The organism is Amphibiibacter pelophylacis, assembly GCF_037688875.1.
Classification (GTDB): Bacteria; Pseudomonadota; Gammaproteobacteria; order Burkholderiales; family Burkholderiaceae_C; genus Amphibiibacter; species Amphibiibacter pelophylacis.
In genome coordinates this window covers 170,501-224,726 of sequence record NZ_JAWDIE010000001.1, presented here as the reverse complement: position 1 = coordinate 224,726, position 54,226 = coordinate 170,501, and the positions used below count along the sequence as shown (strand labels likewise).

Below are 54,226 nucleotides of genomic sequence, written 5' to 3'. Positions count from 1 at the left end.
GCTCGATGGCGTGATCGCGCTCCAGCGCCGCCACGGCCTGCGCCAGGCGGTCGCAGGCGGCGGGCGGCAGGGCGCGGCGGGCGTCGCGGGTGTCCAGACGCAGGTGATGCGCCCAGCGGCGCAGACGATGAAGCACGGGTTTACCAGCCACCGGATGCGCCTCCGCCGCCAAAACTGCCGCCGCCACCGGAGGAAAATCCCCCGCCGCCGCCGCCCGAGCGCCCGCCAAAGCCGCCGGGGAACACCACCGGCCCGCCGCCCGATCCGGGGCCGCGTCCGCCTCCGCCCGAGCTGATGGCTGCCGCAAACACCACCGCCAGCACCGCACCCAGCACGGCGAACAGGATGCTGGACGTGAACAGCCAGACCAGCCCGCCCGCGCCCACGGCAATGACCGCCGAGCCCAGCTTGCGGCCCAGCACCGAGTTGATCATGCCCCCGGCCACCGGCACGGCGATCAGCAGGAAAACGCCAAGACCCTCGGCATCGAACCCGCCGCTGTCGCCCGGCGCGGCGTGCGGATCCGGCGGGGGGAGGGCCTCGCCCTGGATGAGGCCGTCGATCTGGGTCAGCGCCTGGCTCAGCCCCTGCGCGTACTGCTGCTGGCGAAACGCGGGTTTGAGCGTTTCCTCAATGATGCGGTGCGCGGCCAGATCGGGCACAGCGCCTTCCAGCGCGCGCGCCACCTCGATGCGCATGCGCCTGTCCTGCACGGCCACGACAATGAGCAGGCCATCGCCCACCGTCTTGCGCCCGATCTTCCAGGTGTCGGCCACGCGGTTGGCGTAGGCGGCGATGTCCTCGGGCTGCGTGGTGGAACGCATCAGGATGACGATCTGCGAGCCCAGGCGTTTTTCGATGTCAGCGAGCTGCTGCGAAAGCTGCTGGATGTCGCCCTGCGACAGCGTGCCGCTGTCATCCAGCACCCGCGCGGTCAGGGCGGGCACGGTCTGCAAACCGTCCGGGCCGACCGACACGTTTTGCGCCCAGGCGGGCGAACCGCCCAGCACAAACGCAGCCAAGACCAGCAGCAGGAAGCGCACGGGGCGCGTCATGTCAGGGCTTGGCCGGGGCGCCGAAATCGATCTTGGGCGGGCTGGAGATTTCCGCCTCGTTCTCGACCGTGAACGACGGCTTGACACCGTAGCCCATCATTTTGGCGGTCAGATTGGTGGGGAAGCTGCGCGCCAGGATGTTGTATTCCTTGATCGCCTGGATGTATTTGTTGCGCGCCACGGTGATGCGGTTCTCGGTACCTTCCAGCTGCACGCGCAGGTCCTGGAAACCCTGGTTGGCCTTCAGCGAGGGGTAGTTTTCGGACACCGCCATCAGCCGCGACAGCGCGCCGGTGAGCTGCGATTGCGCCTGCTGGAAGCGCTCGAAAGCCTGCGGATCGTTCAGCAGCTCGGGCGTGGCCTGGATGCTGGTGGCTTTGGAGCGCGCGTTGACGACGGCCTCCAGCGTGCCGCGCTCGAAATTGGCCTCGCCCTGCACCGTGCTGACGATGTTGGGGATGAGGTCGGCGCGGCGCTTGTACTGGTTGAGCACCTCGGACCAGTCGGCCTTGACCTGTTCGTCCAGACTCTGGAACTGGTTGTAGCCGCAGCCAGACAGCAGCGCAGCCAGCACCAGTGCACCAGATGCCAGAAAGAAACGGCTCACCCAGCGGCGCAAAGCCAAAGCCGAAAAGCCAGGCCGGGAAAGAATCATTGAGGAGGTCATGCCGGATTCCTTGGGGGGCTGCGCGGCGGAGCGCAGTCGGCAGGAAGAAGATGGTGCCGCTTGTCCGAATCGAACGGACGACCTACGGTTTACAAGACCGTTGCTCTACCAGCTGAGCTAAAGCGGCGTCGGAACTTATTTTACTATCCGCAGACCGCCTGCCGGTTTGGGGGCGGCAGGTTTTTGCGCGGCAGGCGGTGCAGACGCCGTGGCCGACGTGCTGGCACCGGGACGGGCCAGCGCGGCCAGCTCTTCGGGCGTGGGCCGGGCGAACTCCATGCCCTCCTGCGTTTCGCGGGCGAAAATGGCGGTGACGTGGCTGACCGGCACCCAGATTTCGCGCACCTGGCCCGAGAAACGCGCCTTGAAGTGAACGTAATCGTTGTCGATTTTCAGCCCGTCGGTGGCGACATAACCGACGTTGAGCACGATGGCCTGGTCCTTCACGAACTCGCGCGGCACATCGACGTACTGATCCACGAAGACCGCCATGTAGGGCGTTCGACCGTTGTCAGTACACCACTCGTGCCAGGCGCGCAGCAGGTAAGGCTTGATCGGCGTCGCCGCCGGAGCGGCCGGGGTGGAAGACGTGCTCATGACGGTGTCACTTGCGCATGACTTTTTCGGATGGCGTCAGCGCCTCGATGTAGGCCGGGCGCGAGAAAATGCGCTCGGCGTACTTCAGCAGCGGCAGCGCATTCTTGGACAGATCAATGCCGTAGTGGTCCAGGCGCCACAGCAGCGGCGCAATCGCCACATCCAGCATGCTGAAGTCGTCACCCAGCATGTACTTGTTCTTCATGAAAATCGGCGCCAGCTGCGTCAGACGGTCGCGAATCTGGTTGCGCGCTTTTTCGCGCGCGGCCTCGTCGACCTTGCCGCTCTGGCCACGCTTTTCCAACACGTTGACGTGCGTGAACAACTCTTTTTCGAAGTTGAACAGGAACAGGCGCACCCGCGCCCGCGCCACCGGGTCGCCCGGCATGAGCTGCGGGTGCGGGAAGCGCTCGTCAATGTATTCATTGATGATGTGCGATTCGTAGAGGATGAGATCACGTTCGACGAGGATAGGCACCTCGTTGTACGGATTCATCAGGGCGATGTCTTCCGGTTTGGCGAAGAGATCGACGTCACGAATCTCGAAATCCATGCCTTTTTCGAACAGCACGAAACGGCAGCGGTGCGAGTAAGGACACGTCGTTCCGGAATACAAAACCATAAGTCGTCTCTCGAAAAAAGCACTGGGAGGGCGGATTCTACGGGATGCGGCCCGAATCTGCACCATTTGCGGCGCCCACCGGACCCGTCAGGCCCGGGCGCGCCGCGCGAGAGCCTGGCCTGTCCGGAGGGGTTCGAACCCCCGACCCCGGGTTTAGAAGACCCGTGCTCTATCCAGCTGAGCTACGGACAGGTGGAATGGCGTGCATTCTAGGCCATCGCAGCACGACGGCGCTTCCACGAGCGCCACACGCGCCAGCCCAGCAGACCAAAAATGATGACGGCGTACAGCTCAACTTCGGCGAAGTTGTTCTTGCCCGCACGCATCCAGAAAAAGTGCAGCAGCGCCAGCAGACCGGCGGCGTACACCGTGCGGTGCAGCGCCTGCCAGCGCGCGCCGCCCATGGCCCGCACCACCGCACGCGGCGAGGTGATGGCCAGCACCAGCAGGATGGTGAAGGTCAGCATGCCAACCAGAATGAAAGGCCTGCGACCGATGTCGGCGATGATGGCGGACACGTCCAGGGACTGATCCAGCCAGCTGTAGGACAGCAGATGGATCAGACCATAGAAAAACGAGAACAGTCCGATCATGCGCCGCCAGCGCGCCAGCGCGATCCAGCCCGTGGTCACGCGCAGCGGCGTCACCGCCAGCGCCATCATCAGAAAGCGGATCGTCCACTCGCCACTGCCCCAGATGATGGCCTCGGCGGGGTTGGCGCCCAGCGTGTCGGCGAACGCCCCATACACCCACAGCGCCAGCGGCACCAGTGCGAGCACAAAAAACACCGGCTTGGCCAGCGGGTGCATCAAAACCTTGTTCATACTGCCTGGCTTTCAGAAATAGTGGCGCAGGTCCATGCCTGCATACAGCGAAGCCACCTGAGGGCCGTAACCGTTGAACATCTGCGTGGCCTGACGCTTGGCGAAGAGGCCGCCGCCGATCGGGCGCTCGGAGGACTGGCTCCAGCGCGGGTGATCAACCTGCGGGTTCACGTTGGCGTAAAAGCCGTACTCGCTGGGCGCCGAGCGCATCCAGGAGCTGGTCGGCATGGCCTCCAGGAAGCGGATGGCGACCAGGCTCTTGGCGCTCTTGAAGCCGTACTTCCAGGGCACGATCACGCGCAGCGGTGCGCCGTTCTGCTTGGGCAGCACTTCGCCGTAGAGGCCAAAAGTGAGCAGCGTCAGCGGGTGGCGCGCCTCGTCCATGCGCAGGCCCTCGCGGTAGGGCCACTCGAGCACGCCCGACGACAGGCCCGGCATCTGCGCCTTGTCGGCCAGGGTGACGAACTCGATGTATTTGGCGCTGCCCAGCGGCTGCACATGATCGATCAGGCTGGACAGCGAATAGCCCACCCAGGGCACGACCATAGACCAGGCTTCGACGCAGCGCAGGCGGTAAATGCGCTCTTCCATGGGCGCGAGCTTGAGCAGCTCGTCGATGCCCATCTTCATGGGCTTTTTGACCAGACCTTCAATGCTCACCGTCCAGGGCTCGGTCTTGAGCGTTCCGGCCAGGCGCGCAGGCTGACTCTTGTCAGTGCTGAACTCGTAGTAATTGTTGTAGGTGCTGACGTCCTTGTAAGGCGTCGGTTTGGCATCCACGCGCGCACCCGGCACCTTGCTGTCGGCGCCCGGCAGCGGCTTGTTCACGCCGGGCGGGGTGACCATGGCATGGGCAGGCAGCGCAAGGCCGCCCAGAGCGCCGCCCAGGCCGGTCAGGGCAGCGCCCTGCATCCACTGGCGGCGGTTCAGGTAAACGTCGGGCGGCGTGATCTCGCTGGGAACGGGATGATCGAATCGTTGGGAGTGGCGTGACATAAAAAAACCTTCAAAAAGTCAGGAGGACCGGGGCGCTTTTGCGTCCGCCGGTTGTGTGGCGGGCCTGTGCCACTCGCCGGTGTAAAGCACAGGGCCCGTAGGCTGGCCTGTCGGGGAACCCCCTGCGGGCTCCAGGCTCACGGCCAGTATATTGAGATCAAGTTGTTGAGCGGTGCCCAGGGGCACTCGGGTGAGTTCCTGGGCGTGGATCAGACCCAGGCTGCGTGGTTGGCCCGAGGCGCCAATGGCCCACAGCTCCAGGCTGCGCGACTGCGCCAGCTGCTCGCGCACCTGGGCCGACACCTGCATGGGCGTGATCCACAGCTCGTGCTGCTGGCTGTCGATGCTGGCGACCAGCACCTGGTCGCGGTTCTCGCTGCCGATCACCGCCACCACCTGCGGCGGTGAGGCTGCGGCCAGGCGATCGCCGCCAGCCCCCTGCTGCGGCCCAGCCGGCCAGACCAGCAGCGCGGCCAGGCCCGCCGCCATCATGCCGCCCAGCGCGCCCACCCACAGGCGCTGCCAGCCCTGGCGCACGCTGTCGGCGGCGCGGACGAGCGGCGTTGCCGCGCTGGCAGACGCGCTTTCGCCCTCCAGCCGGGCTTCGATGCGGCGCCACACGCGCGCCGGGGGAGCCACGGGCGTCAGGCTGTCGCTGAGCGGCTGCAGGCGACGCTGCCACTCGGCCACGGTCTGCGCGATGTCGCTGCGCTGGCGGAGCAGATCGGCCCAGCGCTGGCGCGCCGCACCGCGCAGGGTGCCGGTGACGTAGCGCGCCGCCAGCGCCTGGATGAGATCGGGGTTGTCGTACTTCATGCGCTCACACACCCTTTCAGGTGGTCCAGCCCGCGCCGGATCCAGCTTTTGACCGTGCCCAGCGGGCGGGTCAGGTGGGTGGCCAGTTCGGCGTGGCTCATGCCGTGCTGGTAGGCCAGAACCACACACTGGCGCTGTTCGGCGGGCAGATGCTCCAGGCAATCCTGCAGGCGGCTGGCCTGCTGCTGGTCGGACAGGCGCTGCGAGGGGCCAGCAGCCGGATCCACCCAGGTCTCGACGACCTCCGGGTCCAGCGCGTCCAGGCGGTTGTCGCTGCCGCGCAGCCAGTCGATGGCGCGGTTGCGCACGATCTGCGTCATCCAGGTCATGGGCGCCGCCAGGTCTGGGCGGTAGCGCGCGGCGTTGTGCCAGATGGACACGAAACTCTCCTGCAGCACTTCATCGGCCCAGGCGGGCCGTTGCAGAACGCGCAGCGCCACGGCGTAAAGCCGGGGCGACGTGGCCTCGTACAGGCGCGCAAACGCCTGCCTGTCCTGCATGGCGGATCGCGCCAGCCAGTCGGCCAGCTTTTCGTTGTCCTGCGGTGTCTGCATGCCTGTCCCACATTCCGGCCACGCGGCCGAAAGCCATTCTGGCAGGAAACGCCATTTCGCCCCCCGGGGCGGGGAACAAGTCCGGACGGGCGGTACCGGTTCGGGCTGCTGGCACGACACACCTCACTTAAATCCTGTGGCTGACACGATCTTGTACGCAGCGCCGCCCGCAGTGGATGCAGGCCATGGCATACCCTGGTCGCACGCTGCGGAATTGGTGCACAGCCATGGCATGATCGCGCCCATGTCGAGTCTGGACACCGCCCCTCTTCCGCCCTCCCCCGAAGCCCCGCGTGCGGCACGCTGCCCGCACTGCCAGACGGTCTGGCAGGTGCAGCCGCAGCAATGGCGCGCGGTGCAGGGCTGGGTGCGCTGCGGCCACTGCCTGCAGCCCTTCGACGCGGTGCAGAACCTGATCGACACAGAATCGTCGGCGCCCCAAGTCGCGACTGCCCCTGCGCCAGCGGCCCATACCCCCCCCACACGGGTGGCCGGCAGCGACCGCAGTGCCTGGCCCAGTCTGGATCTGGACGAACCCGCCGACGCATCACCCGCCGACCGCTGGCTGGACGAGGCCGAGCCCGTCACCGCAACCGTCACCGCAAACATCGCCTCAGAGCCTGCGCTTGAGCCCGAACCGCCTCCGCCCGACTTTTTAAGCCCGCCGCGCACCGCTGCAGCCGCCGCCCCGGCGAGCGGCTGGGACCGCGCCAGCCGGGTGCTGATTCCGCTGCTGGGCCTGCTGCTGGTGGCGCAGATGCTGCTGGCCAGCCGCCACTGGCAGGCCGCCTGGTGGCCGGAGACGCGCGCGGTCTGGGTGCCGCTGTGCCAGGCGCTGGGCTGCCAGTTGCGGCCGGAGCGCGATCTCGCTGTGTGGTCTTTGGACAACACCCAGCTCAGCCTGCTGCCCGCGCCGGGGGCCAGCGCCAGCCCATCAGGCGAGCCGCCCACCGTGGACGCGCAAGGGCAGATGCGCTTTCGTCTGGAGATCGCCCTGCAGCGCAGCGCCGACGCCGTTATCGCTGAGCCCGGGCTGGATCTGACCCTGATCGGCGCCGACGGCCAGGCGCTGTCGCAGCGCGTTTTCACCGCCGCCGAGCTGGGCCTGACGCGCGCCACCGACCGCGAACGCCGCCAGAACGTGCGCGACGGCAGCGCCATCCTGCGTCTGCCGCAGGATTTGGGTGAAAACATCCGCACCTGGCAGGCCAGGCTGGTCTATCCTCACGCCCCATGAGCGATATCACTCCCCCATCCGAAATCCCCGAAACCCCGGGCCACACGCCCGTCCCCGAAGCCGACCAGCACTGCGGCCTGATCGCCATCGTGGGCCGGCCCAACGTGGGCAAATCCACGCTGATCAACGCCCTGGTGCGCCAGAAAATCAGCATCACCTCGAAGAAGGCGCAGACCACGCGCCACCGCATCACCGGCATCCAGACCACGGGCGTGAACCAGTTCGTTTTCGTCGATACACCGGGCTTCCAGACGCGGCACAGCACGGCGCTGAACCGCACGCTCAACCGCACCGTGCTGTCGGTGCTGGGGGATGTGGATGCTGTCCTTTTCCTGGTCGAAGCCGGGCGCTTTGGCGAGGCCGACGAAGAGGTTCTGGCCCACTGCAAAGGCGGCAAACCCGTGCTGCTGATTGCCAACAAGCTGGACACCATCGTGCAGCGCACCACGCTGATGCCCTGGCTGCAGCAGATGCAGCAGCGCTTTGATTTCGCCGAGATCGTGCCCATGACGGCGCGCCGCGCTGCCGATATCGTGCGTCTGCAGGACATCGTTGGCAAATACCTGCCGCAGCAGCCCTGGTTTTACGACGCCGACACGCTGACCGACCGCTCGGAGCGCTTTCTGGTGTCAGAAACCCTGCGCGAAAAGCTCTTTCGCCTGACGGGTGACGAGCTGCCTTACACCTCCACCGTCGTCATCGACCAGTACGAGGAAAAGCCCGGCCTGACGCGCATTGCCGCGACCTTCATCGTCGAGCGCGAGGCGCACAAAGGCATGGTGATCGGCAAAGGCGGCGAGCGCCTGAAACGCATCGGCAGCGACGCGCGCCAGGAACTTCAGACCCTCCTGGGCGCCAAAGTCCACCTGGAGCTGTGGGTCAAGGTGCGCAGTGGCTGGGCCGACAGCGAAGAGCACATCCGCGCCTACGGCTACGAGTAAACCACCGTGGGCGATTCCGGCTTGGCCGCCTATGTGCTGCACCACCACGACTGGAGCGAATCCAGCCAGATCCTGGACACCTTCACCCGCGCCCGCGGGCGGATCATCATCGTCGCCAAAGGCGCCAAGCGGCCGGGGTCGCAGCTTCGGTCGGTGCTGCTGCCCTTCCAGCGCCTGAACCTGGTGCTGGTGCGCGGCCGCCGCGCCGAGGTGCGCGACATCGAAACCCTGCGCAGCGCCGACTGGGCGGGCGGGCCGGTGCTGCCGGGGCGGCATCTGCTCAGCGCCTACTACCTGAACGAGCTGCTGACCCGGCTCGTGCCGCTGCACGAGCCTGCGCCCGCGCTGTTTGACGCCTACGCCGCCACGCTGGCCCACCTGTGTGCGCTGGCGCCGGACGCCGCAGCAGGACCGGCCCTGCGCGCCTTCGAGATCACCAACCTGGACGCGCTGGGCTGGCTGCCGCAGCTCGACCAGGACACCGCACGCCAGGCGCCGCTGGGCGCCGACACCGCCTGGCGCCTGCACCCGCAGCTGGGCCTGACGCCCGCCACCGACCCGGCCCAGGGCCTGCCCGCCGCGCTGTGGCAGGCGCTGCAGCGGGCTCGCGGCCACCTGCCGCACCTGCAGGCCGTCTGCGGCGCGGCCGGGCCGGGGCTGCGCCAGCAGCTTCAGGGGGTGTTGCAGTACCATCTGGGCCACGCCCTGCGCTCGCGCCAGGTCATGCAGGGGGTGCACGCCGCGATCAGCGCGGCAACGCCATCCTCCTGATTTTTCAGATTCTTTTGATTTTTCCGACCCTTTCCTCTGACTGGACCCGATCGCCATGAACCCTGTGGCCAACGCCGAGCACGCCGCTCCCCGCCTGTCTGTCAACCTCAACAAGGTGGCGCTGCTGCGCAACACGCGCACGCTGGACATCCCCGGCGTCACCCACGCCGCGCAGGCTGTGCTGCTGGCGGGTGCGCACGGCATCACCGTCCACCCCCGGCCCGACCAGCGCCACATCCGCACCCACGACGTGCTGGACCTGGCCACGCTGCTGCGCCAGACCTGGCCGCACATCGAGTACAACATCGAAGGCAACCCCGGCCACAACCTGCTGGATTTCCTGCCCGAAAGCACGCGTCCGCAGCAGATGACGTTTGTGCCCGACAGCGTCGGCCAGGCCACCTCGGACCACGGCTGGGATCTGCCCGCGCAGGCGGACGAGCTGCGCCCGCTGATCGAACGCGCCAAAGTGGCGGGCGTGCGCGTCAGCCTTTTCATGGACCCTGTGCCCGGAGCGATGGCGCACGCGGCGCTGCTGGGCGCTGACCGCGTCGAGCTGTACACCGAAGGCTACGCCCGCGCCTTCACCGCCGCCATGGAGCAGCCCGGCGACGACAGCCTGGCCGCGCTGCAGGAGAATCTGCAAAGCTACATCGACAGCGCCCAGGCGGCGCAGGCGGCGGGCCTGGGCGTCAACGCCGGACACGATCTGAATCTGCACAACCTGACGCTCTTCCTGGCGCAGGTGCCGCAGGTGGACGAGGTCTCGATCGGCCACGCCTTCGTTGCCGACGCGCTGGACCGGGGGTACACCGACGCCACCCGCGCCTACCTGGCCGCCATCCAGCGCGCCGGGTCGCGCGACTGGCAGGACATGCCTCTGGCCGAAGCCGTCAGCCGCGACGTCCAGACCGCCCGCGCCGCACGCCCGCTGCTGGGCTGAGGCGGCACGCGGGCATGGCGATTGTCGGGATCGGACTGGATCTGTGCGACCCGCAACGCGTAGCACGCGTGCTGGCGCGGCGCGGCGCGGCCTTTGTACAGCGCGTGCTGGGCCCCGCCGAGCGCGACGAATACGCCCGCCGCAGCGCCGCCAGCCCCCAGCGCGGCGCGCACTACGTCGCCACCCGCTTTGCCGCCAAGGAAGCGCTGGGCAAAGCCCTGGGCAGCGGGGTCGCAGGCCTCGTGGCCTGGCACGACTGCGAATGCCTCAATGGCCCCAGCGGCGCCCCGCAGTGGCACTGCCACGGCGAACTCGCCCGCCACATCGCCCAGCGCGGGCTGCGCCTGCATGTCAGCCTGAGCGACGAACGCAGCCTGGTCGCCGCGATGGTGGTGGTCGAAGGAGGCTGATCGCGCAGCCATAACGTCGCCCGCCCTCCCCCGCCCGTACAATGCTGCCCGATGAATATCCGCAATGTGGTGGCAGGTCTGGGCGCACTGGAGCGCAGTTTTGATGCGCAGACCGTGGTCCGGGGCCGCAAGCTCTTCGTCAACGGCCAGGTGCTGAACTGGGAAATTGCGGGCGATAACGCAGGCACCACCGAAATCCACGGCCTGGTGCAAGGCAGCCTGAAACGGCCTTACGACGTTTCGGTGTACGTGGAAGCCACGGCCTCTGGCACCGCGCGCTACAGCGCCTGGTGCACCTGCCCCATGCAGGAGCAGTGCAAACACGGCGTCGCGCTGGTGCTGCACGCGCTGGCGCAGGAGGACAGCGACGGCCTGCTCTCGCCGCCCGGCACCCCGGCGGTTCCGGCCGAATCCGATCCGGGCTGGCTGTGGCTGCAGCAGATGGACCGGCTCGCGCGCAGCACCTCCGAAGACGCCCTGCCCGTCCTGCAGGACAACCCGCTGGAAGACCAGCTTGTCCTGCTGCTGGAGCCCCACGAGCAGCGGACACCCGCCGAGCGCCCGCTTCAGGCCGGGCGCGTGCCCGCCGCGCCGCAGACCAGCGTCACCGTGCTCAGCCTGCGCTATGGCGTATCGCGCCAGCGCAAAAGCGGCGAGTGGAACAAGCTGCGCCGCACATCCAGCCCGAACGGCGGCCAGGGCGGACACGGCAGCGACACCCTGCGCGACATCTTCCAGCTGATCGACATGCTGGGCCGTAACGCCCACCGCACCAGCTACTACAGCTATGACACCCTGACCGAGGCCGTGCTGCGTGGCCCGTCCGGCCTGATGGCGCTGGAACTGGCCGCGCGCAGCGGGCGCCTGTTCAGCAGCCGCAGCCCGGGCCAGCCCGGCGTGCCTCTGGCCTGGGGCGGCCCACAGCCGCTGACCTGGCGCTGGCAGGCCACCCCGGAGCAGGCCTGGCAGCTCCGGGCCACGCTGACGCAGGAGGGGGCGCAGGTGTTCCTGAACGAGCCCCCGATTTACATCAACACCGCCCTGGGCCTGTGCGGTCCTGCGGTGGCCGATGGCGTCCCTCCCGCCCTGCTGCCCGTGCTGCTGCAGGCACCGCCGCTCTCGCCCACGCTGCTGCGCGATCATCCGCAATCCGTGATGACGCATCTGGGCACCGTCGGCCTGCCACCGGGTCTGGACGAGCCCCTGGTCGTGCGCGGTGAAGCCCCGCAGGCGCAGATCGAGCTGCACGCCGATGGGTCGGGACTGCTGCTGTGCGCTTCGCTGGGCTTCGACTATGGCGGCCACACGGTCGCGGCCACCGATCTGCAGACGCCCAAGCTGCTGCCGGGCACGCCCCCGGTGCTGATCCACCGCGCGCTGGCCGCCGAGCAGAGCGCCCGCCAGGCGCTGAGCCAGCTCGGTCTGGTGCGTGGCGGCGACACGCGCTGGCGCCTGGCGCCCGAGCAGCCGCCCAGCCTGTGGCTGGCCTGGCTGGACAGCGATTTCGTCGCCTGGCGCGATCTGGGCCTGAACGTGCGGGTGCCCGATCCCCAGCGCGGCCTGCTGGAAAACGCCCAGGCGCTGCACATCGACCTGAGCGGGGGTGGCGCCAGTGCTTCTGATGCGCCGGACGATGTCGTCAGCAGCACGCCGCTGCCCGAGTGGTTTGATCTGTCGCTGGGCCTGGAGGTGCAGGGCCAGCGCATCAATGTGCTGCCGCTGCTGCCGCAGCTCATTGCGCAATTGCCCACGCCGGGGTCGGCTCGGGCCTCCGTCTGGCCCGAGCGCGTTTTCCTGCCCCGGGGGGATGGCCGCTTCTGGGCCGTGCCCACCGAGCCGCTGCGCCCCTGGCTGTCGGCGCTGGTCGAACTGACGGCAGAAGACCGCCCGCTGCCGGTGGACGGCGATCTGCGCCTGTCGCGGCTGGAGGCGCTGCGCCTGGGCAGCCAGCTCGCGCCCGATCTGCCCTGGGCGGGCGCCAAAGCGCTGCAGGCCCTGATCGGCACAGCCGCCGGGGGCGCCGCGCTGCCCAGCGTGCCGCCCCCCGCCGGGCTGAACGCCAGCCTGCGTCCCTATCAGCAGCACGGGCTGGACTGGCTGCAGTTCCTGGGCCAGCACGGTCTGGCGGGGCTGCTGGCCGACGACATGGGTCTGGGCAAGACGCTGCAGACGCTGGCCCACATCCTGGCCGAGCGCGAAGCCGGGCGCCTGGACCGCCCGGTGCTGGTCGTGGCGCCCGTCAGCCTGCTGGGCAACTGGCGCAACGAGGCGACGCGCTTCACGCCCGCGCTGCGCGTGCGCGTTCACCACGGCCTGCAGCGCCACGAGGACGCGGTCGATCTGGCGCAGCACGACATCATCCTGACGTCCTACGCGCTGCTGGTGCGCGACATCGAGCTGTGGCGCTCCCAGGCCTGGCACCTGGTGGTGCTGGACGAGGCGCAACACATCAAGAACGCGCGCACCCGCGCGGCGCAGGCGGCGGGCGAACTGTCCAGCCGCCAGCGCCTGTGCCTGTCTGGCACGCCCATGGAGAACCACTTGGGCGAGCTGTGGAGCCTGTTCCACTTCCTGATGCCGGGATTCCTGGGCAGCAGCACGCGCTTTCGCACGCTGTTTCGCACGCCCATCGAAAAGCAGGGCGACGGCGAGCGTCTGGCGCAACTGCGGCGGCGCATCGCGCCCTTCATGCTGCGGCGCACCAAATCCCAGGTGGCGAGCGAGCTGCCGCCGCGCCAGGACAGCACCGTCAGCCTGGAGCTGGGCGGCACGCAGGCCGATCTCTACGAAACCATACGCCTGACCACCGAGGCTTCGGTGCGCGAGGCGCTGGCGCTCAAGGGCCTGGGCCGCTCGCACATCCAGGTGCTGGACGCGCTGCTCAAGCTGCGCCAGGTCTGCTGCGATCCGCGCCTGGTCAAGCTGGATGTGGCACGCGGCATCAGCGCGTCGGCCAAGCTGGACTGGCTGCGCGACACCCTGCCCGACATGATTGCCGAAGGGCGGCGGGTGCTGATTTTCTCGCAGTTCACGCAGATGCTAGCGCTGATCGAGCCGCTGCTGGCCGAGCTGCAACTGCCCTGGGTCAAGCTCACCGGCCAGACGCGCCAGCGCGACGCCGTCATCGCCCGTTTCACGCAGGGTGAGGTGCCCATTTTCCTGATCAGCCTGAAGGCCGGCGGCGTGGGCCTGAACCTGCCGCAGGCCGACACCGTGATCCACTGCGACCCGTGGTGGAACCCCGCCGCCGAGGACCAGGCCAGCGACCGCGCCCACCGCATCGGCCAGACGCAGAAGGTGATGGTCTACAAGCTGGTGGCCGCAGGCACCATCGAGGAACGCGTGCTGGCCCTGCAGGAGCGCAAGGCCGGTCTGGCGCGTGGCCTGTATGCCGACGGCGGCGTGGCCACGGGCGCGCCGCGCCTGAGCGAGAGCGATATCGCGGAGCTGCTGGCGCCGCTGGCCTGAGGCCGGTTCAGCCGCCGGGTTCGTCGGCCCGGATCAGCCGGGATCAGTGCCGTGCATCCGCCCGGCGCTGGCGCAGGGTATCGATGATGACGGCTGCGACGATGACCAGGCCGGTGATGATGCGCTTGCTGGGGTCGGAGACGCCCAACTGCGCCAGGCCCGCTTCCAGCACGGCAGTGATCAGTACGCCCAGAAAGGTCGCCAGCACGCTGCCGCGCCCGCCCATCAGGCTGGTGCCGCCAATGACGACGCTGGCGATCACCTGCAGTTCGATGCCGCTGCCCGCGTTGGGGTCAGCGGCCTCCAGGCGCGCAGCCTGCATCAGGCCTGCCACGGCGGCCAGCAACCCCATCAGGGCGAAAACGGTCAGGCGGATGGGGCGAGGGTCAATGCCCGCCAGGCGCATGGCCTCTTCATTCGTACCGATGCCGACCACGTGGCGGCCAAAAACGCTGCGCGTCAGCACCCACTGCGCCACGACGGTCAGGGCAATCGCGGCAAAAAACGAGACCGACACCGCGCCAACAAAGGGCGCCGACAGCCAGGCGATGCCGTCGCCCACATACTGCGTGCGCGAATCGGTGACCACGTAGGCCAGACCGCGCACGGCCTCAAGCATGCCCAGCGATACGATGAAAGTCGGCAGGCGCCAGATCACGCTGACCGATCCGGTGATCAGCCCGCAGACCAGACCGGCCGCCAGCGCCATCAGCGAGGCGACCGGCGCCGACGCGTTCAGGTTGAGCATGGCGTGCGCCGCCACCGCCGCCGCCAGCGCCATCACCGATCCGACAGAAAGGTCTATCCCCGCGATGATCAGCACAAAGGTCATGCCCACGGCCATCACCGCGACAGCCGGGATGTCGTTGGCGATGGTCACCAGCGTGTCCATCGAGAAAAAATACTGGCTCATGCTGGAGAACAGCAGCACCATCAGGACCAGAACCGCGATCAGGCCCAGGTAGGTCCCGGCCTCGCCGGTCAGGAAGGCGGGCTTGCGCGCGTCTGCGGCGCTTGGGGCAGGGGTCATGGCAGCTCTCGGGATTCGGTTGGGGAAGCGGCCTGTCCGTGGCCTTCAGACGGTTCAGCGGCGTCCGGGAAGGCCGCAGCCAGCAGGCTCTGCTCGGTCCACTGGCCGCGCTCGAAGACGCTGGCCAGTTCGCCGTTGCACATCACGCCGATGCGGTCGCTGATGGCCATGAGTTCGCGCAGGTCGGAGCTGACGACCAGCAGGGCGCAGCCTTGAGCGCACATCTGCTCCATCACGGCGTAAATGTCGGCGCGCGCGCCCACGTCCACGCCGCGCGTGGGCTCGTCCAGCAGCAGCACCTGGCAGGGCCGGTGCATCCAGCGGGCAAAAACCACCTTCTGCTGGTTGCCGCCCGAGAGCTGGCCCACGGGCTGCTCCTGCGACTGGCAGCGCACACGCAGTCGCTGGACGAAATCGGCCACCCGGGCGCGTTCCTGCGCCGTCTGCAGCACGCCTGCGCGCGCCACGGCCCGCGTGTCGCTGAGCGTCGCGTTGATGCGGATGGGCAGCGGCAGCAGCAGGCCCTGAGCCTTGCGGTCTTCGGTGACCAGACCCACGCCGTGGGCCAGCGCCGCAGCGGGCGAGCGCCAGCCGCCTTCGGCGACGACGGGCGCACCCGTGTCGGGATACAGCTCGACGCGGCCGCGATCGGCGCGGTCGGCGCCGAAAATCAGGCGCAGCAGCTCGGTGCGGCCCGATCCGACCAGACCGGCAATGCCGAAAATCTGACCGGCGTGCAGCTCCAGGCTGACATCGCGCACGACATCGCCCCGGCCCAGGCCCTGCACCGACAGGCGTCTGGCGCCAGCGGGGCGCGTGGGCTGATTCTCGTCCTGATCGACCGGGCGGCCAACCATGCGCTCGATCACCTCGGCCTCGGACAGCGAGGCCGTCGGGCACCAGTCCACCAGCTGGCCGTCGCGCAGGATGGCCATGGTGTCTGTGATGGCGCGCAGCTCTTCCAGGCGGTGCGACACATAAACCATGGCCACCCCCTGCGCTTTCAGACGGCGGATCTGCGTGAACAGCTCCTGCGTTTCACGCGGGGTCAGCATGGCCGTGGGCTCGTCCAGCAGCAGCACGCGCGTGCTGTCGCGCAGGTTGCGCGCGATCTCGATGAGCTGCTGCGTGCCTATGCCCAGGCGCCCGACGGGCGTGTCCAGATCAATGTCCTGCAGGCCCATGCGGGCCAGCTGCTGCTGCGCGAACTGGCGCAGCGCGCTTCGGTCGATGCGCCCGGCGCGCCACAGGCCACCGTGCGGAATGCTGCCCAGCGCCAGGTTCTCGGCCACCGTCAGCGTGGCGACCAGGCTGAGCTCCTGCATCACCATGCGCACGCCGTGATCCTCGGCCTCGCGGCGGCTGCGCGGCGCAAAGGGCTGGCCGTCCAGCAGCAGGGTGCCGCGCGTGGGCTCGACCAGCCCGGCCATGATCTTGGACAGCGTGCTCTTGCCCGCGCCGTTCTCGCCGGTCAGGGCCAGAACCTCACCCGGCCGCAGGCTCAGGGTGATGCGGTCCAGCACCTGGGTGACGTAGTCCTTGCCCACGCCCTCCAGCTGCAGAACCGGCGCCGCAGGTTGCGCCACAGCGCTCATGGTGCCGCCCGCCAGCCGGGTTTACTTGGTCACCAGGACCACGTCGGTCTTGATGACCGCGGGCATGTCGGCCTGCTTCTGCTTGGCCGCCAGCGCCTTGAGCGCGGTTTCGATGCCAAACACCGCCTGCTTGCCGCCGAACTGGTCGGCCGTCGCCAGCATGGAGCCATCGGCCAGCTTGGCCTTCACGGCGGCGATATTGTCATAGCCGACCACGGCGACCTTGCCGGTCTTGCCCGCTGCCTTGACGGCAGCCACCGCACCCAGCGCCATGTTGTCGTTGCCGCACAGCAGCGCCTTCAGGCCGGGGTGCTCGCGCAGCATCGAAGCCGCCACGGTGTTGCCCTTGTCGATTTCCCACTGGCCCGACTGCACCGGCACGACCTTGGCGCCGACGGCTTTCATGGCGTCCTGGAAGCCCAGGGTGCGCTGCTGCGCGTTGAAGGTGGTGGACACGCCTTCGATGATCCCGACCTCGTCGCCCGACTTGAGCTGCTTGCCCAGGAAATCGCCGACCAGCTTGGCGCCAGCGCGGTTGTCCGGGCCGACGAAAGGCACGTTCAGGTTCTTTTCTTTCAGCGCAGCGTCGTCCAGCTTGTTGTCGATGTTGACCACCAGGATGCCTTTGTCGACCGCGCTTTTCAGCACCGGGACCAGCGCCTTGGAATCGGCCGGGGCGATGATGATGGCGTTGACGCGCTGGTTGACCATCTGCTCGACCATTTTGATCTGGGCGACGGTGTCGGTCTCGTCCTTGATGCCGTTGGAGATCAGGTCAAACTGGGCCGCGTTGGCCTTCTGGTAGGCCTTGGCTCCTTCTTCCATGGTGCGGAAGAAATCGTTGGCCATGGATTTCATCACCAGGGCGACTTTGGGTTTGTCGGCGGCATGGGCCGGAAGTGCCATCACACCGCCCAGAAGGACAGCGGCGGCGGCGAGACCAATTTGGCGGCGTGAAATGCGCATGGGAAACTCCGGCAAAAAAGCACTGAGGTGTGCGTGGCAAAGGGTGAGCGAGCGCAGTATATGAGGGCCCCATCGCACGCGGTGAGGCATCTGGCCTGTGTTTACCCTTGCTTAACAGCGTCAGCAGATCAGGGTGCTAAATCGTGCACAGTTCGCACGGAAAGGGCCGTTTGCGGGCCCAGACCAGCGCAGGAGCCTCCCCAGGCGACAATCTCCCCCATGCCCGCCGCCCCCTCTACTGCCGCCGACCCGTTCCGGGTCCTGAGTCTCATTCCGCCCATGACGCAGCTGGGCACGCCCTACCCGTCCACGGCCTATCTGACCGGCTTTCTGCGCGGCCAGGGCGTGGCGGCGTTTCAGGCCGATCTGGCGCTGGCACTGGTGCTGCGCGTGTTCACGCCCGAAGGGCTGGACGCCGTACGCGCGGTGGCGCAGGCCCTGCCGCCCGAAGGCCGCAGCGCCACGGTGGATGTTTTTCTGGCGCAGTTTGACGCTTACCGCCATTGCATCATCCCGGTGATCCGCTTTCTGCAGGGGCAGGACAGCACGCTGGCGCACCGGCTGGCCGTGCGCGGCCTGGTGCCTGAAGGGCCGCGTTTTGCCGCACTGGACGCCCACCCTGACGACGGCGTCGAAGACCCGCTGGCCTGGGCTTTTGGCGCGCTGGGCGTGCAGGACAAGGCGCGGCACATCGCTACGCTTTTCCTGAACGATCTGGCTGACGTGCTGCGCGACGCCATCGACCCGCGCTTCGAATTCGTGCGCTACGCCGAAAGCCTGGCCGCCAGCCAGGCCAGTTTTGATCCGCTGGCCAACGCGCTGGCCGCGCCGCCGACACTGCTGGACGGCTGGCTGCAGACGCTGGCGCTGGACGCCGTGGCGCAACACAGGCCGCAGCTGGTGCTGCTGTCGGTGCCGTTTCCGGGCTCGGTGTACGGCGCGCTGCGCATCGCGCAGGCGATCCGGCGCGCTCACCCGGAAGTGCGCATCGCGCTGGGCGGCGGCTATGTGAACACCGAGCTGCGCGAGCTGTCCGAGCCGCGCCTGTTTGATTGTGTCGATTTCGTCACCCTGGACGCGGGCGAGCGCCCGGTGCTGGCGTTGATCGAGCATCTTCAGGGCCGACGCGGCCGCCAGCGCCTGGTGCGCTGCTTTGTCCGAGAAGGCGGCGAAGAAGGCCAGAGCGACACCGCCCTCGTCCGCTACATGAACTGGCCCGAACCCGACGTGGCTTTTGAGGACGTCGGCACGCCCACCTGGGACGGCCTGCCGATCACGCAGTACCTGAGCCTGCTGGACCTGCTCAACCCCATGCACCGCCTGTGGAGCGACGGGCGCTGGAACAAGCTCACCGTGGCGCACGGCTGCTACTGGAAGAAATGCAGTTTCTGCGATGTCGGTCTGGATTACATCGGCCGCTTCGAAACCACCACTGCGCAGGTGCTGGCCGACCGCATCGAGCGCATCGTGGGCGAGACCGGCCAGACCGGCTTTCACTTTGTGGACGAGGCCGCGCCGCCCAAATCGCTCAAGGCGCTGGCCGAAGAGCTGCTGCGCCGCCAGTTGCGCATCTCGTGGTGGGGCAACATCCGCTTCGAAAAAACCTTCACCCCGCAGCTGGCCGATCTGCTGGCCGAAAGCGGCTGCATCGCCATGAGCGGCGGGCTGGAAGTCGCCAGCGACCGGCTTCTCCAGCTCATGAAAAAAGGCGTGTCGGTCGAGCAGGTGGCGCGCGTCACGCACGGTTTTGCGCAGGCCGGGGTGATGGTCCACGCCTACCTGATGTACGGCTTTCCGACCCAGACGCTGCAGGACACCGTGGATGCGCTGGAGTACGTGCGGCAGCTTTTTGAGAATGGCTGCATCCACAGCGGATTTTTCCACCGCTTCACCTGCACCGTGCATTCGCCCGTGGGACTGGACCCGGCCGCCTTTGGCGTCACGCTGCAGCCGCTGCCGCCCGGCCGCTTCGCGCGCAACGACGTCGGCTTCATCGACCCCACGCCACTGCCGCCGGGCGTGACCCACGACCTGCTGGGCCAGGCGCTGCGCCGCGCCATTTACAACTACATGCACGCCCTGTGCATCGAAGACGACGTGCGCCGCTGGTTCGACCCTCTGCCCGTGCGCGTGCCCAAACCGACGGTGAAACGCGGCTGGATGACGAAGGTGCTGGCGCAGGGGCGGTGAGGGTGTGGGCTAAACCGTCCGCAGCTCCATGCCGCCAGGAATGTTGCGGATGCCTTTGTCGCTGGTGATGAAAACCGCACCTGCCGACTCAAACTGCTGCATGAGCGCATCCAGCGCTTCAGCCCACGGATCCGTGGCCCTTTCGATCAGGTCGATCAGGATATTGGTGTCGAGGTAGACCCGGGCGCCCGGCTTGATCAAGCCCATGAATCACGATCCGCCTCAAGCGCTGCGTCCACTTCGGCACGCGAGCGACTGGGCTGGCGCAAGATGGCCTACCGGCCGCTGGCGGACGCGACGATGCTGATTGTCTCGGTCGCGCTGCACGGGCTGCTGGGCCTGGACACGCTGCGCTTCGTCAAACCCGTCGCCATCGGCGACACCCTTCAGGCCTCGATCGTCCCGCTCAAACCACCACCGGTTCCGGTTCGAGGCGGATGCCGAAGCGGCCGTAGACGCTCTCCTGGATGGCGCGCGCCAGGGTCAGCACCTCGCCGCCGGTGGCGCCGCCCAGGTTGACCAGCACCAGCGCCTGGCGCGGGTGCACGCCCGCGCGGCCCAGGCTTTTGCCCTTCCAGCCGCAGGCATCGATCAGCCAGCCGGCGGCGAGCTTGCAGTGGCCGTCATCCAGCGGGTAGAAGACCAGATGCGGGTCGCGGCCCGTGATGTCGCGGCACTGTTCGGCGGTCACCACGGGGTTTTTGAAGAAGCTGCCCGCGTTGCCGATCTGCGCCGGATCGGGCAGCTTGGCGCGGCGGATGTCGCAGACCCAATCGAAAATCGTGCGCGCGTCGGGCTGCGCGATGCCGGTTTCCTGGCAGCGGCGTTCCAGATCCTGATAGCCCAGCACCGGCTGCCAGGGCTTGGGCAGGCGAAAGCGTACGTGGGTGATGACGGTCTTGCCCGCCAGTTCGCGCTTGAAAATGCTGTCGCGGTAGCCAAAGCGGCACTGGTCGCGCGTGATTTCAACCGCGCGGCCAGTGATCAGATCCACGCCGTGGACGGTGGCGATGCGCTCGCCCACCTCCAGGCCGTAGGCGCCGATGTTCTGCACCGGCGCCGCGCCCACGGTGCCGGGGATGAGCGCCAGGTTCTCCAGGCCCGCATGGCCGTGATCCAGCGTCCAGCGCACCAGATCGTGCCAGACCACGCCCGCACCCGCCTCGATGAGGGTGGCGTCGGGGCCGTCTTCGACGACGCGGATGCCGTCGATTTCGATGCTCAGCACCACCTCGTCCAGGTTGCGTGTCAGCAGCAGGTTGCTGCCGCCGCCCAGGATGAGCTTGCGCGCCACGCCGTAAACCGGGTGATCGACCACGCGGCGCACGTCCTGCGGCGAGCGGATGCGCACCAGCGTGGCGGCGGTGCTGGGCAGGCCAAACGTATTTGCACCGCACAAATTGACGCCATGTTCTACGGATAAATCAGGAGCAGGAGAAGTCATCATGAAACTCTGGTTCAATGGGTGCTGGACCCGCAGGCTCCGCGACCGGCTGGCGCGGGGTCTTGAATTCTGTCACCAACCCTCCATATCAAGACACCAAGATGCCCAGTTTTGACACCGTCCTCGAACCCGACATGGTCGAAGTGCGCAATGCCGTCGACCAGTGCAACAAGGAAGTCGGCACCCGCTTCGATTTCAAAGGCTCCGACGCGCGCGCCGAGCTGGTCAACGACGCCAAGCTCAAGCAGGTGGTGCTTTATGCCGACAGTGACTTTCAGGTGGGCCAGGTGCGCGACATCATCCTGGCCAAGCTGACCAAACGCGGCGTGGATGTGCGCTTTCTGGACACCACGGCCAAAATCGAAAAAATGGGCGGCGACAAGGTCAAGCAGGATCTCAAGCTGCAGGTCGGCATCTCCAGCGAGGTGGCCAAAAAAATCGTGGCGGCGCTCAAGGCCAGCAAGCTCAAGGTGCAGGCCGCCATTCAGGGCGACACCGTGCGCGTGACCGGCGCCAAGCGCGATGACCTGCAAAGCGCCATGGCGTTGCTGCGCAAGGACATCGACGACCTGCCGCTGGCTTTCAACAATTTCCGGGATTGACCCCGACGGCAGCAACGCCACCATTTTCTGTGCAAAACTGAACGGACCATGAACGCCCGCACTGACCTTCTCCGGCTGGACACGCCCGCAGCGGGCCCCGACCAGCCTGACGGCCCCGCCGGCCCTCAAACCCCGGCGCTGCCCGCGCCCGCACGCCCTGCAGCCGACCCCGGCATTGCCGTGCTGGAAAAGACCGAGCTGGATCTGCGTCCGCCGCAAATGTGGCGCGTCATCATGATCAACGACGACTTCACGCCCATGGAGTTCGTTGTGCTCGTACTGCAGGAATTTTTCAACCTGGATCTGGAAGCCGCCACGCGCGTGATGCTGACCATCCACCAACAGGGGCAGGCCGTCTGCGGGGTGTACACCAAAGACGTGGCCAGCACCAAAGTCGAATGGGTGATGGCTGCTGCACAGCGCAACGGTCATCCCCTGCAATGCACCATGGAGGCCCTATGATTGCCCAGGAACTAGAAGTCAGCCTGCACTTGGCTTTTGTCGAAGCCCGGCAGCAACGTCACGAATTCATCACCGTCGAGCACCTGCTGCTGGCGCTGCTGGACAATCCGTCCGCGTCCGAGGTGCTGCGCGCCTGCGCCGCCAACATCGAGCAGCTGCGCACCAGCCTGAGCACCTTCATCCGCGACAACACGCCCACCGTGGGCGGCACGCAGGATGTCGATACCCAGCCCACGCTGGGCTTTCAGCGCGTCATCCAGCGCGCCATCATGCATGTGCAGTCCACCAGCCAGGGCAAGAAGGAAGTGCTGGGCTCGAATGTGCTGGTCGCCATTTTTGGCGAGAAAGATTCGCACTCCGTCTACTACCTGCACCAGATGGGCGTGACCCGGCTGGACGTGGTGAACTACATCGCGCACGGCATCCGCAAGAGCGAGGGCAATGACCCGGCGCCCGGCGGCAAGGGCGGTGCTGAAAAAGACGGCAGCCCGCAGAATGGCGGCACGCCTGGCGAACCGGAGAAGGACGAGGCCGGTGGCGACGGCAAGCAGTCGGCGCTGGATCAGTACACGCTCAACCTGAACGTGCAGGCCGCAGGGGGCCACATTGATCCCCTGATCGGCCGCGAGGCCGAGGTCGAGCGCGCCATCCAGGTGCTGTGCCGCCGCCGCAAGAACAACCCGCTGCTGGTCGGCGAGGCTGGGGTGGGCAAGACCGCCATCGCCGAAGGCCTGGCCTGGCGCATCACCCAGAACAGCGTGCCTGATGTGCTGGCCGAATCGGTGGTCTATTCGCTGGACATGGGCGCGCTGCTGGCGGGCACCAAGTACCGGGGCGATTTCGAGCAGCGCCTCAAAGCCGTCATCAAAGAGCTGAAGAACACGCCCAACGCCATTCTCTTCATCGACGAGATTCACACCCTGATCGGCGCCGGATCGGCGTCGGGCGGCACGCTGGACGCGTCCAACCTGCTCAAGCCCGCACTGTCCAACGGCACGCTCAAGTGCATGGGCGCGACCACCTTCACCGAGTACCGGGGCATTTTCGACAAGGACAGCGCGCTGTCGCGCCGCTTCCAGAAAATCGACATCGGCGAGCCCTCGGTGGCCGAAACCGTCGAGATTCTCAAAGGCCTGAAAACCCGTTTTGAAGAGCACCACAACGTCAAGTACGCCGTGGCGGCGCTGCAGGCGGCGGCCGAGCTGTCGGCCAAGTTCATCAACGACCGCCACCTGCCCGACAAGGCCATCGACGTGATCGACGAGGCCGGTGCCGCGCAGCGCGTGCTGCCGGTGTCCAAGCGCAAGAAAACCATCTCGCGGGCCGAAGTCGAGGACATCGTCGCCAAAATCGCGCGCATTCCGCCGGCCAACGTCTCCAGCGACGACCGCAGCAAGCTGAAAAACCTGGACCGCGATCTGAAGAACGTCGTCTTCGGCCAAGATCCAGCCATCGACGCGCTGGCCGCCGCCATCAAAATGGCGCGTTCGGGGCTGGGCAAGGAAGACAAGCCGATTGGTTCCTTCCTGTTCAGCGGCCCGACCGGCGTGGGCAAGACCGAGGTGGCGCGCCAGCTCAGCTACATCCTGGGCGTGGAGCTGATCCGCTTCGACATGTCCGAGTACATGGAGCGCCACGCGGTCAGCCGCCTGATCGGCGCGCCCCCGGGCTACGTCGGCTACGACCAGGGCGGCCTGCTGACCGAGGCCATCACCAAGAAGCCGCACAGCGTGCTGCTGCTCGACGAGATCGAGAAAGCGCACCCGGACGTCTTCAACATCCTGCTGCAGGTGATGGATCACGGCACGCTGACCGACAACAACGGGCGCAAGGCCGATTTCCGCAACGTGGTCATCATCATGACGACCAATGCGGGCGCCGAAACGCTCAACCGCGCCACCATCGGCTTCACCACCGCCCGCGAAAAGGGCGACGAGATGGCCGACATCAAGCGTCTGTTCACGCCCGAGTTCCGCAACCGCTTGGACGCCATCGTCAACTTCCGCCCGCTGGACGAGGACGTCATCCTGCGCGTGGTCGACAAGTTCCTGCTGCAGCTGGAAACGCAGCTCGCCGAGAAGAAGGTCGAGGTCTCCTTCACCGACGCGCTGCGCAAGCACCTGGCCAAGAAGGGCTTCGATCCGCTGATGGGCGCGCGCCCCATGCAGCGCCTGATCCAGGACACCATCCGCCGCGCCCTGGCCGACGAGCTGCTGTTCGGTCGCCTGACCGATGGCGGTCGCCTGACGGTGGATGTGGACGAGTCCAGCGAAGTGCTGCTGGAGATCGATTCCACGCCGCGCAGCAAGACCGACAAAGCCAAGCCTGAATCGGCGCCGGTGTGATGGCCGGGATGAAGACCGTGCCAGAGACCGCGACGCGCTGGGTGATCCTGACCGGCGCGTCGCGCGGTCTGGGCCTGGCGATGGCGCAGCAGCTGCTGGCGCCGCAGGCCCCGCCCACGCGGCTGCTGACGCTCTCGCGCCACCCCAACCTCAGCCTTGCGGCCGGCGCGCCGCACACGCTGACGCAGTGGGCGAGCGATCTCTCCGACCCCGCGCAGCTGGACAGCGCCGCGCAGCGCCTGGCGCTCTGGCTGGACGTGGCGCAGGCTGCGCCGCAGCAGCTTGTGCTGATCAACAACGCCGCGCGCCTGGCGTCTGTTGTCCCCCTGGAACACTGTCCGCCGGAAGATCTGGCGCAGACGCTGACGGTGGGCCTGCACGCGCCCATGCGCCTCACGGCGGTGGTGCTGGCGCAGGCGGCACGCTGGCGCGAAGCCACCGGTTCGGCAGGACAGGCGGTGGATATGCGCGTGCTGAATATCTCCTCGGGCCTGGGCCGTCGACCCATGGCCGCGCAGTCGCCCTACTGCGCCGTCAAGGCTGGGCTGGATCTGTTCAGCCGCTGCGTGGCGCTGGAACAGGCCGCACTGCCTCACCCCGGTCAGGGCGCACGCATCGTGGCGCTGGCGCCGGGCGTCGTCGATACCGCCATGCAGGGCGAGCTGCGGGGCAGCGATCCGGCGCATTTCCCCGACCGCGAGCGCTTTGTGCAGCTCCAGAAACAGTCCCAGCTCGATAGCCCGGAGGCCTGCGCCGGGCGCATCCTGCGCTTTCTGGACAGCCCGGGATTCGGCGAAAAGGTCATCGCCGACATCCGCGAGGACGGGGTCTGATCCGGATCAGACCCAGCCCAGCGCCCCGGCCAGCGCGCCTGCGGCCAGCATCCACAGCAGATGGATGCGCGTTTTCCAAAGCACAGCAATGCTGACGGCCACCAGCGCCCAGGTCGCAGCAGTGCGGCCTGCAGGCAGATTCGGCTCCAGCAGCATGGGCGCGGCCAGCAGCCAGGCCGACGCCAGCAGCAGGCCGACCACCAGTGGCCCCAGGCCCAGGCGGAAGGCGCGCACGCCCCGGTGATGCTGGTGGCGCCGGGCCCAGCGCGTGGCGCCCAGTGTCAGCAGCGAACTGGGCAGCACCAGCGCCACCATCAGCGCCAGGCCCGCCAGGGGCGCAAGCCAGCCCCAGCCTGCGTTCACCCCGATCTGACCGCCCATCAGCGCAACAAACAGCACGTTGGGACCGGGCGCGACCTGCGCCAGAGCCACCGAGGCCGAGAACTGCTCCGGGCTCAGCCAGGCCTGCTGCAGCACCAGGCTGCGGTGCAGATCGGGCAGCACGCTGACGCCGCCGCCCACGGCCAGCAGCGAGAGCGTCAGCGTCTGCGCCAGCAGGGCCAGCCCGTCAGTGGCGCTCAGGGTCATCATGGCTGTGCGCGCCGCAGCGCCCTGTAAGTCCACAGGCAGGACAGCGTCCCCACGACGGCCAGCACGGCAGGCAGCGACCACTTCAGGATCAGCAGCGCGACCAGCGTGGCCACCAGCGAGACAAAGCAGAACAGCGGTCCGCCCACATGCTGGCGCAGTGCGGGCAGCAGGCGCAGGGCGCTGACCGCGATCAATCCGGCCACGACCAGGCCCATGCCGCGCAGCGCACCCTGAACGGCTGGCCAGGATTGCAGCCCGGCGAAGAGCAGCGCCAGCGCCAGCACGATGAGCAGCGGCAGCGCAAACAGGCCCAGCACCGACACCAGCGCGCCGCGCCAGCCCAGGTAGCGGTCGCCCAGCATCACCGCCAGGTTGGCCACATTCGGCCCCGGCAGCACCTGGGCCACAGCCCAGTCCTCCAGAAAAGTGGATCTGTCCATCCAGCGCTGGCGCTCGACCAGCTCCTGCTGCGCCACGGCCATCACCCCGCCGAAACCCTGCAGCGCGAGGCGCGTGAAGGCCCAGAACAGCCCGGACAGCGTGGTCGGCGGCCTGAGGGCATCGGCAGTTTCGGGTGCGCGGGCGGGTGGCGTCATGGGGCTCTCCAGTCGGAATCGGGGCGATTGAATCCAGTGCAGGAAGTGTCGAATGCGCGGATGCGCTCAAAAATCAGACGATCAGGTACTTTCTGCACCAGAATTGAGCGAATCGGCACAGCAGCAGCGCACGGCCTGCGCGACACTGCAGGCCTTCCCCACTTTTTGTGAGTCTGTCATGAAATCATCCCTCGTCGCCCTGGGCCTGGCCGCCGCCAGCACCTTCCATGTCGCCCACGCCGCCGACTTTACCGTGACCAGCACCGACATGAAGGACGGCCAGCCGCTGTCCAGCCAGCAGGTCTATAACGGCTTTGGCTGCTCGGGCGCCAATGTGTCGCCGCAGCTGTCCTGGAGCAACGCCCCGGCCGGGACGCAGAGCTTCGCCATCACCGCATACGACCCCGACGCGCCCACCGGCAGCGGCTGGTGGCACTGGACGGTGGTCAACATCCCGGCCAGCGTCAGCAGCCTGCCCACGGGCGCGGGCTCGAAAGGCGGGACGCTGCCCGCAGGCGCTGTTCAGGGCCGCAGCGATTTCGGCACTGCGGGTTTCGGCGGCGCCTGCCCGCCCGCAGGCGACAAGCCGCACCGCTACCAGTTCACCGTCTGGGCCCTGAAAACCGCCCACCTGCCGCTGGACGGGCAGGCCAGCGGGGCCATGGTCGGCTTCATGCTGGGCGCCAACGCGCTGGGCAAGGCGCAGCTCACGCCCGTTTATGGCCGCTGAAGCCCTGCCCCACAAGGTGCGGCGCCTGGGCGCGGAACAGGTCCGCGCCGGGATGGCCTGCCCGCTGCGCCAGGTGCTGGTGCGTCAGGCCAGCCTGTGCCACGTCCGCCAGGGCATGAAGCAGGTGCAGTGCGGTGCCCTGACGCTGCAGGCGGGGCCGGACGAGCTGATGCTGATCGCACCCGGCACACGCATGGATGTGATCAACCGACCGCAAGGGGGCGGCTATCTGGCCGATTTCATCAGCCTGCCGCCCGAGCTGATCCAGCGCTTTCGCCAGCATCATCCGGGCCTGGGCGCGGCTGGATCCGCCCACCCGGTGCGCGCCCTGCCGCTGGACCCCGACACCGCCCGCGCCTGGCGGCATCTGCTGGACGGCCTGCAAGGCGACGCCCCGCCCGCGCTGCAATGGCACGCCGCCGAAGGCGTGCTGCTGGCGCTGTCGCTGCGCCACAGCCTGGCGCCGCTGCTGCTGGACCGCCGCGATCCTTTGAGCGAGCGCGTCGAGCACTGCCTGCTGATGCGTCCTGCGCACGAGCGCACCATGGAGCACGTCGCCGCCGACTGCCACCTGAGCGTCGCCACGCTGCGCCGTCGGCTGGCGCAGGAGCAGACCGGTTTCCGCGAGATTCTGGACAGCATCCAGCTGGGCCAGGCGCTGTCGCAGCTGCAGACATCCAGCCGTCCCATCGCCGACATCGCCACCGACTGCGGTTATGCCTCGGCGTCGCGCTTCGCGGCGCGCTTTCGCCAGCGCTTCGGCCAGCCACCCAGCGCACTGCGCCGGGTCGGGGAAAAAGCTCAGCCGCCTGTCAGCGTCCGCGCGTAGACGTGCTGCGATTTGCGGCGCTGACCTGCTCAGGCGTGACGGGATAACCCAGCTCGTGCGACAGCCGGGCGATCTCGGCGGCATCGGCAGGGGTGGCGGAGCGCAACATGAAGGGAGGAGGAGTGGACATAGAGCACTCTGGCGGAAGCGGTGAGATTCGAACTCACGAGCCCTTGCGGGCTGCCGGTTTTCAAGACCGGTGCAATCGACCACTCTGCCACGCTTCCAGGGTGCCGGTCGGCTGGGCTGGATTATGCCGCAGGCGAGGCGTTGCGGCGCATGTGTCGCGGCCCTGTCGCTGCGCTGTCATGCTGCTGTCGTGGCGCCGGGACCGCGCCGGGCACACAATGCGGCATCCTGTTTCGGAGCCCACACATGCTTGTCCAAAAACTACGGTTGCAGCGCGGCTGGTCGCAGCAGCAGCTGGCTGAATTCGCAGGCCTGAGCACCCGCACCGTCCAGCGCATCGAGAACGGCCAAGCCGCCAGCCCGGAAACGCTCAAATCGTTGGCCGCCGTGTTCGAAGTCGATTTCGCCCGGCTGCTCGCCGACAGTCCCGCCCCTGACGCCACTATCCACGATAACGCCGCCCCCAGCGCCAGTCCCGAAAGGATCCCAGACATGAACAGCGCCGCCACACTGTCCGACCGCGAAGAGCGTGAAGCCCTGCGCCACGTGCGCGCCCTGCGCAGGCTCTACGGCCACGCCGCACGCTTTGGCGTCGTCATCGTGATTCTGGCCATCATCAACGCGCTGCAGGGGCCCGGCGCACCGTGGTGGGTGCTGTGGGTGATTCTGGGCTGGGGAATCGGGTTAACGTTTCACGCGGTGCGCGTGCTGGGGCGCGGGCATTTTCTGGGCCCACAGTGGGAGAAGCGCCAGGTCGAGCGCCGCCTGGGACGATCCCTGGACGCGAGCCCGCCGCGCTAAAGGGCTGGGGCGCGCGCCCCTAGAATGGCGGATCGCTGTGCTGCCCCACCCGTCTGACTTCTGATCTGCAAGGAATCTCCATGTCGCCTGCGCTGCCTGTCTCACGCGGTCTGTCCCGCCGCCGCACCCTCACCGTGGGCCTGGCCCTGACCACGGCCGCCCTGCTGGCCGCCTGCGGCACGATGCAGACGGGTTCCGGCGGTGTCGCCGCCGACGGCAGCATGGAAGTCACGCTGCTGCACATCAACGACCACCATTCGCACCTCGAACCCACCAAACGCACGCTGCAGCTCGCCATCGATGGCCCGCAGCGCGTGCCGGTTCAGGTGGATGTGGGCGGATTTCCGCGCATCGTCACCGCCATGCGCGAGCTGGCCGAGGGCCAGCCCAACGTCATCAAAATCCATGCGGGCGATGCGCTGTCGGGATCGCTCTATTACAACCGCGCCGGCCGGCTGGGCGAGGCCGATGCCGCGCTGATGGACAGCGTCTGCTTTGACAGCTTCACCTTGGGCAACCACGAATTCGACAAGGGTGACACCGCCCTGAGCGGCTTCCTGGACGAACTGGCCAGGGGCTCATGCAAAACGCCGGTGCTCAGCGCCAACACGCGCTTTGGCGCCGGCTCGGCGCTGGGCCTCGTCAAGGGCCAGGACCGGGTGAAGAAATCGGTGGTGCTGGAGCGCAGCGGCCAGCGCATCGGCATCATCGGTCTGACCATCGCGGGCAAGACCAAGGCCTCGTCCAGCCCCGACAAGGACACCCTGTTTGACGACGAAATGGCCAGCGCGCAGGCCGAAATCAACGCACTGCGTGCCCAAGGCGTCAAGCGCATCGTCGTGGCCTCGCACATCGGCTACGACATGGATCTGAAACTGGCCAAGGGCCTGGACGGCGTCGATGTCATCATCGGCGGCGATTCCCACACCTTGCTGGGCCCGGACAGCCTGAAAACCTACGGCGTGGGCTCGCCCCAGGGGCCCTACCCCACCGTGGTCAAGAACGATCACGGCAACACCGTCTGCGTGGCGCAGGCCTGGGAATACGCCCAGGAGGTTGGCCAGCTCAAGGTGCGTTTTGACCGCGACGGCCAGGTGCTGTCGTGCTCCGGAGTGCCGCAGGTGCTGGTCGGCGACAACTTCAGCCTGGGCAAAGACAAGCCCGCGCTGACCGACGCCCAGCGCCGCGCCATCCGCGCGGACATGGCCGCCAGCGGCGTGCTGCGCCCCACCGCCGAAGACCCCCAAGCCGTCGCGCTGCTGGCGCCCTACAAGGCCAAAGTGGCATCGTTCAGCAAGACTGTGGTGGGTACCGCGCCGCAGGAACTGTGCTCGCGCCGCGTTCCCGGCGGTGAGGGCAGCACCGATTACAGCCGCTCCAGCGTCGAATGCAACGCCGAAGGCCGCGTTAGCCAGCACGGCGGCGACATCCAGCAGCTGGTCGTCCAGGCCTATCTGGACATCGCCAAACGCGACTACGGCGGCGCCGACATCGCACTGCAGAGCGGCGGCGGCGCACGCATTCCGCTCAAGGGCGATTTCACCGCCGCGAACGTGCTGGAAGTGCTGCCCTTTGGTAACCAGCTCTTCCGCCTGACGCTGACGGGCGCCGAAGTCAAAAGCATGATCGAGGACGGCCTGGAGGCCACATTTGGCCCCAAAGGCAGCACAGGCCCCTACCCCTACACGGCCGGTCTGCGCTTTGCCGTGGACAGCAAGGCCGCACGCGGCCAGCGCGCCAGTGCCTTCGAGGTGTGGTCGGACAGCGCCCAAGCCTGGCAGCCGCTGGAAGCGGCCCAGTCTTACCGACTCTTCGTGCTGAGCTTCAATGCCAACGGCGGCGACGGCTACACCACGCTGGAGAAAATTCCGCCCGAGCGCCGTCTGGACGTGGGCGTTCTGGACGCCGACGTGCTGCAAAGCTACATCGACGCCCAGCCCAAGGGCGCCAGCGGCCTGCCGGAACTGAAGCGTGTGCCCAAGGACTGGATGAGCACGCAGTCCTTCAAGTGACGACGGAAGCAAGTCCGTACAAAGGGCCGCCCTGATGCTGGCTGTCCCGCTGACCGATCCCTGGTTCTACGCCGTCGCCGTCCCGGCCGTGCTGCTGCTGGGCATCAGCAAAAGCGGCTTTGGCGCCGGATTTGGCTCGCTGGCCGTGCCCATGATGGCGCTGGCCGTGAGCGTACCGCAGGCCGCCGCCATCCTGATGCCGGTTCTGCTGGTGATGGATCTGCTGGGCCTTGCGGCCTTTCGCGGCCAGGTGGACAAAGGGCTGGTGCTCTTCCTGCTGCCCTTTGCCCTGCTGGGCACGCTGGCCGGGACGCTGCTGTTTCGCGCCGTCAACCCGGACATCGTGGCAGGCTTGGTCGGTGTGCTGACGCTGGTTTTTCTGGCGCAGCGCCTGCTGTTTCCGCCGCGCAAGGACCAGCCTCCGCCCGGACGCGTCTGGGGCGCGCTGCTGGGTTTCACCTCGGGTTTCACCAGCTTTGTCGCGCACGCCGGCGGCCCGCCGGTCAACGCCTACGTCATCCCCAGAAAGCTGCCGCCCCTGGTCTTCACCGGCAGCATGGCCTACCTGTTTTTTGCCATCAACCTGAGCAAATGGCTGCCCTACGCCTGGCTGGGCCTGCTGGACTGGCGCGGCCTGAGCACCTCGCTGGTCCTGCTGCCCCTGGCGCCACTGGGCGTATGGATGGGCGTTCGCCTGGCCCGCGTGATCCGGCCCGAACTGTTCTATCGCATCATCTATGTGGGGATGTTTCTGACGGGAATCAAGCTGGTGCAGGACGGGATTGGGGCCCTGTGAGGGTCATGGAGTGCGCCATCTCCAGCCCGACCCGCATTCACCCCCCGCCCGCCAGCCGCCCAGCATCCGCCGCCTCAAAATCCAGCGCCGCATACTCATCCGTGGCCTGCAGCAGCAGGGGCAGGATGCCGGGTTCGTCGTAGCGGTGGCCGGCGTCGGCGACCAGGTGCAGGTCAGCGCCGCCCCAGGCGTGGTACAGATCCCAGGCGGACTGCACGGGAGTGCACATGTCGTAGCGGCCCTGCACGATGACGCCGGGGATGCCGCGCAGGCGCGGGGCCTGGTCGAGCAGCTGGCCGTCGTCCATGAAGCCGTGGTGAACAAAATAATGGTTTTCGATGCGCGCGAAAGCGTGGGCGAAATCGGGCTGGGCGAAGCTGTCGGCGTCCGGGCCGGGCAGCAGGCTGATGGTGCGGCCTTCCCAGCGGCTCCAGGCCACGGCGGCCTGGTAGCGGGTGTCGACGTCCGGGCTGGTGAGGCGGCGGTGGTAGGCGGCGACCAGGTCATCGCGCTCGGCGGGTGGAATCGGCGCCAGGTAGTCGGCCCAGTAGTCCGGAAAAACGTGTGACGCGCCCTCCTGGTAGAACCAGCGGATCTCGCTTTTGCGCAGCGTGAAAATCCCCCGCAGCACCAGCGCCGCCACGCAGTCCGGGTGGCTTTGCGCATACGCCAGCGCCAGCGTGCTGCCCCAGGAACCGCCAAACACCAGCCATTTCGGCACGCCCAGCATCGTGCGCAGGCGCTCCATGTCGGCGACCAGGTGCCAGGTGCTGTTGTTCTCCAGCCCCGCGTGCGGGCGCGAGCGGCCGCAGCCGCGCTGGTCAAACAGCAGCACGCAGTACTTCTGCGGATCAAACAGGCGCCGGTGTTGCGGCGAGCAGCCCGCGCCCGGCCCGCCGTGCAGGAAAACCGCCGGTTTGCCGCGCGGGTTGCCGCACAGCTCCCAGTAAATCTGGTGGCCGTCGCCCGTGTCCAGCAGGCCGCTGGCGAAGGGTTCGATGGGCGGGTACAGCCCTCGCGCGGGCGCAGCCGGGTTCTGGGGCGTGAGACGGTGGTGATGAATGGTCACGGGGCAATCTCCTCGAAAAAATCAGTGCAGCAGGGTGCGTCTGGGTACGTTTCAGCGCAAGTCAGAGCAAGGGCGCGGCCCGGCGGCGGGCCAGCAGGCGCTCGGCCAGCCCCATCACCAGCGCGGTTCCGGCAAAAATGACGCTGCCCGCCGCGATCATGTCCAGGGTCACCGGCTCGGACAACACGACCCAGCCCCACAGCGCGGCAAACAGCGGCACCAGAAAGGTCACGCTGCTGGCGTTGGACGGGCCCAGGTTCTGGATGAGATGGTAGTACAGCACATAGGCCACGCCGGTGCAGACCAGCGCCAGCAGCGCCATCGCCACCCAGGCCCCGGCGCTGGGCGGCTGCGCAGGCCAGAACCAGATCGTCGGGCCGACCATCAGCAGCCCGGCGAAGGCGTTGCTGCCCGCCGCCACCGCCATGCTGGGCACGCCCGCCAGGTGGCGTTTGGCGTAGTTGGCGGCCACGCCATACATCATCGTGGCGGCCAGGCAGGCCAGCACGGCCAGCAGCAGTTCGGACAGCGCACTGCCGGATGCGCCACTGGCCCGGCTGCCCGCCAGCGCCACGACGCCGCCAAAGCCCAGCGCCAGGCCCAGCACCCGCGTGCGGCCCAGGCGGTCGCCCAGCCACAGCCAGGCGATGACGGCGCTCCACAGCGGCGTGCTGGCGTTGAAAATCGCCGACGCCCCCGCCGTGATGTGGCGCGTGGCGTAGGCGTAGCACAGGAAGGGCAGCGCCGAATTCAGCAGCCCCACCACCAGGATGTGTCCGGCGTGCGGCCACACGTGGCGCGTCTGACCGCGCAGCATCAGCAGCGGCCACAGCAGCAGACCCGCGCCAATGACGCGCAGGCCCGCCAGCGCCACCGGGCCAAACTCGCCCCCGCCCATGCGCATGAACAGGAAAGACCCGCCCCAGATCGCCGCCAGCAGCACGAGCTGGGCGTAGAGCGCGGAAGATTTCGGAGCAGCGGCGGTCATTGAAAAGCGCTTTCAGGGGCAGAAAAGCGCATTGTGCGGCAGGCCGCCCTGGGCTTCGACCCGCTTCCTGCGATACCCCCGCGCGGGGATCAGCCCGCCGCGTCCGTGTGACAGGCTGGCCCCTGGTGGAACACCAGATCGTCCACCGGCTCGCCGCCCACCAGGTGCTGTTCGATGATGCGGTCCATGTTCTGCGGCGTGACGTTGTAGTACCAGGTGCCGTCGGGCTGGACGCACACGATGGGCCCGCCCTTGCAGGCGGCAAAGCAGCTGACGCGGCTGCGCTTGACGCGCAGATCGCCCGCGTCCAGCCCGGCGGCTTTGAACTTCTCGCCCAGGCTGTCGAACAGGGCCTGCGACTGCCCGTCCTGCGTGCAGCGTGATCCGGTGCAGATCAGCAGGTGGCGGCGGTAGGCGCCGATTTTGGGGCGGATGATTTCGGGCGGATTCATTCAGTGTCCTGAGTCACTTCTTCAGCATCGGGGGCGGAAGGTTCGGCCAGCGTGGCCAGGATGTAGTCCAGCGGCAGGCGGTGGCGCTGGGCCAGATCGGCGGCAGAAACGCCGCTGGCGTGGTCCGCCAGCACGCCCGCCAGCCAGCCGTCCAGCCCGGTGGACAGCGAGCGCCCGGCCTTCTCGCCCGCCCGGGCACCGCCGCCGTCCTGCAGATCGTATTTGTTGGCGTAGCCACGCGGCGTGACCATCAGCCCGTGGCGCAGCACGGTGTTGCTGTTGCCGATGAGCACGGTGCTGAGCATGCCGATGTCGGCTTCGCACAGCGTCTCCAGCGTGCGGAAATCGATGTTCTGGCGCCGCCGGTACGCGCTTTTGACGATGGCGACCGGCGTGTCGGCGCGGCGGTGCGCTAAGAAGAGCCGCTGCGCCTCGACGATCTGGCGCGTGCGCCGTCCGCTCTTGGGGTTGTAGAGCGCGACCACGAAATCGGCCGCCGCCGCCGCATTCAGGCGCCGGGCGATGACCGGCCAGGGCGTCAGCAGATCGGACAGCGAAATCGCGCAGAAATCGTGGGTCAGCGGCGCGCCCACCAGCGCGGCGCAGGCGTTGAGCGCCGAGGCGCCGGGGATGATCTCGACCTGCACGGCGTCGTCGGGCGTCCAGCCGGCCTCGAACAGCACCTCGTAAGTCGGCCCGGCCATGCCGTAAACGCCCGCGTCGCCCGACGAGATCAGCGCCACCGTCTTGCCCTGGCGCGCAGCCGCCAGCGCGCTGACGGCGCGGTCCAGCTCTTCGGTCATGCCTTTGCGCACGACTTCCTTGCCTTCCAGCAGATCAGCGACCAGCTTGATGTAGGTCACATAACCCACCACAACATCGGCTTCGGCGATGGCCGCGCGGGCGCGGTGCGTCATGTGATCCACACTTCCCGGCCCGATGCCGACCAGCAGGATGCGGCCTTTGGGCGCCGTCTGGTCCGGCGACTCGGTGCGCAGCAGTTGCGGCCCCATCAGCGGGCCTCCCCAGTGGCCAGCGCCGCCGGGCGCAACCCCGCCGGACGCAGCAGGGGCTGCAGAAAACGCGGCGCCAGCCAGGCCGCTCCGGCGCCCAGCGCCAGCCACTGCACCACGGCCAGCAGATGGCTGACCCCAACAAAGCGCCCGGTCAGATTCGTCAGAATCTGGTGCGCCTGCGGACCGAAAGCCGCATAGGGATCGCCCGCGTGCGGAAAACCCACCGCAAACGGCAGGGCCAGCAGCGCCAGTGCCAGGGCGAAGCGCCAGACCCCCGCGAAACGGGCCCAGCCCAGCACCGCGCAGGCCAGCAGCGCACAGACGCTGGCCAGGCCCCAGGCCATCTGCCGCTGCAGCAGATCGGCCGCCTGCGCGCCCGGCAGCTCGGCCGGCAGGCCCAGTGACGGCCACAGGTGCAGACCGACGAAACCCGCCAGCGCCACACCCGCCACCCGCCAGGGCGCCGCCGACGGAGCTGCCGCAAGGCCGCGCCACAGCTCGCGCGCCGCAAAAGCCACCAGCAGCATCAGCGCCAGCGCCAGGTTTTCCAGCACATTGGCCACCCAGGTCCAGAAGGTGCGCTCGGCGCCGTCCTGCGGGGTCCAGGCGCTGGCGTCATGAACGTGATCGTGTGCCTGGGCGGGCTCATGCGCGTGGGCCAGCGCCGGCGGTACGGGGGCCTGGTCCTCGAACGTTTCGGCCGTCTGGATCAGCGGCAGGGCAAAGTGGTGTTGCAGCAGGGTCTGGACAGAGCCCACCGCCAGAGCCAGCACCAGGGCCAGCCAGATCAGTCGTCGCAGCAGCATGGGGTTCTCCGGGCTCAGTGGCAGGGTTTGACGGTGACGTGGCGCACGTCGTGCGCGGCGTTGTGCGCCAGCGGGCTGTGCGCAAAACCGACGCCGTAAAACAGCACCAGCGCCAGCATCAGGGCGCCGCCCAGCTGCAGGGCCAGGGCCTTGCGGGTCGCGGTGACCGCATCGGCGGCGGTGCTGCGGGAAGGGTTTTGGGCGGGGGTGGACGTCATCATGGCAATCTCCTTGGGTGAAAAAACGGGTTCAGATCTCGACCGGGGCCGGGGCACGGGCGCGGGCCAGCGACACGGTGGCGTTCAGGCCCTGCGGGCCGCGCCAGCGGTATTTCTCAAGGACCAGGCGGGAAGCGTCGGCCCCGGCCGCCAGCAGCGCCGCCGCTTCGCTGACCGAGGGCGTTCCCATATACCGCAGCACGGTAGCCGACGGGTTGGGCACGGCCACTTCGGCCAGTTGCGCGGCGCTGTAAAAGTGCAGCGGCAGCCCCCGCTGCTGGGCCAGCGCCAGCAGGCCGACTTCGTCCGATTTGGCCTGGATGCTGGCCAGCGCAACCAGGCGCAGCGCCTGGACCGCCACGCCCAGGTGCGCTGCGGCCTGCGCCAGCGCCTGGTCCAGCGCGGTGCGCAGGGTGTCCAGCGGCGTACTGCGATCGCAGCCCAGACCGGCGGTCAGCCAGACCGGATTCATGCAGCGCCCTGCCCTTGCGGCGGGCGGTAGACCACCAGGCGCTCGTGCAACTGCTGCCACAGGGCGTCCGGCACCGGCGCGTCGGTGATCCACAGGACAGCGCGAAAGCGCTCCAGATCGACCTGGTCCAGGCGCTCGAAACACTGAATGCTGGCAGGCAGCGGCGTGGACCGCGTCCACCAGTCGCGGCGGCCGGTCTCCTGAACCACCGCCACCGGCTCGCCGTTGACGACGTGCGCCGATACGCGCGTGATGTTGATTTTGGGCGCCTCGACCGTCCAGCCCAGCTCGCGGCCCAGAATGTCCACGGGGAGGGTCTGTCCCACGTCGGACGCCGTGGTCAGCACAGCGGTGGCACCCAGCAGCGCGGCCAGGCGTTCGGCCATGGCGTTGGCACCGCCCACATGGCCCGACAGGACGGGAATGACGAACTGCGCCGCGTCGTCCACCACCGTCACGCCCGGGTCTTCGTCCTTGCTTTTCAGGTGCGGCGCGATCAGGCGCACCACTGCACCCAGCGAGACAAAAAACACGATCTGGTCGTAATTGCTGAAAAGTGCGCCGATCTCATCCCGAAACGCGCCACTGTAAGCATGGACCGGGTTGGGCAGGCCGCCCGTTTTTTCAGCCATCAGCGCCGCAAATTTGGCCGCCACGCAGACATGCGCCTGCGGCAGCTGCGCCGCCAGATGCGCGACCTGGGCAGCGCCATGTTTCGTGATGGCCACCAGCACCACGCGGGTGCCGTCGAGGGTCGAAAGGGGGAGAGTCATGCGTCGTCCGCTTCAGAAAACAGGCCCGGGTCAGAACCGGGGCCAGAGGGAGAAGATTTTTTCAGGCAGCCTTTGATGCGCTCGCCGCGCACGCGCTGCGGGTTGCGCACGACGAGCAGCGACAGGTAGCTGACCCGGCTACCGCGCAGCGCCAGCAGCGCCTCTCCCGACAGGCTGCGCTCGTCGGGCGCACCGCTGCGCTCGATGAAATGCGCGCCCGCCAGCAGCCCGCGATGCACCAGCCAGTCCAGCAGCTCGTCGAGCAGCGGCTTGATTTTCATCAGCACCAGGGTGTCGAAATCGGGCAGCAGCCGGTCCACCGCGCTGACGCCATAGGCGGCCGGAACAATGGCCACGGTGTCGTCCTGTTCAGCCAGCGGCACGCCCACGTCGGCGCAGGCGGCGGTGAAAGCGTTGACGCCGGCAATGACCTGCACCTTGACCGCGGCGTCCAGCGCGCGCAGCGTTCGCGCCAGGTGGCCGAAGGTGGCGTAGGTGCTGGCATCGCCCTCGACCAGGAAGAGCACATCGCGCCCGGCCTGCAGCCAGGGCAGCACGGTGTTGGCGGCCTTGAGCCAGGCGCGGGCCAGCTTGTCGCCATCGTGCGTCATGGGAAAGAGCAGCAGCGCGTGATCGCCCGGCGGCGTCAGCCCGGCGCGGGTGACGATGTCCAGCGCGTAGCTGGGCGTTTTGCCGCTGCGCGCCGGGTAGACCCAGACCGCGTCCGAGCGCTGCAGCGCCGCCCAGGCCGCGCGCGTGATCAGGCCCGGATCGCCCGGCCCCAGGCTGATGCCGTAGAGGGTTCCGTGTGCGGCGGCGCTCATGCAGGCTCCTTCTGAGCGTGCTGGGGTTGCTGGCCCTGCCCGGCCTGCTGACCCGCCTGCGCGCACACGATCCACACCGGGTTTTCGGCGGCCATGCGGTGCATGTGCAGAATGGGCGAGCTGCGCGCCGCCTGAAGCTGCGTCACGTCCCAGACGGCGCCGTGCGCCTTGAGCGCCTCCAGCGCGGCGGACAGGTTTTCCAGGGTGACAAAGTTCATCACCAGCCAGCCGCCCGGGCGCAGACGCTGCAGCGCCAGGCGGATCAGCTCGGGCAGTTCGCCGCCCGATCCGCCGACAAAGACCGCGTCCGGATCGGCCCAGGCGTCCAGGCCCTCGGGCGCCCGGCCGTGGACCAGGGTGTAGTGGCTGACGCCCATAGCGCGGGCGTTGCGCCCGGCAATGGCGGCGTCGGCGGCGTTTTTCTCGATGGCGTAAACGTGGCCGCGCGGGCACAGCCGCGCCGCTTCCAGCCCCACCGCGCCCGATCCGGCGCCAATGTCCCAGACCACGCTGTCCGCGCGCAACTGCAGGCGGGCCAGCGAGACGGCACGCACCTCGCGCTTGGTGATCAGGCCTTTGTCGGGCTGGCGCTGCTCGAAGTGGCTGTCGGGCAGACCCAACAGCACCTCGGCCGGCCGCGCACGGGTGCGCCACAGCAGCACCACGTTGGGGTCGGCGAAGCTGAGCGCCGCCGCCGCGCTGATGGACAGATCGGCCTGGATGCGCTCGTCGCTGCGGCACAGGCGCTCGGCCACGGCCATGCGCCAGTCGTCGGCCTGGCCTTCGGCCAGGATCAGGCGGGCGATGCGGTCGGGCGTGTTGTCCGGGCTGGTCAGCACCGCAATGCGGTCGTGACGGCGCAACGCCTGGGCCAGCGCATACAGGCCGTGGCGGGCGTCGGCGCCAGGCGTCCACTCGCCCGCATCGGCGGCATGGACGCTGGTTATGCCCATGTCCTGCCAGACCAGGCCCACGCGGGCGCAGGCGATCTGCAGCGTGGACAGATTGGGCACGATCTCCAGCGCGTCAAAGCACAGCCGTGCCGCCAGAAAACCCGCGATGCCGTGGCACAGCGGATCGCCCGTGGCCAGCACCACGCAGCGCAGGCCCTGGGCCTGCGCGTCGCGCACCCAGGCGGGAACCTGGGACAACGCCCGGGTGAGATCGTGCTGCGTGGCTTCGGGGGATATTTCGGGGGCAAACAGCGCCAGCGTGCGCGCCGCGCCAATCACCACATCGGCCTGGCGCAAGGCGCTCAGGGCTTTGGGCGACAGGCTGGCGGCGCCATCGTCCAGAACGCCGATCACCTGACAGCGTGGGGGGCGTGAATCAGCCTTCATGGCAGCTCCTCGAAATCCGGGGCGGACGACGCCGCCGTGATGCGGCTGCCGTCGAAATCGCAGACCAGCACGTCCAGGCGGAACTGCCCGGGGTAACGTGCGGTCACGGTCTGCACAACGCGCTGCGCCAGCAGCCGGTGAAACTCCTGGGCCAGGCCCAGCGCGGTCATGCGCTCGGCGGCAAAGCGCGCGGTTTCGGCCGCGGCGATGGCCGCGCACTCATCCGGCGGTGCGCCCGCTTGTGCCGCCAGCCCGGCCAGCAGTGCGGTATCGACTTCGGCGCGGTTGGCGTGGGTGATGGTCTCACCCTGGGCGATCTTGGTCAGCTTGCCGACCATGCCGCCGATGACGATGTGGCGCAGGCCCGAAGCCACCGCTGTATCCACGGCGTAGCGCAGGAAATCGCCCATCTGCACAAAGCAGATTTCGGGCAGATCGGGCCGCTGCGTCATGGCGAACTGCTCAGTGCGCCCGCCCGTGGTCAGCACCACGCAGCCCGTGCCCGTGGTCGCCGCCACCTGAACACCCTGAATGACGCTGGCCCGCCAGGCCGCCGTCGAATACGGTTTGACAATGCCCGTGGTGCCCAGAATAGAGATGCCGCCCAGGATGCCCAGCCGGGCGTTGAGCGTTTTTTTGGCCATGTCCAGCCCCTGGGGCACGGACACCGTGACCTCCAGGCCGTCGCACTCCAGCAGGTCGCCCGCCGCCTGGCGCACGTTGTCCTCGATATTGGCGCGCGGCACCGGGTTGATCGCCGGGCCGCCGACCTCCAGCCCCAGACCCGGCTGCGTCACCGTGCCCACGCCAAAACCGCCCAGCAGACGCACCACCCCGGCCTGGCCGGGCAGGCGGCGTACGTCCACCGTCAGGTGGGCCTTGTCGGTGCAGTCGGGGTCGTCCCCCGCATCCTTGATGACCATGGCATGCGCGGCCTGGCCGCTGGCGTCCACGCAGCCATCGTGCACGGCAAAACTCACCCCCTGGCCGTTGGGCAGCAGGCAATCCACTACGCCTAGAACAGCGCCATCGCGCAGACCCAGCGTGGCCGCGCGGGCGGCGGCGGCCGAACAGGCCCCGGTCGTGAAGCCGGTGCGGGTGCCTTTGGCGGCGGCGCTTTTCATGCGGCGTCGCGCTCCTGCGCTTCAGCCAGCGCCAGCAGCGCATGCAGGGCGGCCACCACCAGGGTCGAGCCGCCCTTGCGTCCGTCGATGACGATCCACGGCACGACAGCCTGAGCGGCCAGCATCGCCTTCGATTCCGCCGCCGACACGAACCCCACCGGCAGACCGACCACCAGCGCGGGGCGCACGCCCTCGTCCTGAATCAGCCGCACCAGCTCGATCAGCGCGGTGGGAGCATTGCCGATGCCCACCAGGGCGCCGTCCAGCAGGCCCAGACGCCAGGCCTTGCGCATGGCCTGAACGGCCCGCGTGGTGTTCTGCGCCCGAGCCTGCGCGATGACATCCTCGTCGCTGATGAACTGGTGCGGGACCACGCCAAAGTGCGCCAGGCGCGGGCGCGACAGGCCCACGCAGATCATCTCGACATCGGCCACCACGCGGCTGGCCCGGCTGCGCAGGGCGCGCACACCCGCGTCCACCGCGTCCGGGTGAAAGCGGGTCAGGCCGTTGAACTCGAAATCGGCATTGGCGTGAATCATGCGCCGCACGAGAGGCCACTGCTGCGCCGTGTAGTCGTGCGGCCCCGCTTCGCGGTCGATGATGGCGAAGGAATCGTGCTCGATCGCCTGCCCGGCGGCGGTGAGCTGTTCGGTGACGGTGTTGACGGTGCTCATGGATGCGGATGCGGGTGGGCGTGATCGTGGCCGTGCGCGTGCTCATCCGGACCATGGTGGTGCGGACCGTGGCCGTGCGCGGCGGCGATCTCGCGGAACTTGCACCCGTCGCAGGGCATGAGCGCCATTGCGCTGGACTGCGGCTGCGTGGTGGCCTGGACGCGCTCTTCCAGCAGCGCGGTGATCTCGGGCTCGAAGCCGAAGTAATCGCCCAGCCCGAAGCGCAGGCGCGGGTACTGACCCTGCAGGTGCTGGATCTGGCGCTGGATGCGCGTCATCAGGGTCCCGGTGAACAGGTAGTAAGGCAGCACGACGATCTGCGTCATGCCCAGTCGCTCCTGGCGCTGGACCACGCGCTCCAGGCGCGGCAGGGTGATGCCGGTGAAGGCGATGTCGACCAGTTCGTGGTCGCCCGCCTCGTGCAGCCAGCGCGCCATGCGGGCGACGTCGCCATTGGCCTGGCGGTCGCTGCTGCCCCGCGCCAGCAGGATCACGCCGGTGGTCACCGGGTCGGGCATGTCCAGGCGCTGCATCACCTGGCGCAACTGGCGGCGCAGCACCGCCAGGATGGGGTCGCAGGCGCCCAGATGCGGCGTGTAGGCGAAGGCCACCGCCGGATGGCGCTCCCGGGCGTGTGCGATGGCGTCGGGCACATCCATCTTGACGTGTCCGGCTGCGTTCAGGATCAGCGGCACCACCACCACGCGCTGGCTGCCGCGCGCGGCGGCGTCCAGACCGGCGTCGAGCAGCACGGGCGCAAATTCGATAAAGCACACCTCGATGCGCCAGTTCGGGCGCTGCTGGCGCCAGGCCTGCGCGAAGGCGTTGATTTCGTCGTTGCCGCCGGGCTCGCGCGAGCCGTGGCCGACCAGCAGCACAGTCTGTTCTGTCATGGGGTGTCCTTCTCCAGGCCCGGGTCCTGGTCTGAGTTGACGCTGGCTTTGCGGAAGCGGTGCGTGAAGCGGGCGTCGTAAAGCTTTGATTTGATGAGGCTATCCCAGTGACGGGCGCCCAGCGTGGGGCTGGCCAGGATCATGGCCTGACTGACAATGCCGGCCGCGCGGCACTGCGCCTTGAGGGTGTCCAGCGTGCCGCGCACAATGATTTCCTGCCCGGGCCACGAGGCCTTGTGCACCACCACCAGGGGCGCATCGCCCGGCCAGCCCGCTTCGCGCAGGCCCGCCTCGACCTTGTGCAGCAGGGTGATGCTCAGAAAAATGCACAGCGTGCAGCGGTGCCGCGCCAGCTCGGCCAGGCTCTCGCCGGGCGGCATGGGCGTGCGGCCTTCAACGCGGGTGAAGATGACGCTCTGCGTCACCTCTGGCAGGGTCAGGCTTTCGACCGCCGCCGCCGCCGAGGCCATGGCCGACGACACGCCGGGCACCACCGTCACCGGCACGCCCGCCGCGTCCAGCGGCTGGACCAGCTCGATCAGCGCGCCGTACAGGCCGGGATCGCCCGTCTGCAGTCGCACCACCACCGCGTGGCGGCTGGCCTGGTCGATCAGCCAGGCGGTCATCTGCTCCAGCGTCATGTCTTTCGAATCGGCGATGACACAGTCCTCAGGCGCCCAGCGCGTGGCCGCCTCGCTGACCAGCGATCCGGCGAACAGGATGGCACCCGCGCGGGCGATGGCATCGCGGCCCTTGACGGTGATCAGATCCGGATCGCCCGGCCCCGCGCCCACAAACCAAACCGTGCCGGGGGCGTTAGAAACCACTGTCATGCCTGCACCCCCAGCAGCAGCGCCACCGCTTCGGGCGACGACGGCATCCAGGCGTGAAAATAGCTGGCGCGCAGGCGCTGGCGGCCATAAACCGCTTCGCCCGGAGACGCCAGGCCCCCGCGCATCGCCTGCGCGTGATCCAGCGGCGGCAGCGCTGTCTCGCAGCGCGAGTAGTGGAAGGTGTGACCGCGCAGCGGCGCCACCCGGCCGTCCGGCGACCACTGCTGCGGCCCCAGCGCCGCCAGGCGCGCCTGCATCATCACCGCACCGGGCAGCAGGCCCCACAGGGCGTGGCTCTGGCCCGCCTTGTCGATCAGGGTGTCAAAGAGCGGCATCATGCCGCCGCACTCGGCCCACAGCGGCCGACCGGCGTCTACGTGGTCGCGCAGGCTCTGGGCACAGCGCGTGGCGGCGGACAGCGCAGCCGCGTGCAGTTCGGGGTAACCGCCCGGCAGCCAGACGGCGTCGGCGGGCGGCACGGGGTCATCCGCCAGCGGCGAGAAAAACGCCAGCGTGGCGCCAAGCTGGGTGAGCGTCTCCAGGTTGGCCGGGTAGATGAAGCTGAACGCCGCGTCGCGGGCAACGGCCACGCGCCGGCCGGCCAGCGGGCGCAAGGCGGCATCGTCAGAAGGCTCGCCCGAAGATTCTGGCGCGGGGAAATCCACCGCATACCGCTGCCAGTCCACCGCCGAGAACTGGCCCAGCGGCGTGGCCTCCAGCGCATCGGCCCAGGCGTCCAGGCGGGACAGCGCGTCAGGCAGCTCAGCCGCTTGCAAGAGGCCCAGATGGCGCTCGGGCAGGGGCGGGCCTGCGTCGCGCAGCACGGCGCCCAGAAAGCCCTCGCCCAGCGACTGCGCCACCATTTCGCCGTGGCGCGCGCTGCCCACGCGGTTGGCCAGCACGCCCGCCCATGGCAGGCCGGGGCGGTAGTGGCGCAGGCCGTAAGCCAGCGCGGCCAGGGTGTCCGACGTGGCGCTGGCGTCCATCACCGCCAGCACGGGCAGGCCCCAGCGCTGCGCCAGATCGGCGGCGCTGGGTTGGCCGTCAAAAAGGCCCATCACGCCTTCCACCAGGATCAGGTCGGACTGCTGCGCGGCGGCGTACAGGCGCTGGCGCACATCCGGCTCGCCCGTCATCCACAGATCGACGTTATGAACCGGGTGGCCACTGGCCAGAGCCAGCCACTGGGGGTCGAGAAAATCGGGGCCACATTTGAAGACCCGCACCCGCAGGCCGCGCCGCGAGGCCAGCCGCGCCAGAGCGGCGGTCAAAGTGGTTTTTCCCTGCCCGGAAGCAGGAGCTGCCACCAGCAGAGCGGGGCAGGAAACAGAAGGGGCCAACATGCCGGGATCCAGATAGCGCCGTGCGCCCTTCACCGAAGCAGCAGCGGCCGACAGGTGGCCGCGTTGCCGCAGTTCACCCCTTACTGGCCGGTATCCGGGCTCGCCGTGGTCCAGAAAATGCGTCTGGACCCGTCGCAATCGCCTTCCCGGAGCCGAAGCTCCAGTGGCTGTTGATTGCAGCGGCGCGCGGCACCCCGCGCGCACTGGCCTACCGTTGCGGAGACAGCCCAGATCAGGGCGGCAAAGCGCCCCTGCTGGTTCCCGTTTAACGCCTGCACCGCAGCAGCGGGCAGGCAGCACCAATGCAAAGAAGTGTAACAGCCGCTGCCGGGCAGCCCGGGTTTGTCCCTGGTGACTGTGCCGTCATCACGCTGTCAGATGCGACGAACACACTGTGAACACACCCAAAACCGGAGACAGACATGAGCCGAGAAGTCGTTATTGCCAGCGCCGTACGCACCCCCATAGGCAGCTATGGCGGCAGCCTGAAAGACATGCCTCCGTCCGAACTGGGGGCGCGCGTCGTGCGCGAAGCCCTGCAGCGCGCCAGCACCGCGGGCAGCGAGGTCGGCCATGTGGTCTTCGGCCATGTCATCAACACCGAGCCCAGGGACATGTATCTGTCGCGCGTCGCCGCCGTCCAGGGCGGTTGCGCGCAGGAAGTGCCCGCCTTCAACGTCAACCGCCTGTGCGGGTCGGGCCTGCAGGCGGTGATTTCGGCGGCGCAGTCCGTCATGCTGGGCGACTGCGACGTCGCCATCGCGGGCGGCGCCGAGAGCATGAGCCGCGCGCCCTACGCCAGCCTCAACATGCGCTGGGGCGCGCGCATGGGCGACACCGCGCTGGTCGACATGATGGTCGGCGCGCTGCACGACCCCTTCAACGTCATCCACATGGGCGTCACCGCCGAGAACGTGGCGCGCCAGTGCCAGATCAGCCGTGAGGACCAGGATGCGCTGGCGCTGCAAAGCCACCAGCGCGCGCAGGCCGCGATCGCTGCCGGTCGCTTCAAGGACCAGATCCTGCCCATCACCCTGAAATCGCGCAAAGGCGAGACGGTGTTCGACACCGACGAAAACGTGCGCATCGACAGCAAAGCCGACGATTTCGCCAAACTGAAACCGGTGTTCACCAAAGAGAACGGCACCGTCACGGCGGGCAACGCCTCCAGCCTGAACGACGCCGCAGCGGCGATGGTCCTGATGGATGCGGCCACGGCCCGCACGCGCGGCCTGCAGCCGATGGCGCGCCTGGTGGCCTACGCCCATGCGGGGCTGGATCCGCTGGTTATGGGTCTTGGACCTGTACCCGCCAGCCGTGCGGCTCTGGCGCGCGCCGGACTGACGATGGCGGACATGGATGTCATCGAAGCCAACGAGGCTTTTGCCGCGCAGGCGCTGGCCGTGACGCGCGAGCTGGGTATGGACCCGGCCCGCGTCAACCCCAATGGCTCGGGCATTTCGCTGGGTCACCCCATCGGGGCGACGGGTGCGCTGATCACCGTGAAAGCGCTGTACGAACTGCAGCGCATCCAGGGCCGCTACGCCCTGGTCACCATGTGCATCGGGGGTGGCCAGGGGATCGCGGCGATTTTCGAGCGGGTGTAAACCCGGCCCCCGGGCAACCAGGGCCTGTGGCATGCTGCGTGCCTGCTTCAGACCCCCGGGCCCGGACGCTGCGGCCCGCCGACACAAGGACCGCCATGCGACCCCGCCCTTCCCGAGCCGCTTCTGCCTGCCCAGTCTCTGCCCTGCCCCTGCTGATCGCCACGCTTGGGCTGACCGCCTGCGCCAGCCCCGGCCTGCCTTCCGGCGCCAGCGCCCAGCTCACCCTGCTGGAAACCAGCGATCTGCACGCCAATGTGCTCAGCTACGACTACTTCAAGCTGGCGGTTGACCCGTCCTACGGCTTCGAGCGCACCGCCACGCTGATCCGCCAGGCGCGCAGCGAATTCCCGGGCGCCCTGCTGCTGGATAACGGCGACACCATTCAGGGCACGGCGCTGGCCGATGTCGAGGCCACCGTCAAACCGCTGCCCTGCGGCCAGATGCCGTCGATCTACCGGGCCATGGATACGCTGAAGTACGACGCGGGCACCCTGGGCAACCACGAGTTCAACTACGGCCTGCCCTACCTGGACCAGATTCTGGGCAACGTGCTGGACACCGAAGGCCTGCAGCGCCGCTGCGCCACCGCCGGGCCGGGTGTGGGTTTCCCCGTGGTGCTGGGCAATGTCTATTCCAGCAAGACGAAGCAACCGCTGGTCGCACCCTACACGCTGCTCAAGCGCACTGTTGCCGTCCAGATCAACGGCCAGACGGTGCACAAGCCCATCACCGTGGGCGTGCTGGGCCTGACCACGCCGGGCATCCTGAACTGGGACAAGCGCTATCTGGAAGGCAAGGTTTACACCGCTGGCGCCGTGGAAACCGCGCGGGCGCTGATCCCGAAAATGCGTTCTGAGGGCGCAGACGTGGTCGTGGCCCTGCTGCACGGCGGCGCCAGCACCCAGCCCGACGGCCCCACTGTCGAGAACCCGGGCCTTTATGTGGCCCAGGTACCGGGGCTGGACGCGCTCTTCATGGGCCACCAGCATCTGCAGTTCCCCAAGGCGGGCGACAAGCCTGACCTGGCACTGCCGGGCATGGACAACGTGCGTGGCACCATCCACGGCGTGCCGGCCGCCATGCCGCTGTCCTGGGGCAAGGGCCTGGGGCTGGTTCACCTGGCGCTGCGCTGGGACGGCCAGCGCTGGCAGGTCGACAAGGACGCCAGCCGCGCCGAAGTGCGCACCCTCCGCACGGGCACCGGCGCCAATGGCAAGCCGACTTTCGTGGCGGCGGACCCCAGCATCGCACCGGGCGTGCAGGCGCAGCACGAGGCGACCATCGCCTACGTCAAGGCGCCCATCGGGCGCAGCGATTTCCGCATGAGCACCCAGCTGGCCGACGTGGGCGATCCGTCCGCGATCCAGATCGTCAACCAGGCGCAGCAGGCTTATGTCGCCGATTACATCAAGGCCAGCCTGCCGCAGTACGCCAGCCTGCCGGTGCTGTCGGTGAGCGCGCCGTTCAAATCCGGCTTCCAGGGCCCGGACGATTACACCAGCGTGGCGGCGGGCGATCTGGCCATTTACAGCGCGGCCGATCTTTACCTTTACCCCAACACCGTCTACGCGGTGAAGGTCAGCGGCGCGCAGATCAAGGCGTGGCTGGAATCGACGGCCAAGCGCTTCAACCGCATCGATCCGGCCAAAAAAGACGACCAGTGGCTGGTCAGCACCTTCCCGGGCTATAACTTTGACGTGTTCACCACGCCCGACGTGCAGTACCAGATCGACGTGACCCAGCCCGAGGGCGAGCGCATCCGCGCGCTGAGCTACAAGGGCGCGCCCATGGATCCGGCGGCGCAGTTCATCATCGCGACCAACAACTACCGCGCCACCACGAAGATGATCCCCGAACTGGACGGCCGCGCCACCATCTGGGAATCGCCCGACACCAACCGCGACGTGCTGATCGCTTACGTGAAGAAAACCGGCCAGCTCACCCGCCAGGCCAACGGCAGCGCGCGCAGCTGGCGCTTCACGCCCATGACCACGGCCGGCCGCGTGCTGTTCAAATCGGCGCCCGGCGCTGACGCCCTGGCGCAGGCAGCGGGCCTGGGCGGCATCACCGCCACCGACGCTGCTGCGGACGAAAAAGGGATGGCGACGTTCGCACTGAGTCTGAAGGACAGCCGGTGAAGGATGGGGGCGTCAAGCGGAGAGCTGGTCCGCATCAGGCCAGCGTTTCCAGCAGCACTTCAGGGTGTTTGCGCGCGATGCGGATCAGGGCCTGCGCGGCCCCCGAAGGCGCGCGACGGCCCTGCTCCCACTCCTGCAATGTCCGCCTGGAAATGCACAAAGCCTGGGCGAACTGGGCCTGAGTCAACCCGGTCTGCTGGCGGGCATCCGCCACCTCATTGGGCGCAACCCGGGTCACTCGGGCGGTCTGGCCTGCTTTCATCTGCCGAACAGACTGCAGGAGCTTGAGCCCCAGCTCTTCTCCGGTCATGCTGTCGGTGCTTGAGCGCTGATCAGTCATTTTCAAGGGCCTCACGAATGGATTTGAGAATATGGCCCGGGACCAGCGTACCTTACGGCAGCCACCGCTACCAGGAATCACATCCCCGGCCTCAGGGTTGCCAGCCAGCCAGACGCAGAATGCGGCGCGCTCCTCTTCTGCCCAGAGAGCCTTGGCATCTTCTGCGAAGGAAGGCGTTTCTGCGATGGTGTACATAATGTGAATTGTACGTCAAAGACGTATTTTGCTGGACTGATCTCCAAGCCGCAGTGTGACCTACCGCATCAACGGCCCCCGCATCGAGCTGCTGCGCGTCCTACACGGCGCCCAGCAGTGGCCCAGCACACCGCCGCCAGCAGCGATAATCCCCCCATGCTCACCCCTCTGATCAACGACCAGTTTCTGCGCGCCTGTCTGCGCCAGCCCACCACCCACACGCCGGTCTGGCTGATGCGCCAGGCAGGGCGATACCTGCCGGAGTACCGCGACACGCGCTCAAAAGCCGGCAGTTTCATGGGTTTGGCCACGAACGTGGATTACGCCACCGAGGTCACGCTGCAGCCGCTGGAGCGCTTTCCGCTGGATGCGGCCATCCTGTTCTCCGACATCCTGACCGTGCCCGACGCCATGGGCCTGGGCCTGAGCTTCGCCGTGGGCGAAGGCCCGCGCTTTGCCCGCACCGTGCGCACCGAGTCCGATGTGGCCGCGCTGGCCGTACCCGACATGGACAAGCTGCGCTATGTGTTTGACGCCGTCACCAGCATCCGCAAGGCGCTGAACGGGCGCGTGCCGCTGATCGGCTTCTCGGGGAGCCCCTGGACGCTGGCCTGCTACATGGTCGAAGGCGGTGGCAGCGACGATTACCGCGCCGTCAAGACGCTGATGCTGCAGCGGCCCGACCTGATGCACCGCGTGCTGGACACCAACGCCCGCGCCGTCACCGCCTACCTGAACGCGCAGGTCGATGCGGGCGCGCAGGCGCTGATGGTGTTTGACAGCTGGGGCGGCGTGCTGTCGCACCGCGCTTTCCACGAATTTTCGCTGCCCTACCTGCGCCAGGTGGTGCAGGGCCTGAAGCGCACCGATGCGCAGGGCCAGCGCATTCCCGTCATCGTCTTCACCAAAGGCGGCGGGCTGTGGCTGGAAGCGCTGGCGGACATCGGCGCCGACGTGCTGGGCGTGGACTGGACGGTGCACCTGGGCCAGGCGCGGGCGCGCGTCGGCCAGCAGGTGGCGCTGCAGGGCAATCTGGACCCGATGACGCTCTTTGCCGCGCCGGACACCGTGGCCGCGCACGCGCGCCAGGCGCTGGACGATTTTGGCCGCCCGCAGCGCGCCGACGGGGGCTGGGACGGGCATATTTTCAACCTCGGCCACGGCATCAACCAGCACACGCCGATTGAGTCGGTGCAGGCGCTGGTCCACGCCGTCCACAGCCACTCGCGCACCCTGCGATAACACAGCCGCCGCGCGCTGATGCGCCGGGGCTGGCGTCTGTCGTTTTTGTGCCGACTGGCCCGCAACTGCGGTTTTTGGCGTGATTTTGTGCTTGATGGCTGCGGTTTATCCCCAATATTCTTCGCTCACCACGCCGTCAGCAGCTTGGGTCACAAAGCGATCAAGCCAGATGCAGTCTAATCAGCAAGCCATTGTTTATAAAAAGAAAAATAAAATTTTGACAGATTTGTGAACTTTTGCTAAGCCAAGTTATACACACCCCGTCAACAGACATTCCCCCCAGTTCCCCCGATTGCTCACACACTTATCCACACCCCCTGTGCAAGACGCGGCGACAGCCCCATGAATCAGCCACTTAGCCCCGGTTTTGGCGACAGCGCTTCCGATTCGGACGGCAAGCTGGCGTGCTGGGGCGTGGCGGTGGACCTGCCCGCGCACATCGCGCTGGGTGGCGATGGCGCCTCAGTGCTTAGTTACCGGGGCGCAGCCGAACTGCAGCCCGGCCAGCTCGTGCGCGTGCCGTTGGGCGCGCGCGAGGTCAGCGGCGTGGTCTGGGAGCGCCAGGACACCCCTGCCGACGCCAGCGTCGTGCTGCGCGACATCGCCGCCGTGCTGCCCGTGCCCCCCATGACGGCGGACTGGTGCCAGCGCGTGGCGTTTGCGGCGCGCTACTACCAGCGCAGCCAGGGCGAAATCGCCAGCCTGGCGTTGCCCCCGCAGATGCGCCAGGACGCCGTGGACGCCATCGCCCGGCGCGTGCAGCGCTGGCAGGCCAAAACCGGCGCGGCGCCCAAGCCCGCACAGCTTGAAGCGCCGCGCACCCTGACGCCCGAGCAGCACGAAGCGCTCGCTGCCGTCCTCCAACCCCTTGACGCCAGCGCCGACAGCCCCGCGCCGCGCCCGCTGCTGCTGTTTGGCGTGACGGGCAGCGGCAAGACCGAGGTTTATCTGCAGGCCAGCCAGGCCGTGCTGGATCGGGGCCAGCAGGTGCTGGTGCTGGTGCCGGAGATCAACCTGACACCGCAGCTGCTCGCCCGCTTCGAGGCGCGCTTTGGCGCGCACCAGGTCGCCAGCCAGCACAGCGCGATGACCCCGGCGCAGCGTGCCGCGCACTGGTGGCGTGCGCACAGCGGCCACGCCCGCGTGCTGCTGGGCACGCGGCTGGCGGTACTGGCCTCGCTGCCGGAAGTCGGGCTGATCATCGTGGATGAAGAGCACGACCCGTCCTACAAGCAGCAGGACGGCGCCCGCTATTCGGCGCGCGATCTGGCCGTGGTCTGGGGCCACCTGCGGCGCGTGCCGGTGGTGCTGGGCTCGGCGACGCCGTCGCTGGAGACCTGGCAGCAGGTGCAGACCGGCCGCTACGCCTGCGCCACGCTGAGCCAGCGCGTGGGCAGCGACGCCTGGCCCGCCGTGCGCGTGCTGGACATGGATCGCCTGCCGCCGCGCGCGCAGGGCACGCCGCCGCCCGCGCTGCACCCTGATCTGCAGGCTGCGCTGGCCGACCGCCTGGAGCGCGGCGAGCAGAGCCTGCTGCTGCTCAACCGCCGGGGCTACGCGCCGGTGCTGGAGTGCGTGAGCTGCGGCTGGAAAAGCGCCTGCCCGCACTGCAGCGCCTGGCGCGTCTTCCACCTGGGCGACCGCACGCTGCGCTGTCACCACTGCAGCTTCACCGAGCGCGTGCCGCGTGCCTGCCCCGATTGCGGCGACCAGGACATCCAGCCCATAGGCCGAGGCACCGAGCGCCTGCAGGAGCAGGTGCAGCAGTCGCTGCCGCAGGCGCGCGTGCTGCGCATCGACGCCGACACCACGCGCAGCCAGGGCAGCCTGGCCGAGCAGCTCGCCGCTGTTCACGCGGGCGAGGTCGATATCCTGATCGGGACGCAGATGGTGGCCAAGGGCCACGATTTCCGCCGCATCACGCTGGTCGCGGCGATCAACCCGGATGGCGGACTGTTCTCGGGCGATTTCCGTGCGCCCGAGCGCCTCTTCGCGCTGCTGATGCAGGCCGCCGGACGCGCCGGGCGCGACGCCGCGCACATGGCCCGCGCCGAAATGTGGCTGCAGACCCACCACCCCGGCCATCCGCTCTTTGCCGCGCTGGCCGCGCACGATTACGCCGCGCACGCCGCCACACTGCTGGACGAGCGCCGCGCCGCCGGGCTGCCGCCCTTCATGCACCTGGCGCTGCTGCGCGCTGAAGGGCGCGAGGGCGAAGCGGTGGAGGCTTTTCTGCGCGATGCCCGCGAGGCCGGGCGCGAGATCGCCGCCGTCATCCAGCCCGCGCCCACGCTCTACCCGCCCATCGCGCCACCGGTGGCACGCGTGGCCAACCTGGAGCGGCGCCAGATGCTGCTGGAATGCGCCTCGCGCCAGGCGCTGCAGCACCTGCTGGCGCAGTGGCGCGCTCGCCTGGTCGCGCTCAAAGCCCAGCACAGGGGCGTGCAGCGCTGGGCGCTGGATGTTGATCCGCAGGGCATCTGATGCGCCGCACTGCTCTCGCCCTGCTTAAGGCGCTGGCTGCGTTCGCAGTTGCGGTCTCAGTTGCGGCTTCATTTGCGACCTCTGTAGCGGCGGCCGCGCCCACAGCTCAGCCGCCTGATCCCGCCGCGCAGCTTCAGCGTCTGGCGCTGCCGGGTGGTGCGGGCGATCTGCCTTTTTATGTCGCTGCTGTTCCCGCACAGACCATCCCACAGACCGCAGCCGTGCCCGTCCAGGCCTTCATCGCCGTCCACGGCTATCCGCGTGATGCGCAGGCCACGCTGCGCATCGTGCAGGCAGCGGTCGCGAAGGCGGCTCAGGCTGCAGGTGGGAAGCCGCCGCTGATCGTCGCGCCGATTTTTCCGGTGACCGCGCAAGACGCGCCGCGCTGCCGCACGCCGGGCGAGCCCGAAGCCCTGTCGGGCGACGCGCAGTGGCGCTGCGGCGGCTGGCTGGCGGGATCGCGCAGCTTGGGCGGAATCCCTCCATCGCACGGCATTTCATCGCTGGCGGCCCTGGACGCACTCGTCGCCCATCTGGCGCGGCAGTGGCCCAGCCTGCGCCGCATCACGCTGGTGGGATTTTCGGGGGGCGCGCAGCTGCTGCAGCGTCACGCCGCGCTGGCCGCCCAAGCGCCTGACGGGGTGACGCTGCGCTGGGTGATCGCCTCGCCGGGGAGCTGGCTGTACTTCGACGCCTGGCGGCCTGACTTGGGCCATGTTTCGGGCCAAGTTTCGGGCGACGATGCGGCCTGCCCGCGCTTCAACCACTGGAAGTACGGGCTGGAGGGCCTGCCGGGCCTGCCGGACCATCTGGCCGGACGCGATCCGCGCGATCAATACCGCCACGCCAGCATCGCCTATCTGGCCGGATCGCTGGACAGCGGTCCAGGCCCCGGAACCGCCGACGCCCGGCTGGATCACGGCTGCGAAGCGCAGCGCCAGGGGCCTTACCGGCTGCAGCGCGCGCAGGGCTACCAGGCCTACACCCGGCAGGTGCTGCGGCCGCTGACGCCCCAGCCTCTGACCGTGGTGCCCGGTTGCGCGCACAGCGCGGCCTGCGTGCTGGGCTCGGATCAGGCGAAGTCCGTGCTGTTTGCCGCAGACCCACCCCACTGAGGCCAGGACTACCGCCCCAGCCGCTTGACGTGCGGGAAAGCTCTGATAGACAATCCGCTTCGCCTTGAGGGGCGCTGCGACCTGTCCGATCAATTCCGTTTGATCGCGATCAGGCCAGGCTCAAGGCCTTGTCATCCAACGGCGCTCATTGCTTTGTCCGCTTTTAACCAGGGAGCATCGCCATGAGTGTGATCGAAACCGCCGTCAATTCCCCCAAAACCACCACCCAGGCCGCGTCTTACGCGATCGCCGACCTGTCTCTGGCCGCCTGGGGCCGCAAGGAAATCAACATCGCCGAGAGCGAGATGCCCGCACTGATGGACATCCGCCGCGAGTTCGCCGCCAGCCAGCCGCTCAAGGGCGCGCGCATCGCGGGCAGCATCCACATGACCATCCAGACCGCCGTGCTGGTCGAAACCCTGCAGGCG

At 68.3% G+C, this 54,226-nt stretch carries 55 protein-coding genes, 3 tRNA genes and 2 riboswitches (2 of these 60 cut by a window edge); of the genes, 22 read left to right on the top strand and 36 right to left on the bottom strand.

Features of this window, described 5'->3' with window-relative positions; genetic code table 11:
- The 11 genes from RV045_RS01050 to RV045_RS01000 form a co-directional block, all read right to left on the bottom strand.
- Positions 1–136 carry the 5' end (the start) of a TPM domain-containing protein gene (locus RV045_RS01050; RefSeq protein ID WP_423233900.1) on the bottom strand. Its footprint begins 380 nt before the window's first position, so the window shows 136 of its 516 coding nt (coding positions 1–136); it begins with the start codon at positions 134–136; its stop codon lies off the left edge, out of view.
- Positions 137–140: 4 nt separating this feature from the next.
- A complete protein-coding gene (locus RV045_RS01045; RefSeq protein WP_423233899.1) occupies positions 141–1,055 on the bottom strand; it encodes a TPM domain-containing protein in 915 nt (304 codons plus the stop codon).
- Between the two features lies 1 nt (position 1,056).
- A complete protein-coding gene (locus RV045_RS01040; protein ID WP_423233898.1) occupies positions 1,057–1,722 on the bottom strand; it encodes a LemA family protein in 666 nt (221 codons plus the stop codon).
- A 51-nt stretch (positions 1,723–1,773) separates the two neighbouring features.
- Positions 1,774–1,849: transfer RNA gene (locus tag RV045_RS01035), tRNA-Thr, on the bottom strand.
- An 8-nt stretch (positions 1,850–1,857) separates the two neighbouring features.
- Complete coding sequence (locus RV045_RS01030) at positions 1,858–2,319, bottom strand: ClpXP protease specificity-enhancing factor (protein WP_423233897.1); 462 nt, start codon at positions 2,317–2,319, stop codon at positions 1,858–1,860.
- A 7-nt stretch (positions 2,320–2,326) separates the two neighbouring features.
- The gene (locus RV045_RS01025; RefSeq protein ID WP_423233896.1) at positions 2,327–2,941 is read right to left on the bottom strand and encodes a glutathione S-transferase N-terminal domain-containing protein; all 615 of its coding nucleotides are present in this window, start codon (positions 2,939–2,941) and stop codon (positions 2,327–2,329) included.
- A 115-nt stretch (positions 2,942–3,056) separates the two neighbouring features.
- A tRNA-Arg gene (locus RV045_RS01020) sits at positions 3,057–3,133 on the bottom strand.
- A gap of 17 nt (positions 3,134–3,150) precedes the next feature.
- Positions 3,151–3,765, bottom strand: a complete 615-nt coding sequence (locus RV045_RS01015; protein ID WP_423233895.1) for a protein-methionine-sulfoxide reductase heme-binding subunit MsrQ — start codon at positions 3,763–3,765, stop codon at positions 3,151–3,153.
- Between the two features lie 12 nt (positions 3,766–3,777).
- Positions 3,778–4,761, bottom strand: a complete 984-nt coding sequence (gene msrP / locus RV045_RS01010; RefSeq protein WP_423233894.1) for a protein-methionine-sulfoxide reductase catalytic subunit MsrP — start codon at positions 4,759–4,761, stop codon at positions 3,778–3,780.
- An 18-nt stretch (positions 4,762–4,779) separates the two neighbouring features.
- Positions 4,780–5,577 (bottom strand): anti-sigma factor, encoded by a 798-nt coding sequence (locus RV045_RS01005; protein WP_423233893.1) that lies wholly within the window; start codon positions 5,575–5,577, stop codon positions 4,780–4,782.
- Positions 5,574–6,131: an RNA polymerase sigma factor gene (locus RV045_RS01000; RefSeq protein ID WP_423233892.1), complete on the bottom strand. Its 558-nt coding sequence runs from the start codon at positions 6,129–6,131 to the stop codon at positions 5,574–5,576. Before RV045_RS01000 ends, RV045_RS01005 begins: the two co-directional genes overlap by 4 nt.
- A 244-nt stretch (positions 6,132–6,375) precedes the next feature.
- Between RV045_RS01000 and RV045_RS00995 the strand changes: the two genes are divergently transcribed.
- Genes RV045_RS00995 through RV045_RS00970 form a run of 6 tightly spaced genes read left to right on the top strand, consistent with a single transcriptional unit; the run spans position 6,376 to position 13,901 of the window.
- On the top strand, positions 6,376–7,368 hold the full coding sequence (locus tag RV045_RS00995; protein ID WP_423233891.1) for a DUF3426 domain-containing protein: 993 nt from the start codon (positions 6,376–6,378) through the stop codon (positions 7,366–7,368).
- Positions 7,365–8,309 carry a GTPase Era gene (era, locus tag RV045_RS00990; protein WP_423233890.1) on the top strand — a complete coding sequence of 315 codons (945 nt, stop codon included), beginning with the start codon at positions 7,365–7,367 and terminating at the stop codon, positions 8,307–8,309. The genes RV045_RS00995 and era overlap by 4 nt, the downstream gene beginning before the upstream one ends.
- A 6-nt stretch (positions 8,310–8,315) precedes the next feature.
- Positions 8,316–9,080 carry a DNA repair protein RecO gene (gene recO / locus RV045_RS00985; protein ID WP_423233889.1) on the top strand — a complete coding sequence of 255 codons (765 nt, stop codon included), beginning with the start codon at positions 8,316–8,318 and terminating at the stop codon, positions 9,078–9,080.
- 55 nt (positions 9,081–9,135) lie between these two features.
- Positions 9,136–10,023: a pyridoxine 5'-phosphate synthase gene (locus RV045_RS00980; protein ID WP_423233888.1), complete on the top strand. Its 888-nt coding sequence runs from the start codon at positions 9,136–9,138 to the stop codon at positions 10,021–10,023.
- 14 nt (positions 10,024–10,037) lie between these two features.
- Entirely contained in the window at positions 10,038–10,433 is a 396-nt protein-coding gene (gene acpS / locus RV045_RS00975; RefSeq protein ID WP_423233887.1) for a holo-ACP synthase, read from the top strand.
- Positions 10,434–10,484: 51 nt separating this feature from the next.
- Positions 10,485–13,901, top strand: coding sequence for a DEAD/DEAH box helicase (locus tag RV045_RS00970; protein WP_423233886.1), 3,417 nt, complete (start codon positions 10,485–10,487; stop codon positions 13,899–13,901).
- A 43-nt stretch (positions 13,902–13,944) separates the two neighbouring features.
- Here RV045_RS00970 and RV045_RS00965 read toward each other — a convergent pair whose 3' ends face one another.
- Genes RV045_RS00965 through RV045_RS00955 form a run of 3 tightly spaced genes read right to left on the bottom strand, consistent with a single transcriptional unit; the run spans position 13,945 to position 17,492 of the window.
- A complete protein-coding gene (locus RV045_RS00965; RefSeq protein ID WP_423233885.1) occupies positions 13,945–14,931 on the bottom strand; it encodes an ABC transporter permease in 987 nt (328 codons plus the stop codon).
- Positions 14,928–16,526, bottom strand: coding sequence for a sugar ABC transporter ATP-binding protein (locus RV045_RS00960; protein ID WP_423233884.1), 1,599 nt, complete (start codon positions 16,524–16,526; stop codon positions 14,928–14,930). The genes RV045_RS00965 and RV045_RS00960 overlap by 4 nt, the downstream gene beginning before the upstream one ends.
- Positions 16,527–16,547: 21 nt before the next feature.
- Positions 16,548–17,492: a sugar ABC transporter substrate-binding protein gene (locus RV045_RS00955; protein ID WP_423233883.1), complete on the bottom strand. Its 945-nt coding sequence runs from the start codon at positions 17,490–17,492 to the stop codon at positions 16,548–16,550.
- Between the two features lie 219 nt (positions 17,493–17,711).
- Here RV045_RS00955 and RV045_RS00950 point away from each other — a divergent pair, with 219 nt between their 5' ends.
- Positions 17,712–19,682, top strand: coding sequence for a B12-binding domain-containing radical SAM protein (locus RV045_RS00950; RefSeq protein ID WP_423233882.1), 1,971 nt, complete (start codon positions 17,712–17,714; stop codon positions 19,680–19,682).
- Positions 19,683–19,691: 9 nt separating this feature from the next.
- On the opposite strand, the gene RV045_RS00945 is transcribed toward RV045_RS00950, so the two are convergent.
- On the bottom strand, positions 19,692–19,889 hold the full coding sequence (locus RV045_RS00945; protein WP_423233881.1) for a hypothetical protein: 198 nt from the start codon (positions 19,887–19,889) through the stop codon (positions 19,692–19,694).
- A gap of 199 nt (positions 19,890–20,088) precedes the next feature.
- A complete protein-coding gene (gene murB / locus RV045_RS00940) occupies positions 20,089–21,126 on the bottom strand; it encodes a UDP-N-acetylmuramate dehydrogenase (protein WP_423233953.1) in 1,038 nt (345 codons plus the stop codon).
- A 101-nt stretch (positions 21,127–21,227) separates the two neighbouring features.
- Here murB and RV045_RS00935 point away from each other — a divergent pair, with 101 nt between their 5' ends.
- Genes RV045_RS00935 through RV045_RS00920 form a run of 4 tightly spaced genes read left to right on the top strand, consistent with a single transcriptional unit; the run spans position 21,228 to position 25,368 of the window.
- Positions 21,228–21,728, top strand: a complete 501-nt coding sequence (locus RV045_RS00935; RefSeq protein ID WP_423233880.1) for a YajQ family cyclic di-GMP-binding protein — start codon at positions 21,228–21,230, stop codon at positions 21,726–21,728.
- A 48-nt stretch (positions 21,729–21,776) separates the two neighbouring features.
- Positions 21,777–22,190 carry an ATP-dependent Clp protease adapter ClpS gene (clpS, locus tag RV045_RS00930; protein WP_423233879.1) on the top strand — a complete coding sequence of 138 codons (414 nt, stop codon included), beginning with the start codon at positions 21,777–21,779 and terminating at the stop codon, positions 22,188–22,190.
- On the top strand, positions 22,187–24,535 hold the full coding sequence (gene clpA / locus RV045_RS00925) for an ATP-dependent Clp protease ATP-binding subunit ClpA (protein ID WP_423233878.1): 2,349 nt from the start codon (positions 22,187–22,189) through the stop codon (positions 24,533–24,535). Before clpS ends, clpA begins: the two co-directional genes overlap by 4 nt.
- 8 nt (positions 24,536–24,543) lie before the next feature.
- A complete protein-coding gene (locus RV045_RS00920) occupies positions 24,544–25,368 on the top strand; it encodes an SDR family NAD(P)-dependent oxidoreductase (RefSeq protein WP_423233877.1) in 825 nt (274 codons plus the stop codon).
- A 6-nt stretch (positions 25,369–25,374) separates the two neighbouring features.
- On the opposite strand, the gene RV045_RS00915 is transcribed toward RV045_RS00920, so the two are convergent.
- Together RV045_RS00915 and RV045_RS00910 are read right to left on the bottom strand one after the other, a co-directional pair.
- On the bottom strand, positions 25,375–25,959 hold the full coding sequence (locus RV045_RS00915; protein ID WP_423233876.1) for a chromate transporter: 585 nt from the start codon (positions 25,957–25,959) through the stop codon (positions 25,375–25,377).
- A complete protein-coding gene (locus RV045_RS00910) occupies positions 25,956–26,555 on the bottom strand; it encodes a chromate transporter (protein ID WP_423233875.1) in 600 nt (199 codons plus the stop codon). Before RV045_RS00910 ends, RV045_RS00915 begins: the two co-directional genes overlap by 4 nt.
- Positions 26,556–26,733: 178 nt before the next feature.
- On the opposite strand from RV045_RS00910, the gene RV045_RS00905 reads away from it, so the two are divergent.
- Together RV045_RS00905 and RV045_RS00900 are read left to right on the top strand one after the other, a co-directional pair.
- A complete protein-coding gene (locus tag RV045_RS00905; protein WP_423233874.1) occupies positions 26,734–27,285 on the top strand; it encodes a kinase inhibitor in 552 nt (183 codons plus the stop codon).
- The gene (locus tag RV045_RS00900) at positions 27,275–28,114 is read left to right on the top strand and encodes a helix-turn-helix transcriptional regulator (protein WP_423233873.1); all 840 of its coding nucleotides are present in this window, start codon (positions 27,275–27,277) and stop codon (positions 28,112–28,114) included. Before RV045_RS00905 ends, RV045_RS00900 begins: the two co-directional genes overlap by 11 nt.
- Here RV045_RS00900 and RV045_RS00895 read toward each other — a convergent pair.
- Positions 28,098–28,244: a hypothetical protein gene (locus tag RV045_RS00895; RefSeq protein WP_423233872.1), complete on the bottom strand. Its 147-nt coding sequence runs from the start codon at positions 28,242–28,244 to the stop codon at positions 28,098–28,100. The genes RV045_RS00900 and RV045_RS00895 overlap by 17 nt on opposite strands.
- A gap of 9 nt (positions 28,245–28,253) precedes the next feature.
- Positions 28,254–28,341: transfer RNA gene (locus RV045_RS00890), tRNA-Ser, on the bottom strand.
- A gap of 148 nt (positions 28,342–28,489) precedes the next feature.
- On the opposite strand from RV045_RS00890, the gene RV045_RS00885 reads away from it, so the two are divergent.
- The 3 genes from RV045_RS00885 to RV045_RS00875 all read left to right on the top strand — a co-directional run bounded on the left by RV045_RS00885 (position 28,490) and on the right by RV045_RS00875 (position 31,852).
- On the top strand, positions 28,490–29,044 hold the full coding sequence (locus tag RV045_RS00885; RefSeq protein ID WP_423233871.1) for a 2TM domain-containing protein: 555 nt from the start codon (positions 28,490–28,492) through the stop codon (positions 29,042–29,044).
- An 80-nt stretch (positions 29,045–29,124) separates the two neighbouring features.
- On the top strand, positions 29,125–31,056 hold the full coding sequence (locus RV045_RS00880; RefSeq protein WP_423233870.1) for a bifunctional metallophosphatase/5'-nucleotidase: 1,932 nt from the start codon (positions 29,125–29,127) through the stop codon (positions 31,054–31,056).
- Positions 31,057–31,090: 34 nt separating this feature from the next.
- A complete protein-coding gene (locus RV045_RS00875) occupies positions 31,091–31,852 on the top strand; it encodes a sulfite exporter TauE/SafE family protein (RefSeq protein ID WP_423233869.1) in 762 nt (253 codons plus the stop codon).
- Positions 31,853–31,889: 37 nt separating this feature from the next.
- Here the strand turns inward: RV045_RS00875 and pip are convergent, their stop codons facing one another.
- The 15 genes from pip to RV045_RS00800 form a co-directional block, all read right to left on the bottom strand.
- Positions 31,890–32,864 (bottom strand): prolyl aminopeptidase, encoded by a 975-nt coding sequence (gene pip, locus RV045_RS00870; protein WP_423233952.1) that lies wholly within the window; start codon positions 32,862–32,864, stop codon positions 31,890–31,892.
- A gap of 118 nt (positions 32,865–32,982) precedes the next feature.
- Positions 32,983–33,909, bottom strand: coding sequence for a DMT family transporter (locus tag RV045_RS00865; protein ID WP_423233868.1), 927 nt, complete (start codon positions 33,907–33,909; stop codon positions 32,983–32,985).
- An 89-nt stretch (positions 33,910–33,998) separates the two neighbouring features.
- Positions 33,999–34,361 (bottom strand): (2Fe-2S) ferredoxin domain-containing protein, encoded by a 363-nt coding sequence (locus RV045_RS00860; protein ID WP_423233867.1) that lies wholly within the window; start codon positions 34,359–34,361, stop codon positions 33,999–34,001.
- The gene (gene cobJ, locus RV045_RS00855; protein ID WP_423233866.1) at positions 34,358–35,374 is read right to left on the bottom strand and encodes a precorrin-3B C(17)-methyltransferase; all 1,017 of its coding nucleotides are present in this window, start codon (positions 35,372–35,374) and stop codon (positions 34,358–34,360) included. Before cobJ ends, RV045_RS00860 begins: the two co-directional genes overlap by 4 nt.
- Positions 35,374–36,183, bottom strand: coding sequence for a CbtA family protein (locus RV045_RS00850; RefSeq protein ID WP_423233865.1), 810 nt, complete (start codon positions 36,181–36,183; stop codon positions 35,374–35,376). Before RV045_RS00850 ends, cobJ begins: the two co-directional genes overlap by 1 nt.
- Positions 36,184–36,197: 14 nt before the next feature.
- Complete coding sequence (locus RV045_RS00845) at positions 36,198–36,404, bottom strand: CbtB domain-containing protein (protein ID WP_423233864.1); 207 nt, start codon at positions 36,402–36,404, stop codon at positions 36,198–36,200.
- Between the two features lie 28 nt (positions 36,405–36,432).
- A complete protein-coding gene (locus RV045_RS00840) occupies positions 36,433–36,873 on the bottom strand; it encodes a cobalamin biosynthesis protein (RefSeq protein WP_423233863.1) in 441 nt (146 codons plus the stop codon).
- A complete protein-coding gene (locus RV045_RS00835; protein ID WP_423233862.1) occupies positions 36,870–37,646 on the bottom strand; it encodes a cobalamin biosynthesis central domain-containing protein in 777 nt (258 codons plus the stop codon). Before RV045_RS00835 ends, RV045_RS00840 begins: the two co-directional genes overlap by 4 nt.
- Positions 37,643–38,470: a precorrin-2 C(20)-methyltransferase gene (gene cobI / locus RV045_RS00830; protein WP_423233861.1), complete on the bottom strand. Its 828-nt coding sequence runs from the start codon at positions 38,468–38,470 to the stop codon at positions 37,643–37,645. The genes RV045_RS00835 and cobI overlap by 4 nt, the downstream gene beginning before the upstream one ends.
- A complete protein-coding gene (cbiE, locus tag RV045_RS00825) occupies positions 38,467–39,810 on the bottom strand; it encodes a precorrin-6y C5,15-methyltransferase (decarboxylating) subunit CbiE (RefSeq protein ID WP_423233860.1) in 1,344 nt (447 codons plus the stop codon). The genes cobI and cbiE overlap by 4 nt, the downstream gene beginning before the upstream one ends.
- Positions 39,807–40,934, bottom strand: coding sequence for a cobalt-precorrin-5B (C(1))-methyltransferase (locus RV045_RS00820; RefSeq protein WP_423233859.1), 1,128 nt, complete (start codon positions 40,932–40,934; stop codon positions 39,807–39,809). The genes cbiE and RV045_RS00820 overlap by 4 nt, the downstream gene beginning before the upstream one ends.
- A complete protein-coding gene (locus RV045_RS00815) occupies positions 40,931–41,608 on the bottom strand; it encodes a precorrin-8X methylmutase (protein WP_423233858.1) in 678 nt (225 codons plus the stop codon). Before RV045_RS00815 ends, RV045_RS00820 begins: the two co-directional genes overlap by 4 nt.
- Positions 41,605–42,501 carry a sirohydrochlorin chelatase gene (locus tag RV045_RS00810; protein ID WP_423233857.1) on the bottom strand — a complete coding sequence of 299 codons (897 nt, stop codon included), beginning with the start codon at positions 42,499–42,501 and terminating at the stop codon, positions 41,605–41,607. The genes RV045_RS00815 and RV045_RS00810 overlap by 4 nt, the downstream gene beginning before the upstream one ends.
- Positions 42,498–43,334: a precorrin-4 C(11)-methyltransferase gene (gene cobM / locus RV045_RS00805; protein ID WP_423233856.1), complete on the bottom strand. Its 837-nt coding sequence runs from the start codon at positions 43,332–43,334 to the stop codon at positions 42,498–42,500. The genes RV045_RS00810 and cobM overlap by 4 nt, the downstream gene beginning before the upstream one ends.
- Positions 43,331–44,677 (bottom strand): cobyrinic acid a,c-diamide synthase CobB, encoded by a 1,347-nt coding sequence (locus tag RV045_RS00800; protein WP_423233855.1) that lies wholly within the window; start codon positions 44,675–44,677, stop codon positions 43,331–43,333. The genes cobM and RV045_RS00800 overlap by 4 nt, the downstream gene beginning before the upstream one ends.
- A gap of 68 nt (positions 44,678–44,745) precedes the next feature.
- Positions 44,746–44,996, bottom strand: a riboswitch (cobalamin riboswitch).
- 103 nt (positions 44,997–45,099) lie between these two features.
- Here RV045_RS00800 and bktB point away from each other — a divergent pair.
- Both bktB and RV045_RS00790 read left to right on the top strand, forming a co-directional pair.
- Positions 45,100–46,284, top strand: a complete 1,185-nt coding sequence (bktB, locus tag RV045_RS00795) for a beta-ketothiolase BktB (RefSeq protein WP_423233854.1) — start codon at positions 45,100–45,102, stop codon at positions 46,282–46,284.
- A 95-nt stretch (positions 46,285–46,379) separates the two neighbouring features.
- Positions 46,380–48,422, top strand: coding sequence for a bifunctional 2',3'-cyclic-nucleotide 2'-phosphodiesterase/3'-nucleotidase (locus RV045_RS00790; RefSeq protein WP_423233853.1), 2,043 nt, complete (start codon positions 46,380–46,382; stop codon positions 48,420–48,422).
- Positions 48,423–48,456: 34 nt separating this feature from the next.
- On the opposite strand, the gene RV045_RS00785 is transcribed toward RV045_RS00790, so the two are convergent.
- Positions 48,457–48,957 (bottom strand): helix-turn-helix domain-containing protein, encoded by a 501-nt coding sequence (locus RV045_RS00785; protein ID WP_423233852.1) that lies wholly within the window; start codon positions 48,955–48,957, stop codon positions 48,457–48,459.
- Between the two features lie 156 nt (positions 48,958–49,113).
- On the opposite strand from RV045_RS00785, the gene hemE reads away from it, so the two are divergent.
- The 4 genes from hemE to ahcY all read left to right on the top strand — a co-directional run.
- Positions 49,114–50,199: a uroporphyrinogen decarboxylase gene (gene hemE / locus RV045_RS00780; RefSeq protein WP_423233851.1), complete on the top strand. Its 1,086-nt coding sequence runs from the start codon at positions 49,114–49,116 to the stop codon at positions 50,197–50,199.
- Positions 50,200–50,541: 342 nt separating this feature from the next.
- Positions 50,542–52,683 carry a replication restart helicase PriA gene (gene priA / locus RV045_RS00775; RefSeq protein ID WP_423233850.1) on the top strand — a complete coding sequence of 714 codons (2,142 nt, stop codon included), beginning with the start codon at positions 50,542–50,544 and terminating at the stop codon, positions 52,681–52,683.
- On the top strand, positions 52,683–53,798 hold the full coding sequence (locus tag RV045_RS00770) for a hypothetical protein (protein ID WP_423233849.1): 1,116 nt from the start codon (positions 52,683–52,685) through the stop codon (positions 53,796–53,798). The genes priA and RV045_RS00770 overlap by 1 nt, the downstream gene beginning before the upstream one ends.
- Before the next feature lie 60 nt (positions 53,799–53,858).
- Positions 53,859–53,952, top strand: a riboswitch (S-adenosyl-L-homocysteine riboswitch).
- A 28-nt stretch (positions 53,953–53,980) separates the two neighbouring features.
- A protein-coding gene (gene ahcY / locus RV045_RS00765; RefSeq protein WP_423233848.1) for an adenosylhomocysteinase crosses the window boundary here: on the top strand, positions 53,981–54,226 show its 5' end (the start). It continues 1,209 nt past the right edge of the window; 246 of the gene's 1,455 nt are visible here — the first part of the coding sequence; it begins with the start codon at positions 53,981–53,983; the stop codon falls past the right edge of the window.

Excerpts from the sequence above, each read along its gene's own strand:
- RV045_RS01045 (WP_423233899.1), bottom strand. The coding sequence starts at position 1,055 with ATGACGCGCCCCGTGCGCTTCCTGCTGCTGGTCTTGGCTGCGTTTGTG.
- RV045_RS01015 (WP_423233895.1), bottom strand. The coding sequence starts at position 3,765 with ATGAACAAGGTTTTGATGCACCCGCTGGCCAAGCCGGTGTTTTTTGTG.
- RV045_RS00965 (WP_423233885.1), bottom strand. The coding sequence starts at position 14,931 with ATGACCCCTGCCCCAAGCGCCGCAGACGCGCGCAAGCCCGCCTTCCTG.
- RV045_RS00865 (WP_423233868.1), bottom strand. The coding sequence starts at position 33,909 with ATGACCGCCGCTGCTCCGAAATCTTCCGCGCTCTACGCCCAGCTCGTG.
- RV045_RS00790 (WP_423233853.1), top strand. The coding sequence starts at position 46,380 with ATGCGACCCCGCCCTTCCCGAGCCGCTTCTGCCTGCCCAGTCTCTGCC.
- murB (WP_423233953.1), bottom strand. The coding sequence starts at position 21,126 with ATGACTTCTCCTGCTCCTGATTTATCCGTAGAACATGGCGTCAATTTG.
- RV045_RS00895 (WP_423233872.1), bottom strand. The coding sequence starts at position 28,244 with ATGTCCACTCCTCCTCCCTTCATGTTGCGCTCCGCCACCCCTGCCGAT.
- RV045_RS00935 (WP_423233880.1), top strand. The coding sequence starts at position 21,228 with ATGCCCAGTTTTGACACCGTCCTCGAACCCGACATGGTCGAAGTGCGC.
- RV045_RS01005 (WP_423233893.1), bottom strand. The coding sequence starts at position 5,577 with ATGAAGTACGACAACCCCGATCTCATCCAGGCGCTGGCGGCGCGCTAC.
- RV045_RS01040 (WP_423233898.1), bottom strand. The coding sequence starts at position 1,722 with ATGACCTCCTCAATGATTCTTTCCCGGCCTGGCTTTTCGGCTTTGGCT.
- RV045_RS00915 (WP_423233876.1), bottom strand. The coding sequence starts at position 25,959 with ATGATGACCCTGAGCGCCACTGACGGGCTGGCCCTGCTGGCGCAGACG.
- RV045_RS00910 (WP_423233875.1), bottom strand. The coding sequence starts at position 26,555 with ATGACGCCACCCGCCCGCGCACCCGAAACTGCCGATGCCCTCAGGCCG.
- RV045_RS00840 (WP_423233863.1), bottom strand. The coding sequence starts at position 36,873 with ATGAATCCGGTCTGGCTGACCGCCGGTCTGGGCTGCGATCGCAGTACG.
- RV045_RS00960 (WP_423233884.1), bottom strand. The coding sequence starts at position 16,526 with ATGAGCGCTGTGGCGCAACCTGCGGCGCCGGTTCTGCAGCTGGAGGGC.
- acpS (WP_423233887.1), top strand. The coding sequence starts at position 10,038 with ATGGCGATTGTCGGGATCGGACTGGATCTGTGCGACCCGCAACGCGTA.
- cbiE (WP_423233860.1), bottom strand. The coding sequence starts at position 39,810 with ATGAAGGCTGATTCACGCCCCCCACGCTGTCAGGTGATCGGCGTTCTG.
- clpS (WP_423233879.1), top strand. The coding sequence starts at position 21,777 with ATGAACGCCCGCACTGACCTTCTCCGGCTGGACACGCCCGCAGCGGGC.
- RV045_RS00800 (WP_423233855.1), bottom strand. The coding sequence starts at position 44,677 with ATGTTGGCCCCTTCTGTTTCCTGCCCCGCTCTGCTGGTGGCAGCTCCT.
- RV045_RS00995 (WP_423233891.1), top strand. The coding sequence starts at position 6,376 with ATGTCGAGTCTGGACACCGCCCCTCTTCCGCCCTCCCCCGAAGCCCCG.
- RV045_RS00980 (WP_423233888.1), top strand. The coding sequence starts at position 9,136 with ATGAACCCTGTGGCCAACGCCGAGCACGCCGCTCCCCGCCTGTCTGTC.
- RV045_RS00885 (WP_423233871.1), top strand. The coding sequence starts at position 28,490 with ATGCTTGTCCAAAAACTACGGTTGCAGCGCGGCTGGTCGCAGCAGCAG.
- msrP (WP_423233894.1), bottom strand. The coding sequence starts at position 4,761 with ATGTCACGCCACTCCCAACGATTCGATCATCCCGTTCCCAGCGAGATC.
- RV045_RS00835 (WP_423233862.1), bottom strand. The coding sequence starts at position 37,646 with ATGACTCTCCCCCTTTCGACCCTCGACGGCACCCGCGTGGTGCTGGTG.
- cobJ (WP_423233866.1), bottom strand. The coding sequence starts at position 35,374 with ATGGGGCCGCAACTGCTGCGCACCGAGTCGCCGGACCAGACGGCGCCC.
- hemE (WP_423233851.1), top strand. The coding sequence starts at position 49,114 with ATGCTCACCCCTCTGATCAACGACCAGTTTCTGCGCGCCTGTCTGCGC.
- RV045_RS00920 (WP_423233877.1), top strand. The coding sequence starts at position 24,544 with ATGAAGACCGTGCCAGAGACCGCGACGCGCTGGGTGATCCTGACCGGC.
- RV045_RS00950 (WP_423233882.1), top strand. The coding sequence starts at position 17,712 with ATGCCCGCCGCCCCCTCTACTGCCGCCGACCCGTTCCGGGTCCTGAGT.
- RV045_RS00955 (WP_423233883.1), bottom strand. The coding sequence starts at position 17,492 with ATGCGCATTTCACGCCGCCAAATTGGTCTCGCCGCCGCCGCTGTCCTT.
- RV045_RS00880 (WP_423233870.1), top strand. The coding sequence starts at position 29,125 with ATGTCGCCTGCGCTGCCTGTCTCACGCGGTCTGTCCCGCCGCCGCACC.
- RV045_RS00860 (WP_423233867.1), bottom strand. The coding sequence starts at position 34,361 with ATGAATCCGCCCGAAATCATCCGCCCCAAAATCGGCGCCTACCGCCGC.
- RV045_RS01025 (WP_423233896.1), bottom strand. The coding sequence starts at position 2,941 with ATGGTTTTGTATTCCGGAACGACGTGTCCTTACTCGCACCGCTGCCGT.
- RV045_RS00945 (WP_423233881.1), bottom strand. The coding sequence starts at position 19,889 with ATGGGCTTGATCAAGCCGGGCGCCCGGGTCTACCTCGACACCAATATC.
- RV045_RS00810 (WP_423233857.1), bottom strand. The coding sequence starts at position 42,501 with ATGACAGAACAGACTGTGCTGCTGGTCGGCCACGGCTCGCGCGAGCCC.
- RV045_RS00770 (WP_423233849.1), top strand. The coding sequence starts at position 52,683 with ATGCGCCGCACTGCTCTCGCCCTGCTTAAGGCGCTGGCTGCGTTCGCA.
- RV045_RS00820 (WP_423233859.1), bottom strand. The coding sequence starts at position 40,934 with ATGAAAAGCGCCGCCGCCAAAGGCACCCGCACCGGCTTCACGACCGGG.
- RV045_RS00970 (WP_423233886.1), top strand. The coding sequence starts at position 10,485 with ATGAATATCCGCAATGTGGTGGCAGGTCTGGGCGCACTGGAGCGCAGT.
- RV045_RS01000 (WP_423233892.1), bottom strand. The coding sequence starts at position 6,131 with ATGCAGACACCGCAGGACAACGAAAAGCTGGCCGACTGGCTGGCGCGA.
- RV045_RS00850 (WP_423233865.1), bottom strand. The coding sequence starts at position 36,183 with ATGCTGCTGCGACGACTGATCTGGCTGGCCCTGGTGCTGGCTCTGGCG.
- priA (WP_423233850.1), top strand. The coding sequence starts at position 50,542 with ATGAATCAGCCACTTAGCCCCGGTTTTGGCGACAGCGCTTCCGATTCG.
- RV045_RS00905 (WP_423233874.1), top strand. The coding sequence starts at position 26,734 with ATGAAATCATCCCTCGTCGCCCTGGGCCTGGCCGCCGCCAGCACCTTC.
- RV045_RS01030 (WP_423233897.1), bottom strand. The coding sequence starts at position 2,319 with ATGAGCACGTCTTCCACCCCGGCCGCTCCGGCGGCGACGCCGATCAAG.
- bktB (WP_423233854.1), top strand. The coding sequence starts at position 45,100 with ATGAGCCGAGAAGTCGTTATTGCCAGCGCCGTACGCACCCCCATAGGC.
- RV045_RS00875 (WP_423233869.1), top strand. The coding sequence starts at position 31,091 with ATGCTGGCTGTCCCGCTGACCGATCCCTGGTTCTACGCCGTCGCCGTC.
- RV045_RS00845 (WP_423233864.1), bottom strand. The coding sequence starts at position 36,404 with ATGATGACGTCCACCCCCGCCCAAAACCCTTCCCGCAGCACCGCCGCC.
- RV045_RS00900 (WP_423233873.1), top strand. The coding sequence starts at position 27,275 with ATGGCCGCTGAAGCCCTGCCCCACAAGGTGCGGCGCCTGGGCGCGGAA.
- clpA (WP_423233878.1), top strand. The coding sequence starts at position 22,187 with ATGATTGCCCAGGAACTAGAAGTCAGCCTGCACTTGGCTTTTGTCGAA.
- cobI (WP_423233861.1), bottom strand. The coding sequence starts at position 38,470 with ATGAGCGCCGCCGCACACGGAACCCTCTACGGCATCAGCCTGGGGCCG.
- cobM (WP_423233856.1), bottom strand. The coding sequence starts at position 43,334 with ATGACAGTGGTTTCTAACGCCCCCGGCACGGTTTGGTTTGTGGGCGCG.
- era (WP_423233890.1), top strand. The coding sequence starts at position 7,365 with ATGAGCGATATCACTCCCCCATCCGAAATCCCCGAAACCCCGGGCCAC.
- RV045_RS00785 (WP_423233852.1), bottom strand. The coding sequence starts at position 48,957 with ATGTACACCATCGCAGAAACGCCTTCCTTCGCAGAAGATGCCAAGGCT.
- RV045_RS00815 (WP_423233858.1), bottom strand. The coding sequence starts at position 41,608 with ATGAGCACCGTCAACACCGTCACCGAACAGCTCACCGCCGCCGGGCAG.